Source organism: Paenibacillus sp. 01T424, from assembly GCF_056398745.1.
The window spans coordinates 1-57,671 of record NZ_JBFTPZ010000001.1 but is presented as its reverse complement, the minus strand read 5'-3'; the positions used below and the strand labels follow the sequence as shown (position 1 = coordinate 57,671).

The 57,671-nt window shown below is 45.5% G+C and carries 43 protein-coding genes and 1 pseudogene (1 of these 44 running past the window's edge); 28 read left to right on the top strand and 16 right to left on the bottom strand.

Annotation, left to right across the window (positions count from 1 at the left end; genetic code table 11):
• Positions 1 to 217, top strand: partial view of an ABC transporter ATP-binding protein gene (locus AC1DPK_RS00220; RefSeq protein ID WP_477508881.1) — the 3' portion only. The gene continues 659 nt to the left of window position 1, outside the view; only the last 217 of its 876 coding nucleotides appear in the window; the start codon falls outside the window, past its left edge; its stop codon occupies positions 215 to 217.
• Positions 218 to 379: 162 nt separating this feature from the next.
• On the opposite strand, the gene AC1DPK_RS00215 is transcribed toward AC1DPK_RS00220, so the two are convergent.
• A complete protein-coding gene (locus tag AC1DPK_RS00215; RefSeq protein ID WP_477508880.1) occupies positions 380 to 1,141 on the bottom strand; it encodes a response regulator transcription factor in 762 nt (253 codons plus the stop codon).
• A gap of 381 nt (positions 1,142 to 1,522) precedes the next feature.
• On the opposite strand from AC1DPK_RS00215, the gene AC1DPK_RS00210 reads away from it, so the two are divergent.
• From AC1DPK_RS00210 to AC1DPK_RS00150, 13 genes are all read left to right on the top strand, one after another.
• The gene (locus tag AC1DPK_RS00210; RefSeq protein WP_477508879.1) at positions 1,523 to 2,905 is read left to right on the top strand and encodes an ABC transporter substrate-binding protein; all 1,383 of its coding nucleotides are present in this window, start codon (positions 1,523 to 1,525) and stop codon (positions 2,903 to 2,905) included.
• A gap of 95 nt (positions 2,906 to 3,000) precedes the next feature.
• The gene (locus AC1DPK_RS00205) at positions 3,001 to 5,895 is read left to right on the top strand and encodes an extracellular solute-binding protein (protein ID WP_477508878.1); all 2,895 of its coding nucleotides are present in this window, start codon (positions 3,001 to 3,003) and stop codon (positions 5,893 to 5,895) included.
• A gap of 83 nt (positions 5,896 to 5,978) precedes the next feature.
• Entirely contained in the window at positions 5,979 to 6,872 is an 894-nt protein-coding gene (locus tag AC1DPK_RS00200; RefSeq protein WP_477509117.1) for a carbohydrate ABC transporter permease, read from the top strand.
• Between the two features lie 14 nt (positions 6,873 to 6,886).
• Positions 6,887 to 7,750 carry a carbohydrate ABC transporter permease gene (locus AC1DPK_RS00195; protein WP_441880614.1) on the top strand — a complete coding sequence of 288 codons (864 nt, stop codon included), beginning with the start codon at positions 6,887 to 6,889 and terminating at the stop codon, positions 7,748 to 7,750.
• Positions 7,751 to 7,766: 16 nt separating this feature from the next.
• Complete coding sequence (locus tag AC1DPK_RS00190; protein ID WP_477508877.1) at positions 7,767 to 9,224, top strand: hypothetical protein; 1,458 nt, start codon at positions 7,767 to 7,769, stop codon at positions 9,222 to 9,224.
• Positions 9,217 to 9,843: a Yip1 family protein gene (locus AC1DPK_RS00185; RefSeq protein WP_339204235.1), complete on the top strand. Its 627-nt coding sequence runs from the start codon at positions 9,217 to 9,219 to the stop codon at positions 9,841 to 9,843. Before AC1DPK_RS00190 ends, AC1DPK_RS00185 begins: the two co-directional genes overlap by 8 nt.
• A 17-nt stretch (positions 9,844 to 9,860) precedes the next feature.
• Positions 9,861 to 12,413: a DUF5696 domain-containing protein gene (locus AC1DPK_RS00180; RefSeq protein ID WP_477508876.1), complete on the top strand. Its 2,553-nt coding sequence runs from the start codon at positions 9,861 to 9,863 to the stop codon at positions 12,411 to 12,413.
• Positions 12,410 to 13,318 (top strand): carbohydrate ABC transporter permease, encoded by a 909-nt coding sequence (locus tag AC1DPK_RS00175; protein ID WP_339204233.1) that lies wholly within the window; start codon positions 12,410 to 12,412, stop codon positions 13,316 to 13,318. Before AC1DPK_RS00180 ends, AC1DPK_RS00175 begins: the two co-directional genes overlap by 4 nt.
• Positions 13,319 to 13,334: 16 nt before the next feature.
• Positions 13,335 to 14,285 (top strand): carbohydrate ABC transporter permease, encoded by a 951-nt coding sequence (locus tag AC1DPK_RS00170; RefSeq protein WP_339209718.1) that lies wholly within the window; start codon positions 13,335 to 13,337, stop codon positions 14,283 to 14,285.
• Positions 14,286 to 14,416: 131 nt separating this feature from the next.
• On the top strand, positions 14,417 to 15,700 hold the full coding sequence (locus AC1DPK_RS00165; protein ID WP_477508875.1) for an endo-1,4-beta-xylanase: 1,284 nt from the start codon (positions 14,417 to 14,419) through the stop codon (positions 15,698 to 15,700).
• 127 nt (positions 15,701 to 15,827) lie between these two features.
• Positions 15,828 to 17,357, top strand: coding sequence for a glycoside hydrolase family 43 protein (locus tag AC1DPK_RS00160; protein WP_477508874.1), 1,530 nt, complete (start codon positions 15,828 to 15,830; stop codon positions 17,355 to 17,357).
• 33 nt (positions 17,358 to 17,390) lie between these two features.
• Positions 17,391 to 18,905 (top strand): glycoside hydrolase family 43 protein, encoded by a 1,515-nt coding sequence (locus tag AC1DPK_RS00155; protein ID WP_477508873.1) that lies wholly within the window; start codon positions 17,391 to 17,393, stop codon positions 18,903 to 18,905.
• Positions 18,906 to 19,029: 124 nt separating this feature from the next.
• Positions 19,030 to 20,037: an endo-1,4-beta-xylanase gene (locus AC1DPK_RS00150; protein WP_477508872.1), complete on the top strand. Its 1,008-nt coding sequence runs from the start codon at positions 19,030 to 19,032 to the stop codon at positions 20,035 to 20,037.
• A 249-nt stretch (positions 20,038 to 20,286) separates the two neighbouring features.
• Here AC1DPK_RS00150 and AC1DPK_RS00145 read toward each other — a convergent pair whose 3' ends face one another.
• Complete coding sequence (locus AC1DPK_RS00145; RefSeq protein WP_477508871.1) at positions 20,287 to 21,510, bottom strand: SGNH/GDSL hydrolase family protein; 1,224 nt, start codon at positions 21,508 to 21,510, stop codon at positions 20,287 to 20,289.
• A 517-nt stretch (positions 21,511 to 22,027) separates the two neighbouring features.
• Here AC1DPK_RS00145 and AC1DPK_RS00140 point away from each other — a divergent pair.
• From AC1DPK_RS00140 to AC1DPK_RS00125, 4 genes are all read left to right on the top strand, one after another.
• Entirely contained in the window at positions 22,028 to 22,951 is a 924-nt protein-coding gene (locus tag AC1DPK_RS00140) for an ABC transporter permease subunit (RefSeq protein ID WP_477508870.1), read from the top strand.
• The gene (locus tag AC1DPK_RS00135; protein ID WP_441880513.1) at positions 22,948 to 23,898 is read left to right on the top strand and encodes a carbohydrate ABC transporter permease; all 951 of its coding nucleotides are present in this window, start codon (positions 22,948 to 22,950) and stop codon (positions 23,896 to 23,898) included. Before AC1DPK_RS00140 ends, AC1DPK_RS00135 begins: the two co-directional genes overlap by 4 nt.
• 42 nt (positions 23,899 to 23,940) lie before the next feature.
• Positions 23,941 to 25,698, top strand: a complete 1,758-nt coding sequence (locus AC1DPK_RS00130) for a type 2 periplasmic-binding domain-containing protein (protein WP_477508869.1) — start codon at positions 23,941 to 23,943, stop codon at positions 25,696 to 25,698.
• Between the two features lie 96 nt (positions 25,699 to 25,794).
• Positions 25,795 to 27,345 (top strand): carboxylesterase/lipase family protein, encoded by a 1,551-nt coding sequence (locus tag AC1DPK_RS00125; RefSeq protein WP_477508868.1) that lies wholly within the window; start codon positions 25,795 to 25,797, stop codon positions 27,343 to 27,345.
• A gap of 32 nt (positions 27,346 to 27,377) precedes the next feature.
• Here AC1DPK_RS00125 and AC1DPK_RS00120 read toward each other — a convergent pair whose 3' ends face one another.
• From AC1DPK_RS00120 to AC1DPK_RS00090, 7 genes are all read right to left on the bottom strand, one after another.
• The gene (locus tag AC1DPK_RS00120; RefSeq protein ID WP_441880519.1) at positions 27,378 to 28,142 is read right to left on the bottom strand and encodes a helix-turn-helix transcriptional regulator; all 765 of its coding nucleotides are present in this window, start codon (positions 28,140 to 28,142) and stop codon (positions 27,378 to 27,380) included.
• Positions 28,143 to 28,340: 198 nt separating this feature from the next.
• Positions 28,341 to 29,261, bottom strand: coding sequence for a carbohydrate ABC transporter permease (locus AC1DPK_RS00115; protein ID WP_339204221.1), 921 nt, complete (start codon positions 29,259 to 29,261; stop codon positions 28,341 to 28,343).
• Between the two features lie 19 nt (positions 29,262 to 29,280).
• Positions 29,281 to 30,189, bottom strand: coding sequence for an ABC transporter permease (locus AC1DPK_RS00110; protein ID WP_477509116.1), 909 nt, complete (start codon positions 30,187 to 30,189; stop codon positions 29,281 to 29,283).
• 161 nt (positions 30,190 to 30,350) lie between these two features.
• Positions 30,351 to 32,030 (bottom strand): ABC transporter substrate-binding protein, encoded by a 1,680-nt coding sequence (locus AC1DPK_RS00105; protein ID WP_477508867.1) that lies wholly within the window; start codon positions 32,028 to 32,030, stop codon positions 30,351 to 30,353.
• Between the two features lie 110 nt (positions 32,031 to 32,140).
• Entirely contained in the window at positions 32,141 to 33,901 is a 1,761-nt protein-coding gene (locus AC1DPK_RS00100) for a sensor histidine kinase (protein WP_477508866.1), read from the bottom strand.
• A 12-nt stretch (positions 33,902 to 33,913) separates the two neighbouring features.
• Entirely contained in the window at positions 33,914 to 35,479 is a 1,566-nt protein-coding gene (locus AC1DPK_RS00095; RefSeq protein ID WP_477508865.1) for a response regulator, read from the bottom strand.
• 51 nt (positions 35,480 to 35,530) lie between these two features.
• Positions 35,531 to 36,442, bottom strand: coding sequence for an AraC family transcriptional regulator (locus tag AC1DPK_RS00090; protein WP_477508864.1), 912 nt, complete (start codon positions 36,440 to 36,442; stop codon positions 35,531 to 35,533).
• Between the two features lie 265 nt (positions 36,443 to 36,707).
• Here AC1DPK_RS00090 and AC1DPK_RS00085 point away from each other — a divergent pair, with 265 nt between their 5' ends.
• The gene (locus AC1DPK_RS00085) at positions 36,708 to 43,787 is read left to right on the top strand and encodes an S-layer homology domain-containing protein (protein ID WP_477508863.1); all 7,080 of its coding nucleotides are present in this window, start codon (positions 36,708 to 36,710) and stop codon (positions 43,785 to 43,787) included.
• A 689-nt stretch (positions 43,788 to 44,476) separates the two neighbouring features.
• Here AC1DPK_RS00085 and AC1DPK_RS00080 read toward each other — a convergent pair.
• Positions 44,477 to 44,743, bottom strand: a complete 267-nt coding sequence (locus AC1DPK_RS00080) for a translation initiation factor 2 (RefSeq protein WP_441880531.1) — start codon at positions 44,741 to 44,743, stop codon at positions 44,477 to 44,479.
• A gap of 308 nt (positions 44,744 to 45,051) precedes the next feature.
• Entirely contained in the window at positions 45,052 to 45,645 is a 594-nt protein-coding gene (locus AC1DPK_RS00075; RefSeq protein ID WP_477508862.1) for a ferritin-like domain-containing protein, read from the bottom strand.
• Positions 45,646 to 45,761: 116 nt separating this feature from the next.
• Between AC1DPK_RS00075 and AC1DPK_RS00070 the strand changes: the two genes are divergently transcribed.
• The 8 genes from AC1DPK_RS00070 to AC1DPK_RS00035 all read left to right on the top strand — a co-directional run bounded on the left by AC1DPK_RS00070 (position 45,762) and on the right by AC1DPK_RS00035 (position 52,103).
• Entirely contained in the window at positions 45,762 to 45,956 is a 195-nt protein-coding gene (locus AC1DPK_RS00070; RefSeq protein ID WP_477508861.1) for a hypothetical protein, read from the top strand.
• 328 nt (positions 45,957 to 46,284) lie between these two features.
• Positions 46,285 to 47,442 (top strand): nucleotidyltransferase domain-containing protein, encoded by a 1,158-nt coding sequence (locus AC1DPK_RS00065; protein WP_441880537.1) that lies wholly within the window; start codon positions 46,285 to 46,287, stop codon positions 47,440 to 47,442.
• Between the two features lie 136 nt (positions 47,443 to 47,578).
• Positions 47,579 to 47,725: a hypothetical protein gene (locus tag AC1DPK_RS00060; protein ID WP_157265932.1), complete on the top strand. Its 147-nt coding sequence runs from the start codon at positions 47,579 to 47,581 to the stop codon at positions 47,723 to 47,725.
• 101 nt (positions 47,726 to 47,826) lie between these two features.
• Positions 47,827 to 48,621: a hypothetical protein gene (locus AC1DPK_RS00055; RefSeq protein WP_477508860.1), complete on the top strand. Its 795-nt coding sequence runs from the start codon at positions 47,827 to 47,829 to the stop codon at positions 48,619 to 48,621.
• Entirely contained in the window at positions 48,618 to 48,896 is a 279-nt protein-coding gene (locus AC1DPK_RS00050) for a PqqD family protein (RefSeq protein ID WP_477508859.1), read from the top strand. Before AC1DPK_RS00055 ends, AC1DPK_RS00050 begins: the two co-directional genes overlap by 4 nt.
• Complete coding sequence (locus AC1DPK_RS00045) at positions 48,889 to 49,332, top strand: S24/S26 family peptidase (protein WP_477508858.1); 444 nt, start codon at positions 48,889 to 48,891, stop codon at positions 49,330 to 49,332. The genes AC1DPK_RS00050 and AC1DPK_RS00045 overlap by 8 nt, the downstream gene beginning before the upstream one ends.
• 37 nt (positions 49,333 to 49,369) lie before the next feature.
• On the top strand, positions 49,370 to 51,604 hold the full coding sequence (locus AC1DPK_RS00040; protein WP_477508857.1) for an ABC transporter ATP-binding protein: 2,235 nt from the start codon (positions 49,370 to 49,372) through the stop codon (positions 51,602 to 51,604).
• Position 51,605: 1 nt separating this feature from the next.
• Entirely contained in the window at positions 51,606 to 52,103 is a 498-nt protein-coding gene (locus AC1DPK_RS00035; RefSeq protein ID WP_441880547.1) for a DUF1854 domain-containing protein, read from the top strand.
• A 454-nt stretch (positions 52,104 to 52,557) separates the two neighbouring features.
• Here AC1DPK_RS00035 and AC1DPK_RS00030 read toward each other — a convergent pair.
• From AC1DPK_RS00030 to AC1DPK_RS00010, 5 genes and pseudogenes are all read right to left on the bottom strand, one after another.
• Positions 52,558 to 52,775 (bottom strand): annotated as a pseudogene (locus AC1DPK_RS00030) (manganese catalase family protein); the annotation flags it as partial.
• Between the two features lie 32 nt (positions 52,776 to 52,807).
• Complete coding sequence (locus AC1DPK_RS00025; RefSeq protein ID WP_477508856.1) at positions 52,808 to 53,005, bottom strand: hypothetical protein; 198 nt, start codon at positions 53,003 to 53,005, stop codon at positions 52,808 to 52,810.
• Between the two features lie 174 nt (positions 53,006 to 53,179).
• Positions 53,180 to 53,506: a WGxxGxxG family protein gene (locus tag AC1DPK_RS00020; RefSeq protein ID WP_339204196.1), complete on the bottom strand. Its 327-nt coding sequence runs from the start codon at positions 53,504 to 53,506 to the stop codon at positions 53,180 to 53,182.
• Between the two features lie 132 nt (positions 53,507 to 53,638).
• On the bottom strand, positions 53,639 to 54,343 hold the full coding sequence (locus AC1DPK_RS00015; protein WP_477508855.1) for a L,D-transpeptidase family protein: 705 nt from the start codon (positions 54,341 to 54,343) through the stop codon (positions 53,639 to 53,641).
• A gap of 789 nt (positions 54,344 to 55,132) precedes the next feature.
• Positions 55,133 to 55,792 (bottom strand): DUF2238 domain-containing protein, encoded by a 660-nt coding sequence (locus tag AC1DPK_RS00010; protein ID WP_477508854.1) that lies wholly within the window; start codon positions 55,790 to 55,792, stop codon positions 55,133 to 55,135.
• A gap of 774 nt (positions 55,793 to 56,566) precedes the next feature.
• Here AC1DPK_RS00010 and AC1DPK_RS00005 point away from each other — a divergent pair.
• Positions 56,567 to 57,671 (top strand): IS3 family transposase gene (locus AC1DPK_RS00005; protein ID WP_477508853.1). Its coding sequence is split into 2 segments (ribosomal slippage), with 1,106 coding nucleotides annotated over them: positions 56,567 to 56,861 and positions 56,861 to 57,671; the frame shifts between segments, so codons are not numbered across the junction. This gene is flagged as partial in the annotation.

Below are 57,671 nucleotides of genomic sequence, written 5' to 3'. Positions count from 1 at the left end.
AGAGATGATCCGCAAAGTCTCGTACGCTGATGAGCTGGCCATGTTGGATGCCGAAAGCGCTATGTTGGAGGCGGAGAGCCACACGGAATATGCGGTGCTGGATAAAGCGGGTCGCCTGCAAATTCCTTCCGGTTTCCTAGACACGGAAGGATTCAAAGAAATCAACAAGGTGCGGGTAGAAATGGAGGATGGCCGCATTGTCCTCTATCCGCGTTAGGAACGCACGAAAAGTTAACGTAGCAGCAATCTTAAAGATTATGACGTGATTGGGAAACCTCCTATACAAAAGCAAAAACCTCATTTCCCGCTATTAGGCGAGGATGAGGTTTTTTTGCTAGAAATGTCAGTCGATACTGCTATGCAAAAAAAATGTAAGCGGTTACGCGATAATGGAAAACATCTTACGATATTCGTTAGCACTTACACCGGTATACGCTTTGAACTTCTTATAGAACCAATCCATCTCCGAATATCCGATCTCATTCGCGATTTCGTACACCTTCATGTCCGTATTCTCAAGCAGCAGCTTTGCTTTCTCCATGCGCTGCTGCAGCAAATATTCATTGAAGGTCATATTTTCCTGATACTTGAATTTTTGACCTAAATACGAGCAATTGAAATGCAGACTGTTGGAAATTTGCTTCAAGGTAATATTTTGATGCAGCGATTCATCGACATATTCCTTGACCCTCTCGATGATATTAGGCTGAAGCTGGGCATCATTTTCCACAGGCGTCCATGATAGCGCTTTATTTTTATCGTTTACACAATCAAGCTCGCCTTTGACGGTCATAAGACATGAAGTCAACTCGACAGAAGAAACAGGATCTGGCAAATAATCATTTACTTGGTAATAGAGAGCCTTTCTGGCAAGCTGGAAGTCGTTGCTTCCGCCTATCAAGACGAGCGGTACGCGGCTCTTCCGGCGAATGTAATCACAAAGAAACAAGGCGTCATGGTGAGAGCCGTTCATGCCGACCAGGATGAGCGAAAAATAGTTTCGATCGAGAAATTCGATAGCGTCCGCAGAGCTGTTCGCATAAGCGTCCAATTCAAATCCAATTCCATTCCACTCTGGCATATGTTGCAACATCTCCATCGACGATGTGGAGTCATAGTCGACAAGCAGCACTTTATACACGATGGTTACCTCCCAATTGCATTTGCTTGAGCGTAAACGTCTACCGCCGTCTTTGGCTGTAAAAGCTAACGTTTCGCTGTGAAATATAAGCACAGTAAATCAACAGATGCTTTACATTCTTATACTTGTACTTAGGGGTTTCCCTGACGGGAGATAAGTCTACGCTTTAATTATGTAAATTGGGGGCAGTGGATACAACGTGCTTTTCTTTGCATTGCCCACAGGTTTTTACTTGTTGAAAAAAAACCGGCTTTTGGCGAAAGTAAATGATTTCCAATCTAGAATATGACAGGTAATAAACCTGATATTCAACAGGTTGTTGCTTGCCTTATGAAAGCGCTACACTTTCGATGTAGTTCAATATGTTAAGGGGGATTCGCAATGAAGATTCGTAAATTAATGGTTTTGTTATGCGCGCTCGTTCTCGTTCTTTCTGCATGCAGCAGCGGTTCGGGCAACAGCAAGAACAACGGAACAAACGGCGGCTCGAACAATGGCTCGGGCAATGCGGGCACGGAGACTACCGTTCCTGAGGGCGACGGAGAAGAAGAGTTATACAGCTCGCCCGAGATGGACTTCGACATGGGTGGAAGAACGATCAAAGTCGTTTCCTGGTGGGATATGGCGATTCAAGAAGACAATCCGGATAACATACAACGCAAGAAAAACCTCGATGAACTGATGAAGAAGCATAACTTCAAAATGGAATACGTAGCGGTCGACTTCGGCGAATATCAACAAAAAGTAACAGCATCCTTGCTTGCTGGAGAACCGCTTGGCGATATCGTCCGTTTGGGAAGAAACTATACGATTCCGACATTAGTCAAGCAAGATTTGCTATGGCCGGTCGACGAGTATACGAAAAACACGAAAGTGTTCAATCAAAAGGCTACAAGCGAATTCTTTACTTATGAGGGCAAAGGCTATGCGTTCACAGAAGACCAGGGCAACCTGATTCAAGGCATTTTCTACAATCGGACGCTCTTGAATCAGCTTGGCATCAAGGCGCTTCAAGATTATGTAAAAGAAGACAACTGGAATTGGGATACATTCGTTCAAGCAGCGAAAGAAGCCAATAAAGATACAAACAACGACGGCAAGCTGGATACTTGGGGGCTTGCAAATTCTCAAGTTGTCGAGCATGCAATGTATTCGAACGGCGCTCACCTGACGAAAGGCGACAAGCAAAACCTGGATGATCCAGCAACGCAGGAAACATTGAATTTCTTGTCGAAACTCGCAACCGAACAAGTGTACAGACCGACTGAGGGTGGAGATTGGACCGAGCCTGGGCAATTTTTCCGTCAAGGAAATACGCTCATGTATGCCGGTGCCATTTATGAACTGAATGGCTTCAAAACGGATATGCCGGATGCGGATATCGGCTTCGTACCGTTCCCTAAAGGACCAAGCGCAACGGAATATCATTCCGGCGAAGGCGCATACCAAGCACTAACAATTCCAAAGGCAGTGGAGCATCCAGAGCAGCTGCTTTACATTTGGGAAAAAATCAACGATATCGACTCCGAATATGACTATCCGGGTCAAGCGTCCCTTGAAAGCAATTTTGCGAACGAGGATGACATTAACAACGCTAAGCAAGTAGGATCTGGCATGATCGTATTCGACCATGGTACGTACGGCGATGCTTTGAAGTTCTGGGACTTTGTCGGAGAGATCAACAGCGGGGTATCGGTATCTACAGTTGTCGAGAAGTATAAACCGGTATTCCAAGCGGCGATTGATGCGGTGTATGGTTCTTAACATGTAATAACGTGTGAGAGACAGTCCCCATTTTAGAAATATTTCTAATGGGGACTGTTGTTGAATTTAACTTCTTACTGCAGGAGGGAGAAAAGTTGAACTTCAGAAAGAAGAACTACATCGCAATTATACTCGTTCTCACTATAGTGGCAACTTCTATATGGGCTTTCTACCCTTCAGATTCGAAGGATAGCAGACGCGTAATGGCCATGGGAGATTTCGACGCTGTTACGGCATCAGCAGGAGAAGACAGTTATGATGCGTATTTGACTAGCCACATAAATGCTGGGCGGCCGGAAGAAGTCATCCGAATAGAGGGCGAGAAGTTCTCGGGAACGACTGGAGAAGGGTTCGACATAGCGGACGATTTAGAAGGACTGTCCGGCAAGGCGGTTGTCACTCCGGATAACGGCTCCATTGTGTGGGATGTACTGGTAAAACAAGCGGGTCTGTACAACATAAGGATTCATTATTTGCCGATCGAGGGAAAAAGCTCTGCGATCGAAAGGCAGTTTGCCATTAACGAAAAAGTCCCTTTTAAGGGAGCGGATATATTATTATTCGATCGAGTTTGGGGAAATCGACAGGACGAAATCGAGCGTGACGATCGCGGCAATGAAATCAGGCCAAGGCAGGTAGAAAAACCGGCATGGCAAATCGGAATTTTCACGGATCGAAATGGATATTATGACGAGCCTTACTCCTTTTACTTTGAGAGCGGGCAGCAATCGTTTTCCTTGACGGCCTTAAGGGAACCGATGGCGATTGATTATATTGAGCTGTATCAGGAACCAGTTTTGTATTCGTATGAGGATATGAAGAAAGAGTATGAGACCAAAGGAATCAAGGCAGTATCGGATCAATACCTTGAAATACAAGCGGAGGACGCGGTCGCCAAATCATCTCCTACGTTATATCCGCTGGCGGACCGATCGAGTCCGACGGTCATCCCTTACAATGTGTCGAAGCTTCGAATCAATACGATCGGCGGAACGAACTGGAAGCTTCCTGGACAGTGGATCGAGTGGGAGTTTGAGGCCCCAGAAGACGGCTTATATCAGATCGCGTTAAAGCAAAAGCAGGATACACTGCGCGGCATATACGCCACTCGAAGCCTCACGATCGACGGAGAGACTCCTTTCCTGGAAATGAAGCGCTTACGCTTTAATTTCAACATGGATTGGGAGATGAACGTACTGGGCGATGAAGAAGAGCCGTATTTGTTCCATTTGTCCAAGGGAACGCATCGCATTCGAATGGAAGTTTCACTCGGCGATATCGCCCCGCTCATTCGAACGATTGAATCCAGCGTGCTGCAGCTTAATGAGATGTATCGGAAAATATTGATGATAACGTCAAATACGCCCGATCCGTTCCGTGATTACCAATTAGGGAAGCGGATACCGGACATGGTTAAGACATTCGAAGAGCAAGCCGTAATCATACAGAACGTAGCCGATTATTTAGAGAAATCGACAGGAGAGCGGAGCGACAAAGTAGCCGTTCTTCATACCATGGTTGGTCAATTAAAGGAAATGATCAAAAATCCGGAAACGGTTGGCAATCGCTTAACCGCATTTAAAACGAATGTCGGGGGATTAGGCACGTGGATTCTCACGGTTCGCGAGCAACCGATTAAGCTGGACTATCTCATTGTGTCCTCTCCAGACAAGAAGCTTCCGAGAGCGGGAGCGACTTTTTTTCAAGAGATGAAGCATGAGCTTGGTGCGTACTTTGCTTCTTACACCGAGGACTATGACAGCATCGGCAATACGGGAGGAGAGCAGGACCGTAAAATAACGGTGTGGATTACAACGGGGCGGGATCAAGCACAGGTGCTTAAGAGCTTAATCGACGATTCCTTCACGCCGGAGTCGAATATCGCGATAGATTTAAGGCTTGTACCGGGGAACATCTTGCTTCCGGCAACACTGGCAGACGAGGGACCTGACGTTGCCATGCAAATCGGTGAGGACATTCCCGTGAACTATGCGATGCGGGATGCTGCGACAGACTTGACCCAGTTTAGTGATTTCGATGATGTAGCCTCGCGTTTCCATGACAGTGGACTTACGCCTTACAAGTACGATCAAGGCGTTTATGCACTGCCTGAGCAGCAGTCGTTCCCGATGCTGTTCTATCGGAAGGATATTCTTGAGGAGCTAGGGCTTGCGCCGCCAAAGACATGGCAGGATATTTACAACATGATTTCCGTCCTCCAGAAGCACAACATGGAGTTCTGGCTGCCAATCGAGGCTACGAACGCAAGTCTCGTACCGAATGCGACCTTCTCTATGCTGCTTTATCAGAATGGCGGCGAATTCTATCGTGATGACGATAAGAAGAGTGCGCTTGATACGGATTTATCTATGGAAATGTTTAAGAAGTGGACGCAATTTTATACGAACTACAAATTCCCGGTATTGGCAGACTTCCCGAACCGATTCCGTACGGGCGAGATGCCAATCGGCATTGCGGACTATACAACATATAACATGCTGACGGTGCTCGCGCCTGAGATTAAAGGGCTGTGGGAGTTCACACTCGTTCCTGGTACGGAGCAAGATAACGGAACCGTTAATCATGCGGTAGCCAGTCATACGACTGGCGTTATGATGATGGAGAATGCCGATAATAAGGAAGCGTCCTGGGAATTTATGAAATGGTGGACCAGCAAGGATACGCAAATTGCTTACGGTAGAGAGATGGAAGGTTTAATGGGCGAAGCTGCACGTTATCCAACTGCTAACGTAGAAGCACTTGCAGAATTGCCTTGGCCAATCAAGGATTACAACAATCTGTCCAGTCAGTGGGAGTGGGTTGAAGGCATACCTCAAGTGCCGGGCGGTTATTTCACCGGCCGGCATCTGGACAACGCCTTCCGCAGAGTCGTCAACGCGAACGAGAATTCTAGGGAAGCGCTTAACGATTATGTGCTCTACATTAACGATGAAATCGAGATTAAGCGGAAAGAATTTAATTTACCGTAATTGTTTGGGGGTGGAGTTCATTGCAAGCCGAAACAACCAGTCAAGCCGTATCTAATCTTATCCATCCGAAGAAAAAATCGAAGATGTCCCATGTATGGACGGAACTGAAAAAAAATAAGCATTATTACCTTCTGATGAGCCCATACATGCTTATTTTCTTTACCTTTACGGTCATTCCGGTCGTATTCTCACTCATACTTAGCTTTTTTTACTTCAACATGCTCGAATTTCCGCGGTTTGTCGGATGGCAGAACTACTCTAGATTATTTCTGAATGACGACATCTTCATGATTGCATTGAAGAACACATTCATCTTCGCAATCATTACCGGTCCGGTCAGCTATATCGCCTGCTTTTTCTTTGCGTGGGTTATTAACGAGCTGTCGCCTAAGATACGGGCGGTTATGACTTTGATCTTCTATGCGCCGGCGATTTCTGGAAACGTGTTTTTTATCTGGCTGATTGTATTTTCGGGCGACCGCTATGGTTATTTGAACGGATTCCTGATTAAATTCGGATTTATTCTGGAGCCGATCCAATGGCTGACTAATGAAAAATACATTCTTATGATTGTCATGATCGTGCAGCTATGGCTCAGCTTAGGCACAAGCTTCCTTGCCTTTATAGCAGGACTGCAAACGATTGATCGGACGCTGATAGAAGCGGGTGTCGTGGACGGAATAAAAAACCGCTGGCAGGAGCTATGGTTCATTACGCTGCCTTCGATGAGGCCGCAGTTGCTGTTCGGCGCCGTTTTGCAAATTACGGGATCTCTCGCGGTGGCCGATATTACGATCGCGCTCGCGGGTTTCCCGAGCGTCAACTATGCGGCGCACACGATTGTAACCCACCTGATGGATTACGGCACGATTCGATTCGAGATGGGTTATGCCTCGGCGATTGCGACCGTTTTGTTCGGTATTATGATCGGGACTAACAAATTGACGCAAAAACTGCTCAGAAAGGTAGGTGAGTAACGTTGGTCGTTAAAATGATGACCGTATTTCGGACAACGAAGCGTCTGAACCGTTCGTTTACGGTTAGCTTCATCTTGTTCGCGTTTCTCGCCGTGTTCGGAGCTTTTATGGTGCTGCCTCTGCTTTATGCAGTGAACAACGCCTTCAAGCCGCTGGACGAATTATTTATATTCCCACCGCGATTCTTTGTGAATAATCCAACATTGGATAACTTCTATGACCTGATTGCCTTGATGGGCAATTCATGGGTACCGTTATCGCGTTACATTGCCAATACAGTGCTTATCACTCTCATCGGGACGGTAGGACATATTTTGCTGGCTTCCGCTGCGGCGTATCCGCTGGCTAAATATCAGTTCCTCGGTTCGAAGACGCTCTTCTCGATCGTCGTTCTGTCGCTGATGTTCTCGGGTCATGTCACAGCGATTCCAAACTATATGGTAATGTCTTGGCTCGGTTGGATCAATACACATGCATCAATTATCGTTCCATCGCTCGCTTTTCCATTAGGCCTATTTCTAATGAAGCAATTCATGGAGCAGCTTCCGACGGCTTTGCTGGAAGCCGCCAAGATTGATGGAGCGAGCGAGTACCGGATCTATTGGAGCATTGTGATGCCGAACGTGAAGCCAGCGTGGCTCACGCTTATGATTTTGCAGTTTCCTATGCTATGGGGAACAGACGGAGGCAGCTTCATCTACAGTGAGAACCTGAAGACGCTTCATTACGCACTGGGACAGATTACGCTAGGTGGAATCGCGCGCGCGGGCGTCGGAGCGGCCGTCGCGCTCATCTTGATGGTTGTTCCGATCACGCTCTTTGTTATCTCCCAGAGCAGCGTCATTCAGACGATGGCGACTTCCGGGATGAAAGAGTAGAAGGGAGACTTGCACGATGTTGAAGAGTAAAAACAAACGAAGAGCTTATCTCCTTGCGGCCATATGCTGCTTAATTGGCATAAGCACGGGAGGAACGCTTGCTTCTGCTGCGAGTGGCGATTCTTACAACTATTCCGTCTGGGGAGAGACTGTCGTATCTCCTTCCGCTTATGAAGCGACGACTCTAATGACCGGCACTTCGCTTGGTGTAGGTGCGTTTAAAGATCCAAGTGATCTGTACGTGACGGCGGACAATGAAATATATGTACTCGATTCCGGCAATAATCGGATTGTCGTTTTGGACATCAATTATCATCAGAAGACCATCATCGACACCTTCGATAACGCCGGAGTAACCGATACATTTCTGAATCCTCAAGGTATCTTCGTAACCGAGCAGAAGCATGTGCTGATCGCCGATACAGGAAACAAACGGGTCGTTCATTTGGATGAGAAAGGCCGTTTGGCGCAAATCGTAGAGAAGCCTGAATCCGATCTGCTGCCGGTCAACTTCAATTTTCAACCGGTGCGGGTCGTCATGGATAAAGCGCAGCGCATCTATGTCATGGCGATAGGTGTGTTCGACGGGCTGATGGAATTTAGCGCGGAGGGTGCGTTCACTTCTTACATCGGCGCGAACCGTGTCTGGGTAGATCCAGTGGAGCTGTTCTGGAAGCGGCTATCGACGAAGGCGCAGCGCAGCCAAATGGTGATGTTCACGCCAACGGAGTTTACCAATATGGACATTAATGACGAAGGCTTCATTTACGCGACCAGCGGTGATTCGGGTGACACCATTCGTAAGCTGAACGCCCAAGGCAATGATATTTTGCGAAGAACCGGTTTTTACAAACCGCAGGGTGATATAAACTTTACGAGCGATCTTGGACCTTCCAGACTTATAGACGTCGATATTACGGACAGTGAAATCTACTCGGTTCTTGATTCGAAGAGAGGTCGGATTTTCACTTATAACGGAGACGGGCAATTCATGTACGTGTTCGGAGGCATGGGCAATCGGATCGGCGAGTTCAACACGCCGGTTGCCATTGAACGGGTTGGGGACGATTTCCTCGTTCTGGACAAGGCGTTCGGTGAAATGACGTTGTTCCAGACGACGGAGTACGGCCGGACGTTGAATGAAGCCGTCAGAAGCTATTACCGGGGCGAGGAAGACAAGGCGCTTCAGCTCTATGAGCAGACTATTAATATGAACACGAATTTGGATTTCGCTTATTCCGGCATCGGCAAGGCGATTCTGAGGCAGGGCGACTACAACGATGCGATGCGTTACTTCAAGCAAAGCCTTGATCAACCCAACTATTCCAAGGCGTTTCTCCTTTACCGCAAGGAAGTGCTAAGAGCAAACTTCAGCACCGTTATGACGGTTGTCATCGGATTAGCCGCCGTTACCCTGACCGTAAGGATCTATCGGAAAAAGCAGGCTAGAAAGAGGGGCGTTTCGTTTGAATAAAGAGTACATTACATTTCCATTTTATGTTATCATGCATCCCTTTAACGGTTATTGGGAGCTGAAATACGAACAAAACAAGAAGCTGAACTTGATCTTGTCGTTCGGGATTCTGCTGATGCTTATCTTGACTAACGTACTAAGCAGTCAGTACAGCGGGTTTCTAGTTAACATCTACAATCCTGAATACATGAACAGCTTAATGGAGATCACTTATGTTCTCGTACCGGTCTTATTCTGGTGTGTAGCGAATTGGTCGCTTACGACTCTAATGGATGGTGAAGGTAAATTCGTGGATATCTTCACATCCACCTGCTTCGCACTACTGCCTTTGGTTATTGTCAACTTCCCGTGGATTTGGCTAAGCAATGTCATTTCCATGCAAGAGACAACGTTTTATTATTTTTGCAACAGCTTTGCCGTTCTATGGTCGGTATATCTTCTGTTCGTTGGAAATATGACCGTTCATCAATTCACACCAAGCAAAACAATCGTAACGATTATGCTCTCGCTGATTGCCATTGGGTTCATGGCGTTTCTCTGCTTATTGTTTTTTAGCTTGATTCAACAAATTATTACCTTCATCACGATCTTATATCAAGAAATCACCTTGAGGAATTAGGAAAGGAGGAACGTTAGATGCGTATGGCCAGAAATGCCATCTTGTCCGCGTTTCTCGCAACCGGACTGCTGGTCGCCGGCTGTTCCAGCTCGGGTACCGCAAACCAAGCGGAAGACGCGCAGCAGCTAGAGGCGGCATTCGTGCAAGGAAAGGCGCTTAACGCTTCGTTCACGGATGCGCGTCTCGCCGATATGAAGGGAATCGCCGAGAATGAGCGGCTTAGGCTGTTCATCAACGAGGAGACGGGCGCTATTGCCGTGCTTAACAAAAGCGGAGGCGAAGTATGGCATAGCAATCCCCTCGAAGCGGAGGCTGATCCTGTCGCAACCGGGGTGAATAAGGGTTTGCTGTCCTCGCAATTGAAAATAGATTACTATAACAGCTTCGGACAGGTCAATTCGATTAATACGTTCCTGGACAGCGCCTTGTACGAACAGGTTAAATATGAAACGATTGATAGCGGAGTCAAAGTAACCTATAAATTCGGTAAAGCCGAGAGATCTGCCATGGATCTGCCTCTCATGTTAAGTATGACTCGTTTTGATGAGTTGTCGGGCAAGCTGGATAAGGCAGGTCAACGTGCTTTGCGTATTGGTTATACAAAAAATGAGGATAAAGCGGTCTATGCTCGGAATGACCAAGCGCTGAACGGTCTTCAGCTTGATCGCGCGTTCAAAGCATTCGAGGATGCCGGCTATACGCAAGAGGATCTGGAGAAGGATATGGCTGAACTGAATTTTTCGCAAGATTCGCCTGCACCGAGAATTTTCCTCGCTTCCATCGAGTATAAGCTCGATGCGGACTGCCTTGTTGTTAGGGTGCCATCAAAGGAAATTCAGTCTCCTAGCGAGTATCCGGTCAGCAACGTCTCAATGCTAAGCTTCTTTGGCGCAGCGGGGAGTAAGGAGAAAGGCTCGATCTTCGTTCCGGACGGCTCCGGCGCTCTCATCTCGTTCAATAACGGCAAGACGAAGTACCCTGCGTACCAGCAGGCGGTATACGGTAATGACCAGGCAATGGAGAGGGTCGAGAACGCTGTTAACGAACAAACCGTTAGGCTGCCGGTTTTCGGCATGATCAGGGACGGCAACGCATTTCTTGGCATTATCGAAGAAGGCGCGCCTGTTGCGACGATCAATGCGGATATCAGCGGCAAATTGAACAGTTACAATTATGTTTATCCGACCTTCAACGTTACGAACAAAGGGGAGCTTACGCTCCAGGCGAACGGATCGGAGCGAACATTGCCGAAATTCCAGGAACAACCGATGAAAAGTGATTTTACGGTGCGTTATGCCTTCCTTACGGGCGAGTCAGCATCGTATCAGGGCATGGCCGAGTATTATCGTCAATATTTGGAGCGCCAGGACGGATTACCGGCTCCGAAGAAGGGGAGCGGGGATAGTGAGCTTCCGTTCTACGTTCAGGTCGTGGGAAGCATTGCGAAACAGAAGCATTTCGTCGGCGTCCCGTACATGACGCTCGAGCCGCTTACCACTTTCAAGCAGACGCAGGAAATGATTAGCGAAATGAAGAAGCTCGGCATCGCCAATATTAAGATTCGATATGCCGGTTGGTTCAACGGCGGACTCGATCATAAAGTACCCGATGACCTGTCGGTAGACAATGCGATTGGCGGTGCAAAAGGCTTGCGCAGCTTGGCGATGTTCGCGAAGGAGCAGGGCGTAGACCTCTATCCGGACGTAGCCATTCTAACCGCGCATACGGGGAAGGGATTCGACGAGAAGGAGGAAGCGTCGCGTTCTCTGCGTGGCGTGCCTTCGTCATTCTATCCTCTTGACCTTGCGCTAGGGCGACGAGACCGCTCGAAGTCCCCATCCTATGTCGTATCGCCGAGGCGTGTCGGTACTTACGTGGATGCTATTCTAAAGGACATGGAAGGTTTCGATACGGACGGGATTTCGCTTCGTGATATGGGCGACAAGTTGAATAGCGATTTCCGCAAAAACAAACAAATCGACCGTACAGAGTCGGAAGATATTTCTACTCAGGCGTTGAACAAAATTCGTGAAGCAAACTTGAATATTTTGGCCGAGGGCGGCAATGCTTACGCACTGCCTTACTTATCAGATATTACAAACGCACCTTTAACGAATAGCCGCTATAAGCTTGAGGATCAAGAAATTCCATTTTTCCAAATGGTGATTCGCGGAAGTATCGATTACACGGGATCGCCATTTAATTTGACCAGCTACACGAACGTAAGGCAATACATTCTGAAATGTCTCGAGTATGGCTCCGGCGTATACTTCGAATGGATCCACGCGCCGAATTATAAGGTTAAGGATACGGAATTCAGCAATCTATATGCCGTCAATTACGAGCAGTGGCTGGAGCAGGCTGCATCCATATATGCTGAAGTGAACGGCGTATTGGGTAAAGTTCACAATGAGCGTATCGTAGCGCACGAGAAGCTAGCCGAAGGCCTGTTCAAAACCGTCTATGAAAGCGGGACGTACGTCATCGTTAACTACAATGCGACGAATGCAACAGTAAACGGGATGACGATAGAGGCCGAGGGCTATGTGACGGGTGGTGAGCAATCTTGAAAACGATAACGAAGCTGGTATTCAGATCAAGAACGTACAACGAGCAGAAGGCTTTGTGGGGCTTTCTCTACGTGCTGCCCTGGCTGCTTGGATTTCTATTTTTCTTTTTTATTCCTTTATTGACTTCACTGCAATACAGCTTAAGCTCGATTAAGGCCAATGCGAACGGAATGACTATGAAGTATATCGGATTCGCGAACTATATTGAAGCGCTCACGGTCAATACGAGCTTTAATCGAATATTGACGGAATCGGTCGTTAATATGGTCGTAAACGTTCCGCTTATCGTTATTTTCAGCTTGTTTCTGGCTGTGCTGCTGAATCAAAAGTTCGTCGGGAGAGCACTGGCAAGATCGATCTTTTTCCTTCCAGTTATACTTGCTTCCGGCGTCATTGCGACTTTGGAGGCATCAAGTCTGGTGCAAGCGATCAATGAACAAAATGCGAACGGGGGCGTATTTTCGAGCGGTACGATAGAGTTGGCGAACATCATGTTGCGATCCGGAGTCAATGAAGATATTGTTTTGTACCTGATGGATGCTGTCCAAAGGATTTATCAAATCGTCAGTCAATCCGGCGTGCAAATTCTTATTTTCCTAGCTGGGATTCAGACCATCTCGCCGCAGCTGTATGAGGCCTCCAAAATCGAAGGGGCAACGGGGTATGAGGCATTCTGGAAAATCACGTTTCCGATGGTCAGTCCGCTCATACTCGTAAACGTCATTTATACGATTATCGACTCTTTCTCCAGGAACAACATGACGACGCTAATCAAAGAAACCGGCTTTACCACCTTTAATTTCGGGCTTAGCTCGGCGATGGCGTGGATCTACTTCCTGGTCATCATGATCATTCTATTAGTTAGTGCATACTTCATATCCAAGCGGGTCTTCTACCAGGAATAGAAGGAGAGTGAAAACGTTGATATTGGCCCGATTGTTATCGTTGGAAAGCTGGAAGCGAGGGCTGTGGACGATCGTTCGGCTCGTGCTGATTATCGGATTGTCGTTCGTTATCTTGTATCCCATTATTCAAAAAATTTCGACGGCGATCAAAGACAAGGCGGACCTGTATTCGCCGATCGTCGTGTTTATTCCAGAGCACTTTACGCTCGACAATTTCAAGCAAGCGATCTCCATTATGGATTATTGGGAAACGCTGGCAAATACATTTGTGCTATCTAGCATGACGACGATCATGACCGCCGCATCCTGCGCGTTCGCAGGTTATGCGTTCGCCAGGTTGAAGTTCAAAGGAAGCAATCTGCTGTTCGCTGGCGTTATATTAACCATCTTGGTTCCGCCTACGACCATCCTAATTCCGATCTATATGAACTTGAAGGACTTTACGCTTCTAGGCGTGATCCCGCTGCTAACCGGCGGAAAGTCCTTGAATTTGCTTAATTCTTACTGGCCGTTTATTCTAACTTCCCTTACGGCGAATTCGTTGAAGGCGGGGCTGTACATCTTCATCTTCCGTCAGTTTTTCCGTGGTATTCCGAAGGAGGTGGAAGAAGCGGCATACATCGACGGGGCGGGCGTTGGCTCGACGTTCCTTCGCATCATGCTGCCAAATGCGATTCCGTCGATTGTTACCGTATTGCTCTTCTCCTTTGTGTGGCAGTGGAATGATAGTTTCTTCACGACAACCTATCTGACGTCGAGCAAAGTGATGTCCACGCAGTTGTCGTCCCTTCCTTACAACTTGCAAATTTTGCTAGAAGGCGGCGCAACGACCAACAAAGACCCGTTCTTCATGAGCATGGTGCAGGATACCGGTATTTTGCTTGCGATTCTGCCGCTCGTTATTCTTTATTTGTTCGTTCAAAGATACTTCGTCGAAAGTATCGAGCGTACTGGAATCGTCGGTTAAGAAAAGTACTGACGCATGTATAGCGCCTTGGGGGGGGCCAGCTACTTCGGTCAGCTGCCCGCAGGGCGCTTATTGCTGCTTAGAGGTTTGGTGTGCAAAACAAGATTACGTTTGAAAGGCGGGCAAACGAATTGAGTCAAAAAAGAAACAAGCTAATATACAGCATTATAGCTGCTGTCACCTTAATTGCGGTTGTTGCTGTGCTTATTCTCAATAAGCATCAAGCGGAATCAGTGAATGAAACGGCTGCGCTTCAGACGGAAGCACCTGCTGGCAGCGTCAATACTGAAGATGGCCAGCCTACAAGCACGATTGAAGCGACTCCGGCTCCAACCTTGAAGCCAACTCCGACGCCGGAACCATCGGTTGAGCAGGATATTCCATCGCTTGCGGAGACATTCGCTGATTACTTCCCGATCGGAGCTGCCATCGAGCCGGCCCAGATGGAGGGCCTAAAGGCAGAGATGCTCAAGAAGCACGTGAATTGGCTTGTTGCGGAGAACGTGATGAAGCCCGATGCGATTCAACCTACGGAAGGTAAATTCAATTGGGGGAATGCGGATCGAATCGTAGCGTTCGCGAAAGAAAACAACATGGAGGTGCGCTTCCATACCTTGCTTTGGCATAGTCAGGTCGGCGCTTGGTTTTTTAAGGATGCGGAGGGCAAGCCGATGGTTGAGGAGACAGACGTGGCTAAGCGCGAAGCGAACAAAAAGCTGCTGCTGCAGCGAGTCGATACGCATGTCCGCACAATTGTCGAACGATACAAGGACGATATCCAATCATGGGACGTTGTCAATGAAGTAATAGAGCCAGCCGATCCGGACGGGATGCGAGCTAGCGAATGGTATAAGATAACGGGTACAGACTTTATCGAGACGGCATTCCGAGCGGCACGCGAAGCGGGCGGAGCCGAGGCAAAGCTGTACATTAATGATTACGGAACGGACAATCCGGCGAAGCGAGACCGATTGTATGAGCTTGTGAAGGAAATGCTGGATAAAGGCGTACCGATCGATGGTGTCGGTCATCAGACCCATATCGACCTATTCGGGCCGACGGTGAATTCTATTATCGAATCGATGAAGAAGTTTGCTGAGCTAGGTCTTGATAATCTCGTTACCGAGCTGGATATGAGTCTCTACGCATGGAACGATCGCAGCGATGTTGGCAGCGATATACCGGTTGACCTGCTGCAGAAGCAGGCGGATCGATATCGCGAGCTGTTTGAGGCTTTCAGAAACAATAAGGACATTCTTAGCGGCGTCGTATTCTGGGGCATCGCGGACGACCATACGTGGTTGAACAGCTTCCCGGTGACGCGTACCAACGCGCCATTCCTGTTCGACAAGCAGCTCCACGCGAAGCCGGCATTCTGGGCCGTCGTCGATCCATCTGGGCAAGCACGACCATAAAAGTATAAAAAGTACCGCCTATAATTTGTGTAGGAAAACCTATAGATAGACGGGTTGTTGCCGAGGCGCATACAGGCTAGACTGGTTGGATGATGGACTAATCCAGCCTTACTAGGAGGAGCTAGCGATGAACAATACGACAATAACGAACCCGGTCATCTGGGCAGACGTTCCGGATCCGAGCGTGATCCGTGTAGGATCGACCTTCTATATGGTAAGTACAAGCATGCATTCGATGCCAGGCTGTCCGATTATGAAGTCCGAAAACCTGCAGAATTGGGAGCTTGTTAATTACGTATACGAGACGTTCGAGGATAATGACGCGCACAATTTGCTTGACGGTAAAGGCATTTACGGCAAGGGATCATGGGCTGCCAGCTTACGCTATCGCGACGGTATCTTTTATGTGTGTTTCTCGAGTCTGGATATGAATCAGTTCTATGTGTATACGACTGAGGATATCGAGAACGGGAAATGGGAACGAAGCGTTATTCAAGGACTTCACCATGATCCGAGCATACTGTTCGACGACGATGGCCGTGTGTTCGTCTTCCACGGCAATGGCGATATTCGAATTACAGAGCTGTCTGAGAAAGCAACTGCTCTGAAGCCGGACGGCATCAATCAATTGCTGCTCGAGACGGAACGAGACGGAATTATGCTTCGTGCCGAGGGCTGCCATGCCTACAAAATCAATGGTTATTATTATTTATTCTTCATCGATTGGCCAAATGCAGGTAACAAGCGCCGCAGACAGCTATGCTATCGTTCACGTGATCTGCTCGGTCCATACGAGCACAAGCTAGTACTCGATGATCAAATGGATTATCGCAACAATGGCATCGCACAAGGTGGCATTTTTGATACGTCAGAAGGGGATTGGTATGCGGTACTGTTCCAGGATCACGGGGCCGTTGGCCGTATTCCATGCGTTCTGCCGGTCGTTTGGGATAATGACTGGCCAGTTCTGGGGCAACAGGGCAAAGCGCCTAAGACGTTCGAAGTGAAGCTGCCCAGCTCGGAGACAAAGCCGCTTGTCATCAGTGATGAGTTTGATTACGGGGAGAATCGTCTAGCGCTTCATTGGCAATGGAATCATAATCCCGACAATGGTAAATGGTCGGTAACGGAGCGACCGGGCTGCTTGCGCCTAACGACGGGTCATATCACGAATAGCGTAGAATTTGCCCGCAATACGTTAACACAGCGTACAGAAGGTCCGGCATGTGTCGGTACAACGTTTATGGACATCAAGGCTATGAAACCGGGCGACCGTGCAGGGTTAGTGTCGCTGCAATATGCTTTCGGCTCGGTCGGTATTCAGGTCGATGACAACGGCGATTTTTACGTAGCAATGTGCGTCAATGGCAGAGTGGACGACGGTCAAGGCGAAATCACAGTTGAACGCGTAAAGTATGAGGGCGACCAAATCTATTTGCAAATAGAGTGCCAGTTCGATAATGGCGATCGCGAGGATATTGCCTGGTTCCGCTATTCCTCGGACGGAGTGAATTGGGTTGTGATCGGAGATCCGTTTCATATGCAATATAGGCTTGAACACTTTATGGGCTACCGATTCGGGCTGTACAATTACGCCACGAAGCAAGCTGGCGGTTTCGTTGATTTCGATTACTTCCGCTATGTGAGTCTGATTTAACTAATTTCGCAACGATAAGGAGAGTGCGCTTGCTTGAATTATAACAATCCGGTTATAAGCGGTTTTCATCCGGACCCAAGCGTCTGTCGCTTTGGCGATGATTATTATCTCGTAACGAGTTCCTTCGAGTATTTTCCGGGTGTTCCGCTGTTCCACAGCAAGGATCTTGTGAATTGGACGCAGCTCGGTCACGTTTTGACAAGGACCGAGCAGCTCGATCTAAGCCGTGCACCAAGCTCCGGCGGCATATTCGCGCCTACGATCCGTGAGCATAACGGAACGTTCTATATGGTGACGACGAACGTTACCGCCGGCGGTAACTTCTTCGTACATACGAATGATCCGCGCGGGGAATGGTCGAATCCGATATTCGTCGACCATCCCGGCATAGACCCAGATTTGTTCTTCGATGAGGATGGAACATTGTATTTCACTTCCTCTGCTCACGGGGATCAGGGGCCTGGCATCTATCAAAGCAAGATTGATCCGAAAACCGGCAAAAGGCTGACTGATCCTGCTTTCCTCTGGACGGGAACAGGAGGCCAGTACCCGGAAGCACCGCATATTTATCGTGTCGGCAGTTGGTACTATTTAATGATTGCCGAAGGCGGCACCGAATACGGCCATATGGAAACGATCGCTAGAAGCGAACGTCCGAATGGACCTTTCGCAAGCTGTCCGCACAATCCAATCTTAACCCATCGCAGCCAGTCAAAAACGATTCATGCAACGGGACACGCAGACCTCGTTCAAACGCCGGACGGAGACTGGTGGGCTGTATTTCTTGGCATCAGGCCGCATGGCTATCCGAATAAACACCATCTCGGCAGAGAGACGTTTCTTTCTCCCGTCACATGGACGGAAGAGGGTTGGCCGATCATTGGCGATAACGGAACGGTCAGCGAGACGATGCCGGCAGGCAATCTTCCGTTGCTGCCTGTAGCCGCTGCCCCAGTTCGGGACAACTTCGATGCGGCGGCGCTTGCACCGTATTGGAATTTTATGCGTTCACCCAACCCGGATAACTGGTCCCTTAGCGAGAAGGATAGTTGTCTAACGCTGCAGGGCAACGAGACGACGTTGAATGAAATCGGAGCGCCTGCATTTCTAGCGAGAAGACAACAGCATTTCGATTGCAGCGTGTCTACACATATGGAATTTGCACCTGAGCGTGACGGAGAGGAAGCGGGCATTACCGTTTATATGAACGATCGCTTCCATTATGAGATTGCTGTGACTCGTATTGCTGGCGTGTGCAAAGTAATTTTCCGTAGAAAGCTTGGCAGCTTGTGGAAGATCGAGAACGAGGCGCCGTGGCCGTTCGATTCTATCGTGCTTCATGTGAGCGCAAATCGCGACCTGTATGCTTTCGGATTTTCTGATGGCAACGGAGAACCATTCTGGTTCGGCCATGGAGAGACCTCTCTTCTTGCAACGGAAGTGGCTGGCGGATTTACTGGCGTGCTCTTCGCCTTGTATGCGACCGGAAATGGCGCCAAATCGGAGTCGCTTGCCCATTTTGACTGGTTCGATTATGAATCAAAGTAACAAATTATCCATACGAACAATAAAAGCTTTTCCCATATTACCTGGAAAACGCTATATTCTTCTAAATCGGCAATCAAATTAAGTTTAAAGTCAACCTATACATGAAGAGGAGGCGATCGGAGAAATGGACAATTCCCGATATGAAGGATCTTTAAAACTTCATAAATCGTTTAGTCAGCAGTTTTTAATTGGTGCAGCTGTAAATATGAAGACGCTGGTCACACAACGCGAGTTGTTGGCTTATCATTTCAATAGTGTAACGGCTGAAAATGAGATGAAGTTCGAGCGTTTGCATCCTGCAGAACACCAATATACTTTCGAGGATGCGGATCGAATAATGAATTTCGCGAAAGTAAACGGAATGCAAGTAAGAGGGCATACGCTGGTCTGGCATAATCAAACGCCTGCTTGGGTGTTCGAGAATGAGACTGGAGGTCTAGTTGATCGCGATACGCTGTTGGAGCGAATGAAAGCCCACATCAATACAGTGGTTGGGCGTTATAAGGGTCAAATTTATGCATGGGATGTCGTGAATGAAGCCATATCTGATAGTAGCGAAGAACAACTTCGTTCGTCCAAATGGCTCGACATCGTGGGTGAGGAATTCATTTCCAAGGCGTTCGAATATGCGCATGAAGCCGATCCCGAAGCGCTGTTGTTCTATAACGATTATAACGAGTCCGTACCTGAGAAGAGGGAAAAAATTTATAGACTGGTAAAATCTCTGAAGGAGAAGGGCGTGCCAATTCATGGTATCGGACTGCAAGCGCATTGGAATCTATCCCATCCGTCACTGCACGATATCCGAACTGCAATTGAACGTTATGCTTCGCTGGGGCTCAAACTGCATATCACGGAGATGGACGTGTCGGTGTTCGAGTTTGAAGATAAGCGAACCGATCTGATATCGCCTACTTCCGAGATGATGAGTCTTCAGGAGGATAGGTATTCCGAGTTATTCCAGCTGTTCTGCGAATATAGCAATGTGCTGACGAGCGTGACGTTCTGGGGGGCCGCGGACGATTATACTTGGTTGGACAACTTCCCAGTCAGAGGGCGCAAAAATTGGCCATTGCTGTTCGACAAGGAACAACTGCCGAAAGGATCGTACCACAAGTTGGTCAGCAGATAGCATAAACGTTTAAAAGCAAGAATATCGTAAAGCTTTCTTTGCTTAGGTGATCATGCGATTCGATACAACATGAAAGCCCTTCTGCCCGGTTATATCAGGGCTAGAAGGGCTTTCATGTTGTATGGTCATTTATTATATATAGAAATGTCGCTTATATGATGTAGGCGATTCCCTAAATATGCTTTTTTGAATATGCAGGTGAAAAGATCAGTAATAAGAAATTCTCAATGCAAAATGAGCTGCGAGTGACTATTGTGTGAAGCCGAAACCAAGAATTGTAAATCGCTTGCTCTCATGCTCTGACGCCATTCTGATTTCTACTGTATGCTCTTTCGATTGCTGCTCCCGAAATAAAATGAGGGCGTGGCAACGCGTCCACTTGACGGTTTGGGACTCCGCCACCTTCACAAGCTTGCCGTCAACCCAAATATCGGCGTTTCCGAAGTCGTTGCTTCCGGAATTTTTATAAATGAGAAGCAGGCTTTTGCAGTGAATCGTCATCGTGAAGCTGTCGCTGCCGGATTCAGATGTATGCATCCAGTTGTCGGGGAATTGGGCTGTGCCGTATGGATGATCATCCATCTCCGCGAATTGGAGTTCGGTATCGGATGCGTAGAAACTGCCTTCCGTAATCTTTGCTACACTAGAACCATTGTCTCTATCCAGCAAACGAACTTCGGCGAAATCGTTGCCGAACATCGGTGGTTTGTCGAGGACGATTTCCTCTTGATTAGGTGCGCAACGATCGGTCTCCATGAATAGCGAGCGCAAGCAGTCGGCCATGATGAGATGTCCCATATTTGTCGGATGATAGATGTCGCTAAAAAATTGCGACTTGGAAATGATGTTGCCCTCGTCCTTCGACTTTTGAAATTGTTTTGTAACTGCATCCTTCACGCTTACCATGGGAAGATCATAATGATAGCCTACAGGAGAAAGTTGTTCCTGCAGATTCCAATCGTTTTCGAACACGCTGAACAGCAGAATGACGGCAGGCGAATTGGCGGCGGCCAGGATTTTCAGTACGAGACTCTCGTAGCAAATCCCTTTCGTCTCGTCGTCAGCGTCATTGACGGCAAACTCCACGACGACGATGTCCGGTTGAACCGTTCCGTTTCTCAGGACATCTCGCTCATAGCGAATCATGCCCAGTTCAGAAGGCGTACCGCCTAAGCCAGCTTTAATAAAGCGAATCTGATTACCTCCGTCCTTACCGAACATCTCTTTAAAAGCGGTATATGTTTGGTGAGCATAGCAGGACGTATGGAGCGGGTCTGCTCCAGCTCCATGAGTAATGGAGCCGCCAATGAAAGCAATCGTAACGTTATCGCCTCTCTTAGCCTTTTCAATGGCGGCTTTCAATCGCTTATTGTTGCCTTTGTCAAGCAGCGATTGGGCGATCATCTCATGATAAGCCTCCGAGTTAACATCAACGAGCTTCTCAGTTGCGTTCAAGGATAGACCATCTGTCATTGTGATTCCCCTTTCTTAGGTTCAATTAGTCTATCTTAGTACAAACCGACCGAGCAGCAAACCCGTCAAAGTATAGTTAAAGGTTCGGAAATTCGAGTCATGATTACGAAATAGACTGGCTAGCAGTATTCGCATCCATTTACACGAAAAGGAGTACTGTACTTGTTTTACATAACAACTAATATGATGGATCCTAAATGTTGAAAAGTAGGTTTTATTGCACATTAAGAATTTCTTGGAAGTATCGTAGGCTATCAAATTTACAATCACTCCATCGCAGAATATATCAATTATACGTGAGTATAGATCATTGTTTTTAGGCTGCTGGTAATTTACTATTTATTAGAAAGTTGGTAATTAATTGAATAATAAACAATGCATTTACGGAGGTGTATGGGCTGGAAAGGAAATGGAAGCACGGATAGGGGAGTGTTACCCGGTTGCCTGGACATCGCGAAATATTTCTTTTCTACAATATTGGAAGCGCTTCCAAACATTTTATTTATAGGGGGATTACATGGTGCGTATAAAAGAATACAGGATGAGAAGTGAATCTATTAAAAAATTTCTCTACATACTGCCTTTCATGGGTTTACTTGCTACCTTTGCATACTACCCGCTATATGGTTGGGTTTATGCCTTCTTTGACTATACGCCGCCGACACCTTTGTCTCAATCCACTTATGTTGGTTTCAAGTGGTTTCGTTCCTTAGTTGAAAACCAAGTAAAGATAGACCAATTGCTTCAGGTTATCAAAAATACGTTTGGGATGAGCGGCTTGGGCCTGCTCTTCTCATGGCTACCAATGATATTTGCTATATTTTTGAATGAAATAAAAGCTTTGCGTTTCCGGAAGTTTGTGCAGACGGTAACGACCTTGCCAAACTTTATCAGCTGGGTACTGGTCTATTCACTGGCCTTTTCTATGTTATCGAGTGAAGGCATCATTAACGGCCTTTTGAATCAACTGGGACTCATCGATTCTCCGATCCTATTCCTTCAAGACTCTGAACATGTATGGATCACCATGTGGGGGTGGTCAATATGGAAAACATTGGGCTGGTCAGCCATCCTGTATATAGCAGCCATTATGAGTATAGATGAATCCCTTTATGAAGCGGCGCGTGTAGACGGTGCGACAAGGATGCAGGTCATATGGCATGTGATTTTACCAAGTCTGATGTCAACCTATTTTGTTTTGTTAATGCTGCAAATTGCGAGCTTCCTGAATAACGGCTTGGAGCAATATTTTGTTTTTCAAAATGCATTTAACAAAGAAAGCATACAGGTTCTGGATTTATATGTGTACAACCTAGCCATGGGGGGCGGTAGCTATTCCGTTTCTGTTGCGATCAGCATGCTGAAGAGCTTGGTCAGTGTTGTGCTTCTCTTTTCAGTGAATGGATTATCAAAAATGATAAGAGGAGAGAGCGTGGTATGAGCGATAAAGCAGCAGGCCTGGCAGCGAACACTGTTAACAACAACAACAAAAAGCATTCCAGCATAACCGACATCTTGATCTCATCATTGATTTATACCTTGTATACGCTGTTTGCTCTAATTTGTATTTTTCCATTTTACTCTATCATTATCAATACAATAAGTGCCAATGATCTTAGCGCCAGAGGTGATATTGTATTCTACCCGCAGCAAATCCATTTCCAGAACTACTTGGATGTATTTAAGATTCCGGGACTATGGAACGCTGCCGTTGTATCTTTGGGAAGAACGCTGATCGGGACTTCTTTGACCGTCGGGGCTTCAGCCTTTTTGGGATTCATGTTTTCTCAGGAGGATATGTGGGGGAGAAAGTTCTGGTACCGCTTCACAATAATTACGATGTTTTTTAATGCAGGAATTATTCCGTGGTATCTCACCATGCGCTCCTTGCATCTGACAAACCATTTTTTGGCCTACATTTTGCCGACAATAGTAGCCCCGTTTTTTATCATTCTTGTAAAAACCTTTGTGGAATCAACGCCTAAGGAATTGCAGCAGGCTGCAAGTATCGATGGGGCTGGGGTTATGACCATTTTCTTCAAAGTGATATTGCCTATAAGCAAGCCGATATTGGCTACAGTTGCCATATTTGCAGCGGTGGATCAATGGAACTCTTTTCAGGATACGCTGCTGCTCGTCACTGACAGCAAATTGTATAGCCTGCAGTTCATTTTATATAACTATATTAATCAAGCAAGCTCATTATCTACCATGGTTAATCTTCAAAATGCCGGTTCTACAGCCATGGCAACTCTGGCAACCAAGCAAACGACAACATCAATCCGTATGACGGTTACCATTATTGTTGTTGCGCCTATATTGCTGGTTTATCCGATCTTCCAGAGGTTTTTTGTAAAAGGGATTATGATAGGGGCAGTGAAAGGCTAACCTGCACCATTATAATAAAAAATGAATTGAGGGGGTTTACCATTGAGTAATCGTCATAAAGCGGTGAAAAAATCGATGGTGGTGTTGTTTACTTGCATATTCATGGTGACAACAGCATTGGCCGGCTGCAGCAAATCGGAGCCCAGCACTAATGAATCGGGACCACAAAACCACACCACGATTGATCACAGCAAGCCGCTAACCCTTACCGTATTCAGCAACGCGGCAAACTACCAAGGAGAGCAGACCGGGTGGTATGGGAAGCTTCTCAAAGACAAGTTTAATATTACGTTGAACATTCTTGCACCTCAGGTAGCCGGCGACCAGTTATACAAGACAAGATCGGCAGCAGGTGATCTGGGAGATATTCTGATCATCGAGAATAGTCAGTTGGAAGAGTTGATTCCGGTAGGTCTTGTTATGGATATCACCGATCGGGTTGCGAATACGAAGTACCTGTCACAATATGTGGACAATCACTTCAAGCCTTTTAATGGAGGATTTGATAAAGTAAATCCGGAAGGCAAGATTTATGGTTTGCCGACTTTTGTAGCGGATACTTCACCAACGACATTTTCAGAAGAACTGCCTTACTCCAGTCCAATCCTGCCTTGGGATTACTATAAGGGAGTAGGAGCTCCTAAGCTGAACAATCTGACCGATCTACTGAATGTACTGAAGCAGATGCAGGCAGAATACCCTAAGACGCCAGACGGCAAACTGATCGTTCCGATCACGCTGTGGAAGGATTGGGACGGCGGGGGGATGGAAAATGTACGCTGGTTGAGCAACTGGTACGGTTATGAACAGCCAAATGGTACCTCTACGATACAGTTGAATGCAAAAGGCGACATCGTTCCGCTCATCGATGACAACAGTATGTACAAAAAAATTGTGCAATTCTATTTTACTGCAAATCAAATGGGACTGATCGATCCGGATTCGGCATCCCAGGACTGGAACAAGGTTGCTGAGAAGCTTACCAACAAGCAGGTGCTTCTTTTGTGGTACTCATGGCAAAGAGGGTTTTACAACTCGATTGAAAGAGGGATGAACGGAGATGGGAATGTCGCAGTTCCGATCGCTGACACCCGAATCATTCAAAGCAGCGATGCTTATTACGGCAGCGGGAGAGTATTTGCAGTCGGTTCAAAAGCCAAGGAACCCGACAGAATTATGGAATTCTTGGATTGGTTCGTGTCTCCTGAAGGCCTTCGCTACACGACGAATGGTTTTGAAGGCTTCAACTACGAAAAGACAGCAGACGGCAAGTTTAAGCTGACCCAAGTCGGTCAAACGGCATTTCAGGAGAATACACCTGTTCCAGAGGAATACGGGGGCGGCGGGTACCAGGATGGCCAAAGCAAGATCAATAGTATGATCATGAGCGATTTTGTGAAGGACCCCGATTCAGGAGAGTTTTATAACAATAATTACTGGAGCTCTACAAAAGAAGCTAACAAGACAACTTTAACGACAGATTGGCAGAGTACATTTAATGCAACGAACGCAACAGAATACTACCTGAAAAATAATATGATCGATATTGTACCTAACATTAATACAAGTTTCGGTGTTGATTCATCAGATATCAAAAACAAGCGAAGCCAAATATCGGATTATGTAAAAAACACATCATGGAAAATGGTTTTCGCAAAAAATCAAGGGGATTTCGACCAGCTGTGGGCAAAGATGAAGACAGATGTGGTGGGTCTGGGTTGGAATGATGTCGTTGCCTCGGATACGGAAAAAGCTAAAAAAATCGTTCAAATGCGTGCTGAAGCGTTGGCAAGCAAATAAATAAAATCTTTCATCATTTCAAACAAGAGGGGTATGAATGAATAATTATACTCCTCTCTTTTACTAGATTACTTAGATTGAAGGGAGTCGTTATCATTGCTTAGAGTCATAAAGGTTAACAATGGAATGGTCCAGGGTCTTCCAGCAGCGGACCCGCGAATTACAAGCTTCAAAGGAATCCCATTCGCCGCTCCACCTGTGGGCGAAAACCGCTGGCGTGCCCCTCAGCCCGCGCAAGATTGGGAAGGCATATTAAAAGCATTCGAATTCGCGCCGATATCGATGCAGGTGAAACAAGAGATCGACGAAAATAATATCTATACCCGGGAGTGGGCCGTGGAACCTGACATTGCGATGGACGAGAATTGCCTCTACCTAAACGTATGGACACCAGCCAATCGTGCAGATGAAAAACTACCAGTCTATGTATGGTATTTTGGCGGAGGACTGCAAGTTGGCCATCCTTCCGAAATGGAGTTTGACGGCGAACGCATGGCTAGACGGGGCATCGTGGTGGTTACGATCAACTATCGTTTGAATGTCTTTGGGTTCTTGTCCCATCCCGACATTACGGCGGAAGCCCCAGAAGCTCCCGCTAACTTCGGCAATCTCGACCAGCAGGCGGCTACAAGGTGGGTCAAGAGCAATATTGAAGCTTTCGGCGGCGACCCGGATAATATCACCATCGGCGGGCAGTCCGCCGGCGGGGGAAGCGTCATGAGCCAGCTTACTTCACCTCAGAATGAAGGGCTCTTTCAAAGGGCAATTATACAAAGCGGGATCTTTACGCCGTTATACCCGGGAAATCTTATGCCGCTTCTTCGGAGCAGCTTGGAAGAAGCGGAACAGGACGGTGTGAAGTTTTTTGAGTATCTCGGTATATCCTCGCTTGCAGAAGCCAGGAAGCTGGATGCGGTGTATCTCCGCGACAAGGCGGTGGAGTACCATGGATTCTGGGGCACCGTCGCAGATCAAGTGTTTAGCTTGGGTAACCCGTTTGAATTGTTTCTTCAAAACAAGCGCTGGATGGTACCGGTAATGTTCGGTCATACGTCCACCGAGTTTTTCAGCGTTCCGCAAGTCGACACCATTGACGACTTCAAGCAAATGGCCATCGCTTTGTTTGGCAATGATGCCGATACCTTTATGGAGCTTTGCAGCGTTCAGCCTGATCACCTCGAAGAGTGCAAGAAGAAGGCCTCGGTGAGCGGCATTGAATATGCCATTCGAATTGCTGCGCAAGGGAGCGCCGATGCTGGTGCCGATACCCCGCTGTATTACTATAATTTTGATGCTGAAATACCGGGTTGGGATAACCCTGGCACTTTTCACTCGGTGGACCTCTGGTTTTTCTTCGAGACGCTCGCTAAATGCTGGAGACCATTTGTAGGCAAACATTATGATTTGGCGCGCCAGATGTGCAATTACTGGGTGAATTTCATCCAGTCGGGAGACCCGAACGGACTAGATGCTACAGGAGAGGAATTGCCGCAATGGGAGCCCTATACACCCGAAGCCCCGTATGGGATGCTGTTCGCAGATCGGGCCGAGTTTTCTAAGGAGCAGCCTAGCGAAATTATGAAGTTTCTAGTGGAACAATATTTCAAGAACAACAGGCTGAACCGCAGCGCCCTTTCATTCGGATGAACCGATTTTGACATAGCTGTCCGGGATGGAAATTATTCATTTGCATGCTTTTGAAATTTTCTTGGCGAATACCCCGTTATTTGTTTGAATTGCCTGCAGAAGTGTTCCACATTATGATAACCGCTAAGAGAGGCTATTTCAGCAATGCTCTGATTGCTGTGAATTAAGTATTCTTTGGCCATTCGAATGCGGCTGTTGATGACATCATCCATGCAAGAGGTACCAAATGTCTTTTTGTAAATATTCTGAAGATAGCCCGGACTGATACAGAGATAATCCGCCATTTTCGACACCGTCCAATAATCGCCAGGATGGTTTTGAATGGCGATGCGAAGCTTCAATAAAGGATAATGCTGAGGCAAAATGTCAACTTGAAAGTAAGATTCTAATAGCTTGTTGAACAGCGTACGGAGTAAACAGTCAATGGAGGATTTTTTGTAATCTCGATTAAAGCTGTGTTCAATGACGAGCAGTTCAAATAACTTGTAGCAGTAGTCCGGATCATTTAGAAAAAAGGGAACGCCTAACGGAAGCGAAGATTCCGTAAAGTAAGGTTCATTGGTTTCGAAGCGAATCCAGTCATTGACGAATTGATCCGCACAGGCCTGGTAATATACTTTTTGTTGCGGGCAATAGAGAATGGCGTTATGGGCGGGATATTCCTTTAATTCGCCATTGACCCAGAATTGTGCGGGAGTTTTGTTGATGACAAGGAGCCAGTGATTGCCAATGGGGACATCGATAACAAAATTTTTTTCGTGCGTAGTATTGCATTCTACATAATGAATATGGGTCATGAGCCCCTCCTTGTAATTAGATCTACTATATTAAGTAGAAGAAATTTATGGATTAATATTCAAATGCGTTACAACAACCAATAAAATAAACTAATGGTAAAAGGTTGAATTGAAATTATGCCCTTTCGGCTTTCCGAGCGGAAGCGAAAGGGCTAAAAAGTTATATTCTCGTTAGTTGAAGCTTTGTTATAGTTGTCATTAACCTTTCACACCACCGACGACCATCCCTTTGACAAAATACTTCTGTAGAAACGGATAGACCATAATAATGGGCAAGCTGGCTACGATCGTCATCGTTGCGCGAACCGATGTTGGCGTAACCGTCGTTACATTGCCCTGCGCATTAGCAAAGGCATCGGCAGCCGAGCCGCCTGAGCTCGTTGTAGCGCTTGATGTAGACAATACCTTCATCAGTTCATACTGCAAGGTGCTTAGTTCTGGCCGGGAAGAGTTATACAAAAATACATCAAACCAGGAGTTCCACTGGGATACCGCTACGAATAGAGACACCGTAGCAAGAGCCGGTATAGTAAGCGGGAGCACAATGCGTGTAAATGTGATAAAGTCTCCAGCACCATCCATTTTGGCCGACTCCATAATGCCCTCCGGCAATCCTTCAATGAAGGAACGGATAACAATCATATTAAACACGCCGATAATGCCGGGGATAATGTATACCCAGAAGCTGTTCAACATCCCAAGCTCTTTGGTCAGCAGGTAGGTCGGAATTAAGCCGCCACTGAAATACATCGTGAAAATAAAGATCATAGATACCATTTTTTTCAATGCATATTCAGGACGGCTAATGGTATAGGCCAGCATCGCCGTACAAAAGACAGAGATAATTGTCCCGATAATCGTCCGCGCCGCGGAGATAAAGGTCGCATAAAACACATTGGATTCGTTGAACACATATTCAAAGTTTCTCAGCGTCCATTCGCGTGGCCAAATATAAATGCTGCCTCGAATCGAATCATTCGCATCGTTAAATGACAAGGCAAACATGTTTAAGAAGGGATAAAGGGTCAAAATAACCAGAATAATCATAAAAATAATATTACACACATCGAATATTTTATCGCCTATCGATGAATTTCGAGCTGATTTGGCTTGTTCCATAGCCTTTGCCTCCTTTCAATTAGTACAATCTGCTTTCGCCCATTCGTTTGGCGAGGTTGTTGGCTGCGATGAGGAAGATGAAGCTGACCACGGTTTTAAACATCCCGGCGGCGGTCGCCAAGCCAAAGTTATTCATTTGCATCCCGTATTTCAAGACGAAGATGTCCAGATTTTCCGAAAATTCAACATTGATACCGTTCCCCAGCAAGTACTGTGCTTCGAACCCGGACTCCAGAATGTGGCCCAAATTCATAATGAGCAGGATGACAATGACCGGCTTCATGCCCGGAAGCGTAACATGCCACATCCGTTGAAGGCGCGAAGCGCCATCCATTTCAGCCGCTTCATATTGAGTCGGATCAATCGTTGTAATAGCGGCCAAATAAATGATGGTATTCCAGCCGACATTTTTCCATACTTCCGTTACTCCGAGAATTCCCCAGAAATATTCGCCAACTCCCAACCACAAAATAGGATGATCGATGAGCTGCAATCGGAGCAGCAATACATTGACAATACCCTCTGGCGCGAGTGCTGTTTGCACAATATTTGCAGCGACTACCCATGAAATAAAATGCGGCAAGTAGCTAATTGTCTGCACCGTTCGCTTGAAATAAACCTTACGCAATTCATTTAGCAGCAGCGCCAGCACAATGGCCGTTCCAAATCCCAGTACCAGATTAATAGAGCTCATAACGAGCGTATTGCGCAGGACGAGATAAAACTGCTGTTCCTGAAACAAAGATTTGAAGTTATCTAAACCGATCCAGGTCTGGTCAAAAAGATCCTTTGCCAATTTGAATTTCTGAAAGGCAATCGTCCATCCCCAGAGCGGAATATATTTAAATAGGATAACCCAGAGGAGAAAAGGCAATGACATCAGCATTAGCATTTTCTGTTTGGATAATGTTTTGAATAAGGTTCTCAGGCGCGAATCGTCAGAAGTCGATCCTGCCAGCTGTACTGCATGTTTCTTCACCCGATCCGTCTCCCTTCCGGCTAAAACTGTCTCTCTTGAGCAAGCTTAGAAGGGAAAAGTGAAGTGGCTTCACTTTTCCCGGTTCATTATTATCATTCAGATGCTGCTGTCTACCAATTTCCTTCGATACGATCCTTTACTTTGGCGGTTACAAATTTTTCAAATCCAGCAGAACCTAGCTTATTAAACTCTGCGATGTATTCATTCCAAATGGACTCAAAGGCTGTCTCAGAAGCGAACACCATTTTTGGATAGTATTTCTGCTGTAGGTCGCCTGCTTTCTGATTGAAGATCTGTTCAGGAGAGCCTTGTTCCTTCTCGATACTCCAGGCAGGGTACCAAGCTCGTTCTACCGGTTCGGAGTAAAAGCCGGAGAAGGTCTTTAGACCGTAGGCTTTTAGGAGGGCTAGATCGCCATCCGTGTAATTGACCGCCGCAACCTCTGGCTGATTAGTAGGCACATGAGCGTTGCCGTCCTCGTACACCGAGTTGTTGCCATATCGCGGCCACTCATAATCGAAGTATGCCCAGCCGTATTTACGTTTGAATTCATTGTCGTTGCGGTTGGCTACTTGCTCCTTGCTCATGATGAAACGGCCTTCTTCATTTACCGAATAGGTGACATCTTTCTCACCCCATTGAATGAGCTTCTGATTTTCTTCGGTCAATAGGTTATCCCAATATTTAATGATTCGTATCGGATCCTCAGCGCTCACGGTAATTCCTAGCCCTCGGTTGTTTACAAAGGAGGGAGGATCGATATAGGCATCTGTTATGCTTTCGTCAAAGACAATGGGAAGCGCCACATAACGTAGGTCGTCATTGCCTGCCGCTTTCAAATTGTTGGTAGCATCGCCAATCTGCCAAGCATAGTTGACATATCCGAGCACGCGGCCGGACGTAAGTTTAGCGAGGTACTGGTCTTTGTTARCAGTAAAGGTTTCCGGGTCAAGCAAGCTTTTCCGGTTCATCGCATTTAATGAAGAAAGCCAGCGCCTCTCATATTCGCTAGCCATATAAAGCTTGGCTTCATGAGTTTGCATGTCAACCATGACGTTGCCGTCGTTTGGATATCCGGCTAGATGCATCGGCTGATTGGTGATGGTGAAAAACTCGCCAGGGGTGCCAGCGAAAGTAAGGAAGCCAATCGTACCTTTTCCGTCTACCGTAGGGTATTTGGCTTGATACTTCTCGATCAGATCAAAATATTGATCAAGCGTTTTCACTTCCGGATAACCAAATTCTTTCAGTACACGTCTTTGCATCCAAAATGTACTGGACGCGTCCGGCTCCATCAAGTAGCCGTTTACATTGGCCGTGAAAGGAAGAATATAGATGTTTCCGTCCTCATTCGTGATCTTGTCCATATAATCGCCGTAGACACGCTTGATGTTAGGACCATACTTCTCAATCAGATCGTTGAGCGGGATGAATGCGCCTGCATCCAGAAGCTTAGAAAGCTCGCCTACTGGAGAGATGACATCAGGATAATCGCCGCCGGCGATCATGACTCCAGACTTTGTGCTTGCATCTCCTACTACATATTCCATCTTCCAATCGACACCTGTCTGACCTTGGAGGATCTTGCCGATGGTTGTGTTGCTTGCAAGCACGTCTTTATTCGTACCGAAAGCGAAGTAATCGTAGGTTACCGGTTCTGTACTTACCTCGCTTTTCGTTCCTTCTGCCGCTTTGTTTCCTCCTGCATCATTATTTGAGCAGCCAGCAAGGAGGATTGTCATAGCCGTTAGAACGGCCAGGCTGGATTGCAGCCATTTTTTGTTGCGCATTGCTGTATCCCCTTTCTCTATCAAAGTATTGTAAGCACTTTCAGTATAGAAGATAGTGTTTATGATTGTTATATAGCAAAGCTTAGATCGGTCTTTGAATAATTAAGTACTTATTGCTCGGAATTTATCTTTTTTTTTTCCAGCGGTAGACGCAGCATGATCCGTGAGCCTCCCCCTGGAGAACTGTCAATCGTGAAGCTGAACGATTCACCGTAGCATATTTTCAGGCGAGTAATGACATTTTTCATTCCGATGGAATCGCCCATAATCGCTTCCTCATGGAGATAATGATGAAGCTCGCTGATCTTCTCCTGATCCATGCCTACCCCGTTGTCTACAATAAGGAAGACAATCTGACCTTGTTCTTGCGCGATCTGAATCGTAATATAACCGATGCCTGGCACACTCTCAATGCCATGAATGCTTGCATTTTCTACAAATGGCAAAAAGGTCATCTTCGGAATTTCAATATCCAGCAAGGATTGATCCACCTCGATATGAAACTCTAGTTTCGTATCGAAACGGTACTTCTGAATTTCCAGGAAGCTTTCCATTAATTCAAGCTCCTCGCGAATCGTAACGAAGCTTCGCTTCCAAAGAATTGATTTACGGAAAATTTTCGCCATGTTCTGAATCGTCTTGGCCGTCTGCAGCTCGCCCTTCATCTGACTCCGCATTCGGATCGTTTCGAGCGCGTTGAATAAAAAGTGGGGGTTGATCTGACTGTGCAGCGCGTGCAGTTGAGCTTGTCTTTGGCTTAGCTCCAGCTCTTTCTTCTGAATTTCTGTAACATACACATCATTGATCAGATTCTCAATCCTCTCGCTCATTCGGTTGAACTCCACTGCAAGCTCGCCGACCTCATCCCGTTCTCGATGATAAGGAATACGTTCGAAGTTTTTGCCTTTTACGGATTTCATGTGTTTCAGAATCTTTTGAATGCGTGTATGGATCGAGCGGGAAACAATAACAATCACAATCGTAGGCACAAGGAAATTAATCCCTGCAAACCAAAGGATAAATTGCCCTGATCGCCGGACATCATATAAAATTTTCTCTTCATCCAATACTCCGTATATCGTCCAGTCTCCCAAATAGCGGTTGTTATGATATTGCTTGCTAATGATGATTGCCTTATTCGGTACGGGTATTTCCTTGAGACTTAGTGTCCGTCCTGTTTTGATCAGATCACTTGGTTGACCGCTCGACAGACGGCCGTATCGAGCTTGAGAAGACGGATCCATAAAGTAAAAATCCCCCTCAAAGCTGGATAAATCAAGAATTTGGTTAATGTATTTCATATTTAAGTCGATTTTCATGACATGCTCATAGGTTTCAAACCGGGGATCGGATAGCTTTTGAATAACGCTGATACTGTCGGACGTCACATACAAATAGGGATACGTGTTATTGAAATTTTCAATTTGATGATACCAATCCGTATTCCGCATCTCGTTCTCGAGCCTGATGATATGGCTCGAAGCCAGTATCGACGGATTGTCGCTCATAATCACAACAGAGCTGATGGATTTGTACTCCTTGTCGGCTCGGTTGAACAGATTGGATATGGCATTTAGAGACTCCACATAGTGGTCATGAGAGGCATGGAGGGTGTTTAAATGATTGTTGAGCTGCTTGTTAATCGAATACAGATAGGAAATACCTGCTGCATCTTCAATGACTGCCCCAAATTCGGCTTTTAAAAGATTTATGGCTTGTTCCGCATCTGTCGTTTTCTGATTTTTGATGTTAATGGTGGTCACATGATAGAACATCACGTTAGTCAGTACGATCGGTATGAATACGCATACAATATAAATGAAGACCAGTTTATTTCGGAGCTTCAGATGATGAAGCCGATAGTTGAGCACGGGGGAGCCTCCTTATTTTTTACCGATAATCTTATTCCGATAATCCGTTGGCGTCATGTTTTCCAGCTTTTCAAACTGGGCGGCAAAATAATCGGCATTTTGAAAGCCTACGAGATCCGCGATTTCGTACATGCGTTTTTTCGTTTGCCGCAGCAGCCGCTTGGCGTCCTCTATGCGAAGTGACAGCACATACTCATTGAAATAAACGCCGTAATTTTTGCGAAACAACTGACCGAGATAGACTGGATTCATATGGAATTCGGCAGCTATTCCTTTTAAATAGATGTTTTCTTTGTAGTGGCTGTCGATATATTTTTTCACTTTTTCAATACTGCCCTCGTTCTTTTCGCCTCGCTTCTCCGCGATATATTTAGCCGCTTCTTCTATAAACTGCAAGAAAACATGCCTTATCTGCTTCAAATTGCGGTATTTCATCTGCCAATTAAGCAATTCGTCCAACCATTGCAGATCTTTTTCGTTTCCTCCCAGCTGCCGGATGATATTGATGATAGCAATCATGATTCGCCTAATTGTATTCGTAACGGCACCTGGAGCGAAATGCCGCTCCTGAAAGGAAATAAAAATGGCATCAATGGCGGAGTGATAACCTTTCAGTTGATTGGCTTCAATCTCATAGATGAGCTTGCTATGCAGTTCTTCATCCACATCAAAGTAATATAAGGGCAGCTTATGCAGGTCCGATGCCATAAAGATGCCGTTAAAGCCTGCGGCAAAACGATAATTCAAGCATTCCTCGGCACTGGTTCCGGATTGAGCAATTTGTTTTAAATGGCTTGTCGAATGGCCTATAAACAAAGCTATCGTCGTTGCAAGCTCCGTCTCCAGCATGTCAAGCAGCATGGCGTAGTTCGTCCGCTCTGCATTGTTTTGCTCGTCCAGCCACAACTGAGGCACAATAAAGCCATATTGATTGTACGCGCGTACATGAATAAGCAGAGCTTGTCCCTCATGATGAAAATATTGCTGGAGTGCCGTTTGCAGTGCTGGAAAATAGTCAATTGCCCCTTGAGGCAGCCTATCTTGTATTTCTGCAATGATATACGTATAGGAAGAGGAGAGTGGAAGTTCCAGCGCATGGGCAATCCGCGCCATCACTTGCTCGCTTGGTTCGGTTTGCAGCAAACTTTCGATGACGGTTTCGATAAGCGGCTTTTCTCTCGTTATCGATAAGAGCTGTTTTTGATTCAGCGAATTGGCTATTTTTTTCAAAGTGGATGTAAACTCCTGTTCATCAACGGGCTTCAGGATATAATCCGACACATTGTAGCGGAAGGCTTGCTGAGCATAAGAGAAATCGGGGTACCCGCTTAAGATAATAAACAGCGGTTGATGCTCGCATTCCGCTTTCACCTTTTGAATCAGCTCCAGACCGTCTAGCACGGGCATGCGTATATCCACAATGACGAGGTCCGGGGTCTGTTGTTCGATAAGGTCCAGTGCTTGCTTCCCATTTTCCGCTTCGCCACAAATTTCAAATTGCATAGACGACCAATCCATCAGACTTATTAAGCCCTTGCGCACAAAAATTTCGTCATCCACGATCAGCACCTTATACATGGTTTTTCCTCCTTTGAGATACAAACTACGGCCTTAGCTACGGCTGTTTAACTACAGCGATTCTTTCGGTAATGATGCATTCCCTTGCAGGCGTTTAAACGTTGAAGGCGAAATTCCCTTATATTTCTTGAATTGCTTTGAGAAGTAGCTAAGCTGCTGAAAGCCGTTTTCGAGAGCTGCCTGCAGCATGCTGCACGAGCCGGATTGGATCATCAGCGCGGCGCTGTTGACGCGGAGCATATTAATATATTCGAGTGGTCTCATATCCGTCAGCTCTTTGAACAGCCGGCATAGATGGGACGGCGATATGGAGCCGATGGATGCCAGATCGTCGAGCGTGAGCGAAGATTTGTAGTTTTTGTTGATGTACTCCAGCACTTGAATCATGTTTTTCCACTTGTTCGTGTTTAAAGGATTGGCGCGTTCGTATAGCTGCTTTGGAATCAAATGCGGGTAGAGAACTGCGAGAATCATATAAAGCCGTCCTTTGACACCAAGCTGAAATCCTTCGCGTTCGACGCGGTATTCCGTGAGCAGATCTTCGATTCGGTCGATCAATAGACGATCCTGCACTCGCCGTCGAGTCAACAGGGAAGGGAACAAAAGATCTCCTCGAAGAAGCGGATTCAAACATTGCTCCTGACAGAAATCGGGATGCAGGGCGGATAGCCAGGATAGCTTGAATACGATAGCGGTGTAGGAGCAACCGTAAGCGGAGTTGCAATAGCCGCTGTGGAGTTCTGCCGAATTGACGATCAGACAGTCGCCAGCCTGCACATGGATCTCCACATGGTTCACGGAGAATACGGCCTGTCCCGCTCGAATATAAATCAACTCGATTTCCTCGTGCCAATGCAACGGAAGAATAGACTGATTTCCCGAAAGATAATCTACGTTATAGACGGCGAACGGAAAGTCAGAGGAGCCGTGCAGTACTTTTTCCAGAAGACGGTATTCCAGCAAAGATATTCACCACCCTATCAATATTGAGTTAATTATAAACAAAATAGAGTTATAAGTTAACTTATAATATCAATTTCGTGGTAATGCAGAGGATTAGAATTCAGTATACGAAGGAAATGAATATTTGCTGTCCTTTTGCACCAGTTAATGATTAGAACTGCATAGGTCATGTTTTAACTTTACAAATGTTTATAGTTGCATGCGATTAGATATAACAAATCTCAGTTAAAGTAAACATACTTTGTCGAAAGGGGATTTGTATTAAATGAGTAGAGTACGAAAAAAAATGTCAAGGTGGATGACGGCAATGTTGGTCTTGCTGGTAGCTGCCACCGGAATTGTAAAGCCTATGCCGGCTCAAGCAGCTCCACCCGCGGCCATTCCGTCGCAAATCACATTGGCTATAGGCGGAGGCGCAGCCGATGGTAAAACGGCTATGGCTTTCAACTGGGTTGCGGATGCGACGGTTAACACATCAGAAATTGTTTACGGTACTTCTCCAGACTTGGCCGGCGGTACAACAAAAAGCGCCGAAGTTGCCACAGTCAATGCTTCAACTGTGACTGGCAGCGTTCCGGACAACAAGCTGGTTAACGTTAAAGAGGTACGTACTTATCGTGTAGTTGTTCAGGATCTGACACCAGAAGCCAAATACTATTACAAAGTAGGAAACACAACCAACGGTTATTCCGCGGTCTCTAGCTTTACTGCGCCTGCAGATCCTACGGCTAGGAAACCGTTTTCTTTTTTGATCACTCCTGATACGCAGGGAACATCCCCAAGCACGTATCAAAACACCGCCGACTTGTACGATTATATCAAGGCGAACCATCCGGATGCCGCATTTCTCGTCCATAATGGCGATGTAGTAGAGGATGCGAGTTTTTCAGACCACTGGCAGTATTTCTTTGATGCCGCTCAAAACCTTTCTAGTACGATGCCGATCATGGCTACCCCTGGTAATCATGACAATTCAATCTATGATAAAGATTCCATTCAGTATACAAACAGATTTAATTATACAACTCTGAAGAGACCAAGCGGTCTGTCTGAGGCTGCTGCTGGAACTGTGTATTCCTTTGAATATGGAGACGCTTTGTTCATCTCTCTTAATTCGTTTGGTCTGAATTCCAGTGATGATGCCGTACAATGGAAATTTCTGGCTGATGAGACGGCAGCGTCGACTAAAAAGTGGAAGGTCGTAAATCTGCACGCTTCGCCTTATGACCCGGGTTCAAGCCACTATGCAGTCGACAATGTAATCGGTAAAAAGTTTACCGATGCCGGCATCGATCTGGTTCTCGCCGGTCACGAGCATGCCTATGCCAGAACCACATTAAAGACAATCTCAACTGCGGCGGGAACAGGAAGCATTCAAAAAGCGAAGTTTGGCGAAGCGCCGACCTATGTCATAGGCGGATCGGTGTACAACTATGCGTACAGCCTGCACGGCAGCAATGACACGTCTTGGAACGACTATTTCTATGACCTTCGTATCAACAAGACGGGTACAGGTGGCGGATCCATCTATTCACCAGGTGTATATAGCAGAGCTGAGGTTACAAGCAATGCAATCATTTATAAAACGTATTATAAAGCGACAGGCTCTGACAAGCCTTTCCGAGTCATCGATGAATTCACCATTACCAAATCGGGGAACGAGATCACCCAGCCAACAGGCGGCGGCAAAGTGCCTGCCTCGGTGACATTTATGTTCGACAACTTCAATGAGGATACACGCAAGACGGTGAAAGACAAGTACATTGCCCGCTTTAACTGGGTAACTCCAGTAACAACAAAGTCGACGCAGCTCTTTTATGCGAAAAAATCCGACTTTGACAGCAACGGCGGCAAGTTCACGGATTTTGTTTTGGGAACCAATTTCACAGTAGATTTGAGGAGCAATATTGAGAATTTGAAGTATACAGGCGCAGGGACGCAATACTCAGTCGACCCGGTCCAAAGCCATAAAGCACAAACGGCTGTCCTCGAGCCGGGGACGGAGTATGTGTATAGCGTAGGTGACGGCGTTCAAAATGTGACGAGCGTTACAGCGCCTGCCAGCTTCATGACACCTGCCAGCAACATCGATACTTTTAACTTCAACTGGATTTCCGATGCCCAAGCAAACGATACCAGAGGTTATGCAGCAACGCTCGATAGTTATAATAAAATGAGTAAAAAGGCGCTGACGCAAGCCTTTACAGATTTTCCGGATGCTGCGTTTGTCCTGAGCTCGGGCGACCAGGTCAACTTTGGTTTCGACACATGGGAATGGGATGCATTCTTTGAGGCCAATCAGGATTTGTTCTCGAAAGTGCCGCTTTACATGGCGACGGGCAATCATGAGTTCGATGGAGCGGGCAACAGCTGGGCCAACAACAGCTGGACTCCTGTGGACCCAACGCTGCAGAACTTTTTAGGTCGCCACAATCCGCCTAAAAATGGTGCTTCCTTCTACGGCGGCGGTGACGGCACAGAGCGTATGGTTTCAGGTACGACGAAATTGCAGATCGAGTCCAGCAACTATTATTTTGTACATGGCGACACGCTGTTCTTGGTGATGGATTATCAGGATCAGAGCACCGCCGCGCAGATCAAAGCACAGCAAGACTGGATGAAAGCTGTCGTGAAACAAAATCCGACCAAATGGCGCGTTGGAATGTTTCACAAAACGTTGTTCGGATATCGGATGGCCTCTCCTGTAGCCTCCTGGACGAACGCTTTTGATGAAGCGGGAATTGATGTGGTGCTGATGGGACATGACCATATTTATGCCCGCACCAAGCTTCTCGCAAGCGGCAAAGTCGTTGCAGAGTACGGCGACGGGACAACCTATCTAACGAATTACTCTGCAAATAATGACAACCGTGGATCGTTATACAAAGAAAATCCTGCCATTGCGTACGTCGATATTAGAGAAGTCGGACGGGGATTTGCCAATATTTCGATTTCGCCTGATCAAATTAGAGTGACAAGCAAAGGTTTCGATAAAAACGATGAACTGCAAACCGGGGATGTTGACGTGCTGGTTACCAATAAACCACGTACTTATGATTTGAATGCCTGGAATTATCCAGCGGTTCCGCAGGAAGTCGATGAATTTACGATCACGAATATTGCCGTCAACGGGTTTGCCAAAGAAGGGCAAATATTGAATGCCTCGATTACGCCGGTGAGCGCTACTGCATCCTTCAAATGGGAAATCTCGAAGGACGGTACGTCTTGGACGACTATCGCTGGAGCAACAGCTGCTAATTACGCGATCAAAGCGGCGGACGTAGGTTCATATTTGCGAGCTGTTGCAACGGGAACAGGTTTTTATAACGGAGTTGTTACCAGCATAGCCACAGGCAAGGTCACTCCGCTTGCCAGCAGCGGCTCAGCAAAAATAAAAATCAAAACAGCAAACGATCTGGTTGCACTGTCACAGAAATTTGGCACGCCTGAATATCCATTTGACGGGAATTACGAACTGTCGGCGGATATTGATATGACAGATGTTACGTTTACATCGATCGGCAGAGACACGGTTCCAAAACAATTTATTGGGACATTTAACGGAAAAGGTTATATCATTCGAAATCTCAAAATTTCGTCCACTGACACTAGCACGGGCTTCTTCGCTTATATCGGAACTGGTGGAAGAGTAGTAAATCTAAATTTGGCGAATGTAGACATAACCGGTATGAATAGAACTGGAATTATTGCAGGGGTATCCAGCGGTACGATTGAAAACAGCTATGTGGACGGCAAAGTAACCGGCACCGGTTATACAGGCGGTATAGCAGGGCTGCTCTATGCGGGTACATTGCAAAACACGGTCATGAACGCAAATGTTAGCGGGACCACAGTAGGCGGCTTAATAGGAGGCACCAATTATAACGGTTCTGGTTGGTCGCTTATTCAACAAACAGTTGGAAATGTAATTTTAAATAACGATGTGAGAGGTACGGTTACAAGAATCGGTGCAACTCAATATACCGGTGGTATCGTCGGTGATATGGGCGGCGGTTCGGGCAGCGTGCTTCAGACCCTTAATGGCAATACATTCTCATCTGAAATTATTGGAAATCCTACGAAGCTGCTCGCAGGCTATTGGTCAGGCAGCAGGCCGATCGTTGAATCCAATCAAGTGAACTACTATGACAGCGCAAAGTTAAACACAAGCGGCATACCTTCGGGAACCGTCTCTGCTTTTGTAGCGAAGTCGGCAGCTGATTTTGCACAGCAAGCAACTTACGTGGCTTTGGGATGGGACTTTACGAGCATTTGGAAATGGGATGCCACGAATAACGCACCCGTGCCTCGCGTTCTTGAACTTGGCGGGGGCTCGGATAAAATAACAATCAAAACTTCAAGCGATTTGGTTGCATTGTCGCAGAATTTCGGTACGCCTGAATATCCGTATGATGGGAATTACGAGTTGTCGGCGGATATTGATATGAAGGATGTAGAGTTTGCCGCGATCGGCGGAAAAGACACATCAAAGCCATTTATAGGCACGTTCAACGGAAAAAGATATACGATAAGTAATCTCAAAATTTCAACGACAAACAGCAGTACAGGTTTCTTTGCCTACATCGGCAATGGAGGCAAAGTCGTAAATCTGAAATTGGTGAATGTCGATATTACCGGTGGCAATAGCACAGGTGCCATTGCAGGAACTTCCATGGGCACGATTGAAAACAGCTATGTGAGTGGTAAAGTCACCGGTGGAAGCATTACTGGCGGTATTGTAGGTACGCTCCATGCAGCCACTTTGCTAAATTCCTTCGTATCTGCAGATGTGAGTGGAACAACAGTTGGAGGCTTGATTGGCGGTACAGGTTGGAACAGTGCAGGTTCGCCTATTCCCGTTCGATATGAGACTTCGCCAACCGTCATTCTGAATAACTATGTGGGTGGAACGTTTAATAAGCTTGGCACATATTCCGGTGCAATGGTTGGTGATATGGGCGGTTCTGCTGGAAATCTGCTCCAAACCTTAAATGGCAATGTGGTAGCCAATGCAATTAATGGACCTGCCCCTGGTCCAATCGCAGGGTATTGGTCCAGCAGCAGGCCAATTGTGGACTCCAATAAAGTCAATTACTATGACGGAGCGCGTTTAAGCACTAGTGGGTTGCCTTCAGTGATTATCCCAGCATTTGCTTCAAAGTCGGCTGCTGATTTTGCACAGCAAGGAACCTTCGAAGCCTTGGGATGGGACTTTACGAACGTATGGTATTGGGATGCAACGAACAGCATTCCCGTGCCTCGAGTGCTTAATCTTGGTGAGGAAGAAGAAGGAACAATCTCTGCTCTAACTGTTGCCGGTGGAACGGTTGAAGTAGACGGTGCTGCCGCAGGAAGTTCTGCACAGGTTGAGGAAGGCTCGACGGTTAAAGTAACTGCGGCTGTTCCAAACGGACAACGCTTTGTAAAATGGAGTGCGGCAGGGCTTGCATATGGAAGCAACACAACAAATCCACTGACATTTACGATGCCGGCAAACCCGGTTTCATTGACGGCTGAATTCGAAAATGTACCGATGTCGAACGCGGATTTGAGTGATCTTAGGGTGGACGGTACGACAATAAGTGGATTTAACGCGAATACGCTGAGTTACACGCTGAATGTGCCAAACGTAAAAACCTCCGTGACGGTAGCGGCAACCGGGTCCGAATCGAAGGCAACCGTCGCTGTCGCAGGAGGCAGCAACCTGGTTGTTGGAGACAACACGATAATGGTTACTGTTACGGCGGAAGACGGAGAAACAACGAAGGTCTATACGATAATTGTAAAGCGCGGGACAGCGGGGCTATCTTCCAATGCCGAACTGAGCGATTTGAAAGTGGACGGCACGACAATAAACGGATTTAACGCCAATACGTTGAACTACACGTTGAATGTGCCAAACGTAAAAACTTCCGTGACGGTAGCGGTATATGCATCTGACACGAAGGCAACTGTCGCTGTCGCAGGCGGCAATAACCTGGTTGTTGGAGACAATATTATAACGGTGACCGTTACAGCAGAAGACGGAGAAACAACGAAGGTCTATACGGTTATCGCAAAGCGCGGGGCAGCGGATCTGTCTTCCAATGCCGAACTGAGCGATTTGAAAGTGGACGGCACGACAATAAACGGATTTAACGCCAATACGTTGAACTACACGTTGAATGTGCCGAACGGTCAAACCTCTGTGACGGTAGCGGCAACTGGGTCCGACTCGAAGGCAACTGTCGCTGTCGCAGGCGGCAACAGCCTGGTTGTCGGTGACAACGCCGTAACGGTAACTGTAACGGCAGAAGACGGAGCGACGAAGAAAGTATACACGATTACCGTGCAACGCGCCGCCGCCTCGACAGGCGGAGGAGGAACGACCGCACCTGCAACTGACAGCAAACAAACACTGCCTGCGGGCACAGGGGGGACGGCCCAGTTCGAAAAAAATGCCGTCACCATCGTGGTTCCTGCCGGAGCATCGGAGAAGCAATTGACGATTACGGTGGAGAAGGTGATCCAAACCTCGCAGCTCGTAACGAACAAGGACATTCTACTTAGCCCGGTCTATGAGATTCTGAAAAACTTTACAGAGAAATTCTTGAAACCGATCACGATCACGTTAACGTTCGATTCGGCAACAGTCGGAGCGAATCAGATCGCTTCTCTCTTCTATTACGATGAGGTGAAGAAGGTTTGGGTGGAAATCGGAGGGATGGTGAGCGGTAACCGGATTACGGCGGAAGTCGATCACTTCACGAAGTTCGCGGTATTCGCCGTAGCGAAGAAAGAGCCTGAAGAAAACACAGGTGCAGGCGCAACGTTCAGCGACGTAACAGGCCACTGGGCGGAAGCAAGCATCAAGAAAGCGGCTGCGAAGGGCATCGTCGACGGTTATGCTGACGGAACATTCAGGCCGAACGGCGAGATAACGCGCGCCCAATTCGTGGTGATGCTGGCCCGTGCTCTGAAGCTGGAAGGCAACGGAGCAGTACTGGCGTTTACCGATAAGGAACGCATCGGCGACTGGGCGAAGCAAGGTATCGCACAGGCCGTGAAAGCTGGCATCGTGAACGGGTATAGCGATGGTAGCTTCAGGCCGAACGCGAAGATCAGCCGCGCCGAGATGGTGACGATGATTGCTAATGCGCAGGGTCTGACCGCAAAAGCCAATGCGGCAACTGCGTTCGCGGATCATGCCGACATTCCGGCATGGGCGAAAGCCGCAGTATCAGCAACAGTTGAGAAAGGTATCGTTCAGGGCATCGGTGCCAATAAATTTGCGCCGAACCAAACGGCAACGAGAGCACAAGCAGCAGTCATCCTGCTTAGAGCGCTCGAGATATCCAGCAATTAAAGCTTTATCCTCTCTTTAAAGCCAGGCCCCCGGTAAATGAACCGGGGGCCTGAATTTTATAACAGCACCGGATGGTTTCCGAGAGAGACATTCACTAAACTGAGAAAGGAGTTGTCGCAGCGTTGCTTATTACCAGTTAATTACTCAAACTGCATAAGTCATATATTTAAAAAATAAGGAAGGGGCTGTCTCAAAAGTCATAGTTGACTTAGGGACAACTAAGATTGAAGCGAACGCCAATCGGTACACGTTCCCATTACAATTATGAGCGAATACATTGAGGAAAGGCCATGAAATAGGTATTGATTATTTTATTACTTACGCCAGTATTTAATTTGTTTAGTGCTCGGAATCAAGATGAATATTTACAAGTATTTTGGAGAAGTGCAGTATCCTGGTTTATTTTATAAGGCAGCTGTTTATTTTGAAGGTATAGCTGCAGCTCAATGGTTATGAGCTGAAGGCAGAGAGGATGGAACTGTTTTAGAAAGCTATATCAGTGGCTCAGAAGAAGATGAGCCTAGGTAATCTATCGCAATGGTTGGAGAAAAATAGTAAACGGATATAGATTTGTTCCGAATATTGATTATTAGGTTTACTCGCTATTTAGTATAAACAATATCAAATGGTTTACTTTTTGATTTTTTAGGTGCTATTAAACAAAAAATATTCAATGAGGTCATCAAACATTATTTAATGTTTTTTTTGAATTGTTTTAATTCAGTTAATAAATGGTCTAACTGTTTTTGCGATGTTTCTAACTGTTTTAAATGTTTATTTTGGCTTTGAGAACTCTTGTTACTGGATTTCACTAATGCTTCTAGGGCAAGACCAGCAGCGATTGCTGTTATACTATCTCCTAATGTAGTGATGGATGCTCCAATAAATGCAAGTTTAGCAACCTGAATATCTGTTGTATCAGATGTTCCATTTAATTCGCTTTTATTGTTGTTCATAGTCATTCTCTCCCTGCGTAGATCAAAAGTTAAAGGATTCCTTAATACTCACAACATATGCAATTAATGTGGGAAGAGGTACCTAGTTTGATTTAACTCGATGAATAGTTGATGTACATGGGCTGACTAGATTAGCTTGTTACCCTGGCAATGTAATCACTCAATTTATTGCCTTAAAGAGGTAAGGAGTTACTACTTTGATTCAAGTATCAGCGTAAATACGGAGAAACTTGACAAGGAGCAAGTGGTTAGATACCAAACCATGTAAAAAGAAAAGCCGAAATAGGAATCGGCTTCTGATAAATTAATTAGTCGTGATTCATAAAATACAAAAACCAAACTGCATGATTTTGTTCATCTGCTGCAGCTTGTGTAAACAAATCTTTAATAACAGGATTATCAGTTTTTCTTGCTATCTCATGATAAAAATCAACAATTTCTTGCTCAGCATTAAATGCTACGGATACTCCTTTTTGAAAATCTGTTTGGCATTCTTCTGTTCTTTCTGGAATTGGTTGTTTTCCAGTTAACCATGTGTATATTTGCGAAAACATGTTAAAATGTCTAATTTCATCATTTCTTATTTCGAGTATTTTATTTTTAATATCAGCGGTTGGAGCTTGATTTGCTAGTTGTTCATAGCAGTAAATGGCAGAATATTCTCCATTTAAAGATTTTGATAATTCTCCAATACCAATAAACATCATATCTTCAGAAGGATTTTGTGTCTGATTTAACGCAAGAAAATGTTTTTCAACTTCATTTAAGTGTTTGCGGTATTCGCCGCCATAGTAGAGATGCAATGGATGGTCCATATATTCATATTTATCAGCAAGCATTTTGAAAGTTGAAGCCAGTTTCAAATGATATTGCCATGCTAATCTATTACTTATTTTATTCAAAAGATTCACTCCTTAAAATTAGGCTCAAACCCATCATATGCAGTTACCTATTAGTGGGAGTGGGCTTTCTCTATAGGAACATCACTGGATATTGAGGAACGTAGGAGGGGAAGTATTTGCAAAGACAGATGAAACAATCCAGTTGGAATGATGGATTCAAACGGCAACGAAAAAGTGAGGTTTTCGGTTGTTTAGAAGTAAAGATCGGTCGGTATGGAAAAGAACGTGTCGATTATATGACATTTCTAAAGCTGAAGTATTACAATTTTTGCAATGATAGTCGAGTGAATTATCTCTATATTGCTATTTAATTACCTGAATTGAAATTTTGTCTTCTAAGACTATGGATGAAAAAGATATTGTTTCATGACGAAAATACTATTTCTTCCCTTCAAACCGGTGATCGGAATTAGAAGATTGTCTAGAAAGTCTGATTGCCTTTTTTGGAGGGTCTTTTCGTGTTATAGGTGGTGAAATGCTATTACTGCGCGGTGAAGACAAGCGCTTTATCTTTGCAACGAATAATCGATTTATCTTCGAAGATTAGAAAATTTTCTCAATTGGCTTCGTACGCATACCCCCACAAACGACATTATAAATCCGAAACTACTTTATTAACGAAAGTGAAGGGAGCGGCTCATGAAACAATCGAAAGCGGTAACGCTTATAAGCCGGATCTACCAAAACCAACATCCGTTATTTGATTCCGAGGAGACAGCTAAAGCAGCAATTGACGATATCGATATTTTCCAAGTCGCTCCCCAAGTTTATTATTTATTGAAGAGCAGCGGCTTATTGGAGGCCGTGCCTTCCGAGCACCGAAGCAGGATTAAATCGGGCGTGGATGCTGTTTTGTTTCAAAACATGCTGATCCGCTCCGAGATGTACAAGCTTCTTGATGCGTTTGAGCGTTCAGGAATTCAAGTGATCGTGCTGAAAGGCATTCGGTTGTCTGAACGTTTTTTTGGACATTTTTCGGGCAGGGGAACATCCGATATCGATCTGCTTGTACGTCCAGAAGATTTGGATAAGGCGGTTGCCCTATTGGAGCGCCATGAGTTTATCCGGTATATAGAAGACGATGCGGATCATTTCCATATGCTGTTGAATAAATTTTATGCGAATGAGGATTTCCCGCTGCTCGGGGTGGAGCTGCATTGGAATATTTTGCGTGAACATGTCTCGGATACGGATATGAGCTGCTTTTGGATGGATGCAGAACCGATTTCTCCCTATCAATTGGTGAAGGAGCTTTCGGCCAAGGACACCTTTTACTACCTATGCCTTCATGGCTATAACCATAATATGTTATCACTGAAGTACGTTATCGATATTTTGCACGTCCTGAGATGCTGTAGCGCAGAAATAGACTATGGCCAGCTCTTTGCACAGGCAAAGAGCGATGGGAACTATGCCAAAGTACTTATTGCGCTGACAATTGTCTATGACTTGTTTCCCGAGCTGCATGAAACCAAGCCGCTAAACGTACGGAGACGCTGGCCGCTTTGGAATATCGAACTGATGCGAAATGCCCAATTCGGGATCAGAAACTGGCGATTTTATGGCTTCCATCTGTTTTCTGCCTTCGTCGCCTACGATTCGGTTAAACAACAGTGGGCGCATCTGCGTTATTTACTGCTGCCGCCAAGAGATTATGCCTTGGACCTATTAAAGTATGCCAATAGATCAGATGTCCCGGATTCGAATGAGCCGATGAGCAAAATCTATGCCAAAATCTATAAGAGAAGACTACAATTTTGGATTCGAACCATTCGTGCCAAACAAAAGAAGAATTAAATCGAATATTCTTGTTTTATATATACAAAAAGCAGGTATTAATACATTTTATCATAGTATTATTTTACTAAATTTCATAAATATCATTGACTATCACTATAATATGACATAAATTCCTTGAAAGGAGGTGAATGAAATGAAAAAATATGAAGCTCCTAAAGTACTTACGCAGCATACTGTCGAATTTGGAACAGCGAGACCAAGCGATAAAGTCGGTGGCTACGAATGGTGCCAAAAACGTAATTTTAAACCTATGTTTTGCAGGCATTATATTGGAGGCTAACTAGAAAGCAATGATAGATTTTATCTGAGAAGCGGAGCTAACGATCGAGTTTGCTCCCTTTTTATTCTCAGGAATAACTTCTGAAGAACGGGCGGTGCATAATGACGTACACACTGCATACACAGGTCGGCAGGAGTTCGATCGATTTTCAAATTCAAACTACCTTTTTATATGATGAATTGACCGCGCGTTTTCGTTCCTTTAAAGCAAGTGGAAATCTTGAAGCGCCTGACATTCAGGTGGAGGTCTACGACTTTTACGGGAAACCTTTCGACGACGGTCCTGTCGAGATTCAAGAGAACGGCGGCGAATATGTCTATATCCGTGCGGACTATAAGCTGGTGACAACACCTGATTACAGCCAGGCAAAAATTTATGTTCACGATGACCTTGCACTCAAGCACGCCTTAATCAATCTCTACAGCGCCTGGCTGATCTATCGGCGCGCAGGGCTGCTCATCCATTCGTCATGCGTGGTGGAGGATGACCGCGCTTGGATGTTCGCCGGGCCATCGGGAGCAGGCAAGTCGACGGTAGCTGATCTTTCCGTTCCCCGTCCTATTCTTTCCGATGAGGCTACGCTCCTATTGTTTGAGCCGGATGGTTCGATTACAATCCACGATTCCCCATTTCGGAGCGAAATGGAAGAAGCATGCGAGCTTCCAAGCAGTCCCTTGGCAGGCATTCATTTTCTGATTCAATCGCAGGATGTAAGGCGGGTAGGTATCCGCAAAGGCGACGCGCTGATTTCTTTGCTGGATAAGGTTTTTTATTGGGAGCATAACAAGCTGGAAACGGCAAAGATGATTGCACTTTGCAAGCAGGCAGCAGAAGGTGTACCGGCTTATGAGCTATATTTTCAGAAAAACGATACCTTTTGGGGAGTGATATCATGACGATAATGGTAAACAAAACACTGCTGAGACGGGAAAATATCGAGACGGCTGAGCTGGATGGCGAGTGGCTGCTGCTGAACATCGACACCCACGCCATCACGAAAGTGAACGAGCTTGGAGGTTATATTTGGTCGATTCTTCCCGAATTTCCAACTGTCGCAGAGCTGGCCGAAAAAGTACATACCGAATACGGCGTTGAGATGGAAGTTGTCCTCGATGACGTTCAGGCGTTTGTTGAAATGCTGATTGAGGCCGGACTGCTAATAAATGCATGATTTGACGCCAATTATGTCAGCAGTAATCCAGCGAACCGGAAAGATCGAGCTGCCCTCTGCGGGTATCAGCATGTATCCCTTGATCAAGGAAGGAAACGTAAGCACTTTCTTGTCCGTGCAACGGGAAAAATTGAAAATTGGCGATATCTGTTTATTTGTTACGGACCAAGGTGCGTTGATCGGACACCGGCTGTACGCCGTAAAGCAGGACGGCTCAAAGGAATTATTTATCTTCAAGGGAGATACATGCTATGAGCCGGATGATCCCGTAACGTTCACAAGCATTCTGGGTCGATGGTCCGGCGTTCGCCGTAACAATCATTTTCAAGCTGCGAATCATTGGAGATCCAGGCTGCTTGCTGTACTGGCTTTGCGTGTACCAAAATGGCACAAAGTGATTCGATGGTGCGCAGTAAGAAACGAGCGTTATATGTAACTGCCGGAGAGTGGCATTGAAAAAGGAGTATTTTAAATTGAAAACGGAGAATGCGAAGCGGGAAGCTGGTAAACCTGTTAACGGCGTCGCAGTAGAACAACAGGATACGGAGAATCCATGGCTCCGTATAAGGGCGGATGTGGATTTCAACCTACGACGATTTTGGCATTACGAGGTTGTTTTCAAGACCTTAACCATGGAAATGGTGGACGGGCAAGGGAAAACCATCATGACCTTCCATAAGAATAACATGATCGATGTATCCGTTCGCGAGGCTTTCGGCGGAGCATCGTTTTTTATTATAACCGGTGATGGCGAGATAGAAGCTGCGAGATTCTCGCTTCCGTACATTGAACCTTTCCGACAGGCTGTTCCCGCGATAAGGAACTGGCTGGCGGAAAGGGACGAAACTGGAGGTCTTACCCTCCCAGCTCTAGAAGAAAGTACGGAAACGTATAGATGCTCAAAATGCGACAAAACCGTCTCTCCCGGTACAAGCAAGTGTTTAAACTGCAGCAGCAAATGGTCCATGCTGCGCAGGTTGGCGGCTTATTGTACCCCGTACCGAAGCCCCATGCTGGTAAGTGCGCTGCTGCTTGTTTTATCCGTATTTATTGAAGTGATCCCACCCTATTTGATCAAAATGATTGTGGATGAAGTGGCCAAACCGTTTGGAAGCTTGAACGTGCTTTTTGCATTGGCAAGCGGTTTGGCCCTTGTACAGGTCTTATCTGCTGCGATGCAAGTCATTCGAAGCTACCTTGGCGTTCGTATAGGCGGGAAACTGGTAGGGGCGATCCGCCGGGATATGTTCGGCGCTTTGATGAAGCTTTCGATGCGCTTCTTCGATCACCGCCAGGTCTCTCAATTTATCGGCCGTATCCAGGATGATACCGATGAATTAAAAGAATTTTTGACAAACGGCATGGTGTATCTAGTCACGCAGATGCTGCTCGCCGTAGGCATCCTGTTTATGCTATTCCATCTGAATTGGCAGCTGGCAGCGATGATTCTGATCCCGACCCCATTCTTGTTTGCTGGATTCTATTGGCTGTGGAAGAGGCTGAGCTCACTTTGGTATTCGCAATGGCAATCTGCTTTGCATGTCAACAATGTGATTGGCGAAGCGCTACAAGGCATTCGAGTCATTAAAGCCTTTGCGCAGGAAAATGCCGAGAAAAACCGTTTTGACAAGGTGAATAATCATTGGATCAATCGCACGATTTCCTTCGGTAATCTTTGGCTTGGCGTATCTCCGATTTTTACGGTACTGACGGCTGTGTTCGGCATCGCTGTTTGGTATTTGGGAGGACGATCGGTCATGTCCGGCACCATGTCTATTGGAACATTGACCGCCTTTACGACCTATTTGCTTATGTTCTTCGGGCCTGTTCAAGCCTCCGGACAGCTATTAAGCTGGCTAAACCGCTCGCTTGGCTCGGCCGAACGGATTCTCGAAATCATCGATGCCAAGGTTGATGTCCCTGATAAGCTGGACGCGGTAGAGCTTTCTTCCGTTTCTGGCGAGATCCGCTTTCAAGGTGTACGTTACGGGTATGAAGTGGAACGACCGGTGCTAAAAGATATTAACCTCACTATACGTCCCGGTGAAATGATCGGACTGGTTGGCCGCTCCGGTGCAGGGAAAACGACTCTCATAAACATGATTTGCCGATTTTATGACCCGAATGCTGGAAGCGTTGCGCTTGACGGGCACGACTTGAGAGATATCCGGCAGGAGAGTCTCCGGAAGCATATTGGCGTCGTGCTTCAGGAAACGTTTTTGTTCGATGGTACGATTGCCGAGAACATAGCCTACGGCCGTCCGGATAGTCCGCCGGAGACCATTATCGCAGCTGCCCACGCCGCGAATGCCCACGATTTTATTTGTCGTCTGCCGGAAGGCTACGATACGCGGGTTGGGGAACGCGGACACCGTTTATCGGGCGGGGAGAAACAGCGAATCGCAATTGCGAGAGCGCTGCTGCTTGATCCGGAGATTTTGATCTTAGATGAAGCGACAGCATCTGTAGATACGGAGACGGAGCGGCTCATTCAAGAAGCGTTAAGCCGCTTATTCCGGGGAAGAACCACTATCGCGATTGCCCATCGCCTATCCACTTTACGTCATGCAGACAGGCTTGTAGTCCTCGACCAAGGCCGCATTGTTGAAATGGGGACGCATGAAGAGCTTTACGCGAAACAAACGCATTATTATCGTTTGGTCGAATCGCAAAAACAAACAGCGAAAATACCATCGGAGGTCGGATAAGATGAACCCGTTATTCTTTTTAAGCCGTTCGGAGCTGAGTCAAATCCGTTTGTTCCGATCTTCTGAAGGTATTTTGCATTTGGAGCAGGAAGGTAAGGGTTTTGCCCGTGTAACACTTATTCGCAGTTTTCCGTATACAATGCCCGACAGGTTCATCTCGGTTCGCTCGGCGGAAGGGCGTGAAATTGCAATGATACAGGATGTGAAGCTTCTCGCGGAAGATAGCTTTCAGACGGTACGAGAAGAGCTTGACCGAAATTATATGATTCCTGTCATTAAACAAATCCTGACTGTTAGAAAAAGAGGCAGCGAGTGGTATTTGCAGGTCGATACGAATTATGGCACGACAGCATTGGTCATGGATAACCTTCATGAAAATATCCAACCCGTAACGGAAAGCCGCTGGATGGTAACGGACAATGAAGGACGCCGCTTCGAGCTGTCCGATCCGGAGCAGATGGATGCCCGAAGCCGTGAATATTGGAAGAAGCTGATCTGATATACGGTTTGTAAAAGTCAGGAGGTATTCGTTTGGAAATCAAAGGGTCATCCTCATATGAAAACACTGACTTTTTTTGTTAACTACTTATCGAGAAGAAACCGCGCAGACTCTGTCAATACCTATTAAATGAATGCACCCGCTCGCTTGAAATACGTAAATCTGCCCGTGAATAACAAGACAAAGAATCAATGAAATAAATGTTGAGAATACAATTAAGACTAATCAGATGATAGGAAGAGAAGTTATTTTTATGTCTCAAATAGAAATCATCATACATTGACAACATCTGTCGGATGACAAGAATATGAGCCGATTAATGACCGCCTAAATCGCGGTTTTTTTGTTGAAGAAAAATAGATATTAATATGATAATTTCACGGCTGGAAGGATTCATGCGTTCATATCGTAGAACCCTGGACTCTTCCAAATTACCATTGTTTTAGCTAGTTTGTCCGCTGAATACTTCTTCGATTCGTTTCGGGTACAAACGGAAGTTTCCGTTGCATCCACAGGTGCTGCTCTGAAAAAAGTATTGCATCATTGTTCTCATTTCTCCAGATTGTCCTTAGGTTTCTTGTATAACCTTAGCTGCTGTGGATCAGGCTTGTCTATTACGATGTTGTTAATTAAATCTTCTTTGTAGAAGTACCTATTTTCCTCATTCCACACATTCTTCGCATGAGATTACAAAGAACATATATTTAATGTGAATAGTGATTTACTCCTAATGGTTGCTGGCTATTCATGTTTGAATAGGCATATACCTGTGAGTTTGTTATTTGTGTAAGTGAAATTTGATTACAGATATTGGGAATTTGTTGTAGTTGTTGTAGTGCCATTTGATGTTCTTGTAAAGCTGTTTGAATAATTTGTGCAGCTTGTTGAGTTTGCTTTGACACTAGCTGTTTTATCCTCTTTTATGGGTTGACTTATAACTTGAATACAAGCACAAGCACAATTATTTCCATTGACGACTTGATTAATGTGTTCGAGAGTAGATAAACAATGCATTAATAATCGCCAACAAATACCCCCAGTGTAACTGAGGGTATTTAAGTAATCTAATTCAACATTTAAGCACGATCACGATCTCGAGCACGATTTCTAGCACCCGCTAATCCAAGTAAACCTAAAAGACCAAGCCAACCCCAATTTGAACCACGATTATCTGATGTTGCATTTGTTCTATAGTTGTTAGCGTTCAAAGATGTATTGTAATTATTGGTTCGATAATTTTGATAGTCATCTGTATTTAATGCACGATTAGTGTCATTAGTGACGCGATTGACATCGTAACGAAGCTCTTGTCCCGGTGTATTAGCGTTACTTTCCGCTGATACAGAAATTGAGTTGAACATCATTAAACAGCTGATAAAGCCAATTAATAAAATATTTTTCATTTGATTACCTCGCTCTGTTTTGATTTTAATACAATGATATGTTTTGTAGTAAAGCTTAAATTTATACAAAAAATTAATTGTTATTAAAGGCGTGGCGGAAAATGTTTTGCGTCTTTGGCTATCACGTTTCTTTTATTCCAACAATCCCAATTCCTCATATACCTTATTTGATACAACACCGTTCTGCGCCAAATGATGATCACGTTGAAAATTTTTCACAGCCGTAGTTGTATTCGAGCGAAATTTTCCATTACATATTCCATTAAAGTATCCGGAGCTCTTTAAACGAGACTGAATTAGTTGTACATCTCCTCCGACGTCACCTTCCGCCAAATCCCTCGGTTCATGATTCGGATCCCCCAATATGTGTCCATATATCGTTACTTTAGCCCCGAGTGGAGTCATTTCGAATAATTCAATGACATCATTGTTGCGCATACGTATACAACCGTGACTCAAATGCTGCCCGATAGAAAACGGTTTGTTCGTGCCGTGAATGCCATAATTCCCCCAAGGGACGTTTAATCCTAGCCATCGTGGACCAAAAGAGGGACCCCAGTTTTCTCCCTTATATACGACTTTGTATTCCCCAACAGGGGTTGGAGTGGACGGATTATCGACGGCGACGATATAAGTTTTAATTTCCTTTCCCTGTGCCCGTACTATTAATCTGTGTTGTTGAGGATAAACTTCGATAGAAAACCCTCTTTGATCAGTTACGATCGGTAGCGAAGGTTCGGCATTAGTTGTTTGAAAATTGATTACCTCAATCGCGCTCAAAATAAGCAAAGCTATTGCAAAAACTCGAAGAAAGAGGAAAGTTATTTTTCGATTCATCTGTAGTCACCATAAAATTTATTTTCTTAGCTATTGCTGTAGCTTATCCTCTGATCTAATTTTTCATTCTGAATAATGACATTTAATCATTGCACATTTTTTTGTTTGGTAATATATCGACCTCAATTTTAGGAAGCCCCAATTTATTGTAGTGATTTATAAAAACTCGATCAATTGTAACAACCGTTTAAAGGCTTTCTACCCGAATGATTTTTTATTCTGGTCATTAGTAATTCACTTTCAATTGTTAGTTTGTGTCTAACAAATGGGGTGTAGTTTAATTGGCCCTGAGCTTTGCCATGCTTTAACATCTCTAATGAAAGGCAAATGGCAGATTTATATATTATCAATAGAATCATTTGACTGAGATACAGAAACAAAGAATGCTGCATTTCGAATTCATTCGAAATGCAGCATAGAGAATGGTGAAGCATCATTTATTGTATCCTTCTGAGAAGTTTTAATACAAAAATATATAAATCATATGCAGAATCAAAACAAAAAACTTCTAATTATAGGAATTTCGACTGTTTCAGCAATTGCATTTCATTGATATAAAAATTAGTATTGATTCCGAGCAAGAAATTGCCAACCTTTCTCTTTGCAGGTACGGAAGCAATTCCGTTATCAGTAAGCAATGTATCACATTCTTCAATCTCCATCTTTGCTTGATCAATGAGAGCATCCAGTATTTTTTTAAGTCTTTAATATCTCCTCCTGAGATATTATATCCATTAGTGGATAATGCATAGATGTACGCCATTGCCTAGAATTTGGGCGAAATATAGATTAGTCTGAAACTGAAGCAGCATTATCACCTTTCCAGATTATCCATACGAGAATACCCATCGATACGACTCCACCAAGTAATCCTAATGCCATATCTTTTTGCGTATCAAAGATATCACCTTGCATTCCAACAAATTTGGCTTCGCCACCTGGTCCGGCTATTAAGGCGGCAGACATTTCTAAGATCTCGAATAGTGCGCTAAAACTGAGCACAACGGCAACTGGCAGAGCTATTGACCAAATTCCGCGTAACTTAACTTTGGATTTTAAAATCTCATAGAATGGAAAAGCAAAGAACAATCCAAAGAAGAAATGAACGACTCGATCGTAATAGCTTCTTCTTGTATGAAACAATGTTTTTAGCCAATGGTCAAATGGTGTGCCTTCATATGTATAATGTGCCGCATAAGTATGAAGACAAAAGAAAACAAGCATCAGAAGATAGGACAGATTTGAAAAACGAAACCATTTATAAGTGAAAATAAGGATAAGGATAACCAAGATTAGCGGTAAGCTATCAGCTAGCCATTGAGATCGCTCAGTGGGTGATATGGCCATAAGACCAAAAAATAGGATGAAGATGAAGATCATGAATTTTAAAGGTTTATTTCGAGCAAAAGGAATGCTTGTACTTGTCCAATCCATTCGTTCTTTAGTCATGGGAATTTCACTCCTTACATTGGTGATCGTATGATTCCCGGTTTTAGAAAAATAAATACAGATCGCTGGCAAGTAATGAATCAGCAAATCAAATTTTAGTGGAAGCCAAAATTATCGCAGCAAAAAAAGAGTGAATACCGAAGACCGTGGGAGGTGCAAGATGCAAGAGAAGTAACGTAGTGCTTTCTAAACGGGATGCTGGGATAGTATTAATCCCAGACAACCCAATTGGAATAGAAGTCATTTAGATGATGATCCAGACGGTAAGTAATTATAGATCTGGTGGAGTAAAGACTTTAATTGCTTATTTGGACGAGGTTCCAGAAGATCAAGCTCATTAAATGTACTTACAATGTGGCGGCCTTTTAATCGAATGTACGGTTTTAGTTTTTTTGATTTCTTCTTCATGCTAATCACTAAGACCTCCTGAAATTTATGATAATGGCTTATTTTATGTCTAAGGAAGGCAGATCGCCTGTGCATTCGCCAAAAGTGTTGTATCTTCTAAAGGGTTATATAGATGACTTGCTGTGAGTGCGATCGAGCAACAAAATTCGTTGAATACAGAACTACATGGAAGGACTTAATGGGATGCATAACGGAAGAAGTACCCGAGCAGCCGAATGTATGAAGCTAACTGTCCTACCTTACATAAAAAATACCCTCCGGATGTTTGGGAGGGACTGACCCCATAACGTGAGACAAATCAAAACACCTTCAAGAAAATGCAACCATGTCGTAAGATATGGAGACAACCTTGGAGGTGTTTTTACGTTGGCAACAAGAGTAAGTTATCCAGTGGAAATAAAGGCAAAAGCAATTGAAATGAGAATAGCAGGSATACCGGTCAAAGAGGTAATGGAGCAACTCAACATACGAAATGAAACGCAGGTGAAAACTTGGATGCGATGGTATCGTAGCGGCGAGTTAAACCGTTTAGAGCAGCCTGTTGGCAAACAATACAGCTACGGTAAGGGACCTGAGTTTACCTCGGAACTGGAGCAAATAAAGGCGGAGAATCGGTTCTTAAAGCAACAAATAGATGTGCTAAAAAAGTACAAGGAACTAGAAAGGAGTTGTCACCAAAAATCATAGTTGAACTGGTTGAGTTGATTCACGGGGAAGTTACGATCACCAAAGCTTGTGCATGGCTGGGTGTGCCACGTGCTACCTATTACCGATGGAGAGCAAAAAACGAAACTCGGCCATTGGACAGCMTGGTTGAAGAGATTCGAGAACTCTGCACTGAGCATAAATTCCGTTACGGATACCGAAAGATTACTGCACTGCTTCGAAAAAAGTACAAGATTAATCACAAGCGCGTACAACGAATCATGCAATGTGAGCAGCTACAATGTCGAGTCAGAGTAAAGAAACGGAAGCATACAGGGCAGCCTGCTTATGTAGCTGAGTACCTGTTAAAGCGGAAATTTCAAGCTGAAGCACCGATGCATAAACTCGTCACGGATATTACGTATTTACCATTCGGCGGAAAAATGATGTACCTATCGAGCATCCTCGATTTATATAACGGAGAGATTGTAGCTAGTAGTCTATCTGATACACAAGACACGGCCTTTGTTCTAGATACACTCAATCAATTGCCAGCTGTGCCTGGTGCGATYCTSCATAGCGATCAGGGYAGCGTCTACACGTCSCAKGGGTATCAGGAAGCTGTAAAAGGAAAAGGCATTACCATGAGCATGTCCCGCAAGGGAACGCCCGCTGATAATGCCCCCATTGAATCGTTTCATTCCACACTAAAGTCTGAAACGTTCTACCTCGAAGGGTTGACCCATACAACGACTGCAATCGTTGAACAGACCGTTCGAGACTACATCACTTACTATAACGCAATTCGTATTCAAACGAAACTAAA

Coding starts and splice junctions, on each gene's coding strand:
- AC1DPK_RS00080 (WP_441880531.1), bottom strand. CDS start 44,743: ATGAACAACAATAAAAGCGAATTAAATGGAACATCTGATACAACAGAT.
- AC1DPK_RS00010 (WP_477508854.1), bottom strand. CDS start 55,792: ATGACTAAAGAACGAATGGATTGGACAAGTACAAGCATTCCTTTTGCT.
- AC1DPK_RS00135 (WP_441880513.1), top strand. CDS start 22,948: ATGAGCGATAAAGCAGCAGGCCTGGCAGCGAACACTGTTAACAACAAC.
- AC1DPK_RS00115 (WP_339204221.1), bottom strand. CDS start 29,261: ATGGAACAAGCCAAATCAGCTCGAAATTCATCGATAGGCGATAAAATA.
- AC1DPK_RS00035 (WP_441880547.1), top strand. CDS start 51,606: ATGAACCCGTTATTCTTTTTAAGCCGTTCGGAGCTGAGTCAAATCCGT.
- AC1DPK_RS00060 (WP_157265932.1), top strand. CDS start 47,579: ATGAAAAAATATGAAGCTCCTAAAGTACTTACGCAGCATACTGTCGAA.
- AC1DPK_RS00020 (WP_339204196.1), bottom strand. CDS start 53,506: ATGAAAAATATTTTATTAATTGGCTTTATCAGCTGTTTAATGATGTTC.
- AC1DPK_RS00190 (WP_477508877.1), top strand. CDS start 7,767: ATGTTGAAGAGTAAAAACAAACGAAGAGCTTATCTCCTTGCGGCCATA.
- AC1DPK_RS00140 (WP_477508870.1), top strand. CDS start 22,028: ATGGTGCGTATAAAAGAATACAGGATGAGAAGTGAATCTATTAAAAAA.
- AC1DPK_RS00015 (WP_477508855.1), bottom strand. CDS start 54,343: ATGAATCGAAAAATAACTTTCCTCTTTCTTCGAGTTTTTGCAATAGCT.
- AC1DPK_RS00065 (WP_441880537.1), top strand. CDS start 46,285: ATGAAACAATCGAAAGCGGTAACGCTTATAAGCCGGATCTACCAAAAC.
- AC1DPK_RS00045 (WP_477508858.1), top strand. CDS start 48,889: ATGCATGATTTGACGCCAATTATGTCAGCAGTAATCCAGCGAACCGGA.
- AC1DPK_RS00050 (WP_477508859.1), top strand. CDS start 48,618: ATGACGATAATGGTAAACAAAACACTGCTGAGACGGGAAAATATCGAG.
- AC1DPK_RS00195 (WP_441880614.1), top strand. CDS start 6,887: ATGATGACCGTATTTCGGACAACGAAGCGTCTGAACCGTTCGTTTACG.
- AC1DPK_RS00180 (WP_477508876.1), top strand. CDS start 9,861: ATGCGTATGGCCAGAAATGCCATCTTGTCCGCGTTTCTCGCAACCGGA.
- AC1DPK_RS00120 (WP_441880519.1), bottom strand. CDS start 28,142: ATGACCCATATTCATTATGTAGAATGCAATACTACGCACGAAAAAAAT.
- AC1DPK_RS00145 (WP_477508871.1), bottom strand. CDS start 21,510: ATGACAGATGGTCTATCCTTGAACGCAACTGAGAAGCTCGTTGATGTT.
- AC1DPK_RS00085 (WP_477508863.1), top strand. CDS start 36,708: ATGAGTAGAGTACGAAAAAAAATGTCAAGGTGGATGACGGCAATGTTG.
- AC1DPK_RS00200 (WP_477509117.1), top strand. CDS start 5,979: ATGTCCCATGTATGGACGGAACTGAAAAAAAATAAGCATTATTACCTT.
- AC1DPK_RS00095 (WP_477508865.1), bottom strand. CDS start 35,479: ATGTATAAGGTGCTGATCGTGGATGACGAAATTTTTGTGCGCAAGGGC.
- AC1DPK_RS00210 (WP_477508879.1), top strand. CDS start 1,523: ATGAAGATTCGTAAATTAATGGTTTTGTTATGCGCGCTCGTTCTCGTT.
- AC1DPK_RS00160 (WP_477508874.1), top strand. CDS start 15,828: ATGAACAATACGACAATAACGAACCCGGTCATCTGGGCAGACGTTCCG.
- AC1DPK_RS00150 (WP_477508872.1), top strand. CDS start 19,030: ATGGACAATTCCCGATATGAAGGATCTTTAAAACTTCATAAATCGTTT.
- AC1DPK_RS00055 (WP_477508860.1), top strand. CDS start 47,827: ATGACGTACACACTGCATACACAGGTCGGCAGGAGTTCGATCGATTTT.